Here is a 43,177-nt window from a genome sequence, read left to right as displayed (position 1 = left end):
CGACTTCGGCGGCCACCGCATACGCACCGAAGGCATCGAGAAGAACACCCACGACAACCCCTTCGGCGCCGTCCTCTCCTTCCGCGGCACCCCCAGCGACACCACCGTCGAACACGCGCTCTCCGGCAAGGTCATCGAGCTGACCGACACCTTCCCGGTCCCCGACGCCAAGGCGTTCGAGGTCGGCCAGTGGTGGGCCGTCCGGGTCTCCCCGGTCGAGGGCGGCGGGCGCGACGAGCGCGAACTGCAGAAGCTCGTCGAGATCACCGAGATCGTCGACGCCACGCACATCCGGATCGGCTACCTCAACGGCTGGGAGCTCGCCGCCGGACGCACCCTGACCTGGACCCGCGTCGAACCGGTCCGCGACGCCCACGTCCGCAACATGGTCTTCGAGGGCGCCGGCCGCGACGAGTACACCGGCTCCCACCCGGTCAGCTACGAGTACGCCGTGGGCTGCGACGTCTCCGGCATCCACGCCACCGGTTCCTTCTGGCCGGTCATCATGCGCCGCTGGTGCACCCGTTTCCGCACCGAGAACTGCTCCCTGAAGAACCCGCCCACCGTCGAGTACGGCGGCGCGGGCTACCTCACCCAGCAGATCTACTGCCTGTACGGGCGGGTCGCGGACTGCACGACCAGCAACGTGCGCCACCTCAACGACCTCACCGCCTCCGCCTACTGCACCGTCGTCAACTGCCACGGCGACGGCGACGACGCGGGCGGCAACCCCTTCACCACCCACGGCCAGTACGAGCACGACCTGCTCTTCGACGGCAACTCCGGGCTGATGGACATCGCCAACTCCGGTGCGCAGTGGGGCATCTCCGCCAAGCGGATCACCGTACGACGGCACGTCTGCTCCTGGTTCACCGCCAACACCAAGATCACCGATCTGACCCTGGAGGACATCACGGTGATCGCCCGTCCCACCTTCGACCAGGCGGGCACCCTCACCGTCAACGCCGACGGGGCCCAGGTGCGCGGCTGCACCGCGAAGACCTTCGCCGTCGCCCAGCGCTCCGCCCGCTCCGGCCGCCCCACCACCATCAGCGACTGCTCCTTCGAGCCGCCCGCCGGCGCCGTCCTCGTACAGACCCCGGTCACCGCCCCCGTCCACTTCGTGCGCTGCACGTTCAAGGGCGTCGACGGCGCGATCCTGCGCGGCGCGGGCCCCGTCCACTTCACCGACTGCACCGTCATCGGCGCCGAGAACGCCGCCCCGCTCTCGGTCGGCTCGGCGGACCTGCGGATCGACGGCGGCCACTACGACAACACCGGCATCGAACTCAGCGCCGTGCGCGACCAGCGGATCACCCTCACCGGCGGGGCCCGCCTCACCGGCGGCAACAAGGCCGGGGCACTGCTCGGCCGAGCCGCCGGCCCGGGGAAGGTCACCTGGGACATCAACGGGATCTCCGGCGCCGTCTCCGGCGCGGACACCGCCCACATCCGCATAGCCGACGGCACCAACCACTACGCGGCGAGCGGCAGCCGCTTCACCGGCGGCACGCTCCACCTCGCCCCGGACGCCCTGGCCTCGGCCCTGCACACCGGGTGCGTGGAGGACGGCACGAAGCGCACCGCGATGCCCGCGAACGGCCCGTCGGCGCGCACGGACGGGAACCTGGTCCTGTGAGCGCCGTCGTCCGGACCGCCACCCCGGCCGACGACCCGGCGCTGGCCGGGCTGTGGCGGCTGTGCTTCGACGCCCCGCAGGTCACCGACCTGCACGCCCTCGACCCGGACCGCCACCGGCACACCTTCGTCGCGCAGAACGCCGTCGGCGACGGGATCGACGCGGTCGTCGTGTACGTGCCGAGGACGATCCGCGACGCGGACGGCGTCCCGCGGCCGGTCGGCGGCATCGGCAGCGTCGCCACCCGCCCCGAGGCCCGCGGGCGGGGGCTGGTGCGGCGGCTGCTGGTGGCGGCGGAGCGCGCCATGCGGGCCGAGGGGTGCGCCTGGTCGCTGCTGTTCACCGGCACCCCGGGCGTCTACCGGGGCTCGGGCTGGCAGGAGTTCGACAGCGCGTACACCGAGGGGATGCTGACGGGGAGGACGCTCGCACCGCCGTCCGCCGCGGGGCCGGCCTTCCGGGTCCGGCCGGCCACCGGGCGGGACGCCGCCGGGGTGGCCGCGCTGCACCAGGCGTACAACGCGGCCCGGCCGCTCAGCTCGCTGCGGAGCGCCGAGGACTGGGCGGTGCGGGTGCCCGCCTGGTACGGCCCGGCCGAGCGGTGGCTCGTGGCCGAGGACCCCGTCTCGGGGGCGCTCGCCGGCTGGATCGTGGCCCAGCACGTGGGGGAGCACGTCGAGGTGCGGGAGTTCGCGGGGACACCCGGCTGCCTGGGGGAGCTGTTCGCCGCGGTCGGCGAGCGGGGCCGGGCGGCGGGGCTGGACCGGGCCCGGGTCCGGCTCCCCGACGAACCCGGGGTCAGGGCCGCGCTGCCGGCCCTGCTGACGGACGCCCGGCGGGTGACGGAGCGGGTGGGCATGGCCCGCCCGCTGCACGCCACCGCGGAATCCGTCCGGGCCGCGGTCACGGCGCCCGGCGCGGTGCACTGGTACGGCGACTGCTTCTGAGCGACGGCCGGGGCGACAACGGCGCGGCGACGGGAACGCGAGGGCGGGAACGCGGCGACGGCCGCGGCGGGACGGTGTGCCCGCCGCGGCCGCCGCCGCGTCATCGTGTCATCGCCGGTTGGGCCGGGCCGTCACCGCTTGTCGGCCGGGTCCCGCTCGTCGTACGCCGAGGTCCCCGAGTCCAGCAGGGGCTCCTGGGTCTTGAGGTGCGCCGGGGCGAAGGCCCGCAGCACGTGGTAGCCGGTGATCACCACGATGGTGCCCAGCGCGATCCCGCTCAGCTCGAAGTTGTCGGTGATCTTCAGGCCGACGCCGCCGACGCCGATGATGATGCCCGCGGCGGCCGGGACCAGGTTCAGCGGGTTGCGCAGGTCCACCTTGGCGTGCAGCCAGATCTGGGCGCCGAGCAGGCCGATCATGCCGTAGAGGATGACGGTGATGCCGCCGAGCACCCCGCCGGGGACCGCGGCGACGACCGCGCCGAACTTGGGGCAGAGGCCGAAGAGCAGGGCGAAGCAGGCGGCGGCCCAGTACGCGGCGGTGGAGTAGACCCGGGTCGCGGCCATGACGCCGATGTTCTCCGAGTACGTGGTGTTCGGCGGGCCGCCCACCGCGGTCGACAGCATCGACGCGGCGCCGTCGGCGGCGATCGCGGTGCCCAGCTTGTCGTCCAGCGAGGAGCCGGTCATCTCGCCCACGGCCTTCACGTGCCCGGCGTTCTCGGCGATCAGCGCGATGACCACCGGCAGCGCGACCAGGATCGCCGACCACTCGAAGCTCGGCGCGTGGAAGGACGGCAGCCCGATCCAGTCGGCCTTGGAGACGCCCGACAGGTCGAGCCGCCAGTGGTCCACGGCCTCGGCGCCGCCCGCCGGGGAGTGGATCTTGCCGAAGACCTGGTCGAGGACCCAGGACAGGACGTATCCGAAGACCAGGCCCAGGAAGATCGCGATGCGCGAGAAGAATCCGCGCAGGCACACTACGGCCAAACCGGTGAACAGCATCACCAGCAGCGCCGTCCACTGGTCCTGCGGCCAGTACGTCGAGGCGGTCACCGGCGCCAGGTTGAAGCCGATCAGCATCACGACGGCACCGGTGACCACCGGGGGCATGGCCGCGTGGATGATCCGGGCGCCGAAGCGCTGCACCGCGAGACCGGCGAGGAGGAGCACCACCCCGACGACGAACACCGCACCGGTGACCACGGCGCTGCTGCCGCCGCTCGCCCGGATCGTCGCCGCGACCCCGACGAAGGAGAGCGAGCAGCCGAGGTAGCTGGGCACCCGGCCGCGGGTGGCCAGCAGGAAGATGGCCGTCGCGACACCCGACATCATGATCGCCAGGTTGGGGTCCAGCCCCATCAGCACCGGCGCGACGAACGAGGCGCCGAACATCGCGACCACGTGCTGGGCACCGAGGCCGAACGTACGGGGCCAGGAGAGCCGTTCGTCCGGACGGACCACGGCCCCCGGCGCGGGGGTCTTCCCGTCGCCGTGCAGGGTCCAGCGCACGCCGAGGTCCATGGTCGCTCCCTGGGGGTAGATACGGAGCCCACCGCCCCGATGGGCGTGGCGCTTCCGCCGAAATGATCAGCGCCATGGTAATGCCGGATCGCGGGGACCTCTCGGCCGGGCCGCAGGTCGGGAGCTTGCCCGGCCCCCGCCCGGCCCGGCCGGTGCGTCCCCCCGCCCGGGCCGTGGTCCGGGCGGGGGGCTCCGGCCTCAGGGACGCGGTTCGGCCGGCGCCGCCTTCGTGGCGCCCGCGTCCGGGGCCGGCGTGCGGCGGTCGCCCGCCCGCAGCACCCCGGCCCCCAGCACCAGGCCGAACGCCAGCACCGTCACCAGACCGAAGGAGACGATCAGCGAGGTCGCCTCGGCCAGCGAGCCGATCGCGGACGGGGCGATGAGCCCGGAGGTGTACGTGATCGTGGCGACCCCCGCGATCGCCTGGCTCGGGTTCGGGCCGCTGCGCCCCGCCGCCGCGAAGGCGAGCGGGACGACCACGGCGACCCCGAGGCCGAGGAGTCCGAAGCCGCACATGGCGAGCACCGCGCTCGGGGCGGTGACCACGAGCACGCCGCCCACCGTCGCGAGGACCCCGCCGACCCGCACGGTGCGCACCGCGCCGAAGCGGTCGACGACCTTGTCGCCGGCGATCCGGGCGACCGCCATGGTCAGCGCGAACGCCGTGGTGGAGGCTGCGGCGAGCCCGGCGGAGGTGTCCATCACGTCCCGGAGGTAGACCGCCGACCAGTCCAGGCTGGCCCCCTCGGCGAACACCGCGCAGAAGCCCACCGCGCCGATGATCAGCGCCGACTTCGGCGGCAGGGTGAAGCGCGGCGGCGGTTCCTCGTCCGGCTGACTGCGCAGGTCGAGCACGCCCTGGCAGGCCAGCAGGCCGAGCGCGGTGAGCACCAGGGCGGCCAGGGCGTGGTGCAGCCGGGCGTCGGTGCCCAGGTGCGCGGCCAGGGTGCCCGCCGCCGAACCGATCAGGGCGCCCACGCTCCACATCCCGTGCAGCCCGGACATGATCGACTTGTCGAGGCGGTTCTCCACCTCGACGCCGAGGGCGTTCATCGCCACGTCCGACATGCCGGCCGTCGCCCCGTAGACGAGAAGGGCCGCGCACAGCGTCAGCAGACCGGGCGCCAGCGCGGGCAGGACCAGTGCCAGCGTCCAGAGGGCGAGCAGCCCGCGCAGTGCGGTCCGGGCGCCGAAGCGGTGGCTGATCGCACCGGCCAGCGGCATCGCGAGCGAGGCGCCGATCGCCGGGAAGGCCAGGGCCAGGCCGAGCTGCCCGGCGCTGACCCCGGCGTGGTCCTGGATCCAGGGAACCCGGGTGGCGAAGCTGCCGGTCACCGCGCCGTGGACGGTGAAGACCGCGGCGATGGCGAACCTGGCCCGCCTCACCTGCTCCGTGCCGAAGACCGTCTCGGTGGAATCCGTTGTCATGCCGCCGTGCCCTCCCCTGGGATTCTTCCGCCGCCGGTGGCCCGGCGCTCGTTGTCGGCAGTGCGGGCCGTAAACTATCAGGAACCCTGCCTGATAAATAGTCCGCCCATGCGTCCGGTCCGGCGGAGATCTGGAAGGATCCCGGCATGCCCGCATCACCGAGCACCGCCCGAGCCATCAACGACCGGCTCGCCCTGCGACTGCTCCAGCAGGAGGGCCCGCTGACGGCCACCCAGCTGAAGAACCTGACCGGCCTGTCCCGTCCGACCGTCGCCGACCTCGTCGAACGGCTCCGGGAAGCAGGGCTGGTCGAGGTGGTCGGAGAGGCCGGCGCCGAGCGGCGCGGCCCCAACGCCCGGCTGTACGGGATCGTCGCCGACCGCGCCCACCTCGCCGCCCTCGACGTGCGCACCCGGGGCGTCGCCATGGTCGTCGCCGACCTGCTGGGCAACACGCTCGCCGAGGCCACCCTGCCCGTGGACGGCGCCACGGACACCGACACCGCCGCGGAACAGGCCGCCGCCCTGCTGGAGCGCATCGCGCGCGAGGCCGGCCCCGCCCCCCTGCACAGCGTCGGCATCGGCGCCCCCGGACTGATCGACCCGGTCACCGGCGACCTGCGCGACACCACCGGGCTGCCCGCCTGGCACCGGCGGCTGGTGCGGGTGCTCCAGGAGCGGCTGTCCGCGACCGTGCTGGTCGAGAACGAGACCAACCTCGCCGCCGTGGCCGAACACCGCAGCGGCGCGGCCCGCGACCGCGACACCTTCGTGCTCTTCTGGCTCGGCCACGGCGTCGGCGCAGCCGTCATGCTGGACGGCGTGCTCCGCCGCGGGGCCTCCGGCGGCGCGGGCGAGATCGGCTTCCTGCCGGTGCCCGGCGTGGTCGGCGCCCCCTCGGCGCTCAACTGCGACGGCGGCTTCCACTCGCTGGTCGGCTCCACCCCGGTCTGCGAACTGGCCGCCGCCCACGGCATCGTCGTGCCGCCCGGCCCGGCCGGGGGCGAGAAGGAACCGGGCGCGGCGTCGGCGGTGCGGGCCGCCCTGGCGGGGGAGGGCGGGCACGAGGCGTTCCTGGACGTCCTGGCCGAACGCCTCGCGCTGGGCGCCGCCGCCGTCGCCGCGGTCCTCGACCCCGGCTGCGTGCTGCTCGCGGGCGAGGTCGGTCACGCGGGCGGCGACGCGCTCGCGGCCCGGGTCGAGGAGCGGCTGGCCACGATGTCCCCGCTGCGCACCGAGGTCAGGGCCGGACGGCTGGGCGGCGGCGCGGTCCTGAGGGGCGCGCTGCTCGCGGCCCGGGACGCGGCCCAGGACGAACTGTTCGCCCCGGCGGGCTGAATCCGCCTGCCGGGCACTCCCCGGGACGCGGGCGAGCCCGACGGCGACCGGGGGCGATCCGGTCACCGTCGGGCGGTTCGGGGGAGGGGGTCAGCAGGCCCCGAGGTCCTGCCAGACACCCCATTCACCGGTGGAGCCGGGCGTCTCGCCCTTCGTCCACCACCGGGCCTTCCACCGGTGCGAGCCGTGGCTGACCGTCGTACCGGCGCCGTACTCGGATCCCGCGCTCCAGGCGGGGGCGGTGCACTCGCCGCCGGGAGCCGGGGTCGACGGGCCGGGCGACGGCGACGTGCCGGTGCCGGGCTCGACCCGGGTGGTGCCGCGCGCCAGGTCGGCGACGAGGGCGTACGACTTCCCGCCGAAGGTCACCGTCCAGTTCGACGGGGTGGAGGTGGGCAGGTAGTACACGAAGTCCACCTGCACCGAGGCGCCGGGCGCCAGGCTCTGCCAGCCGGGCAGCTTCAGCGAGACGCGGTTGTAGTCGCCCTTCAGGCCGCCGATGTTGTTGGCTGCGGTGTGGTCGCTGCGCACGATCGTGGTGCCGAAGCCGGACTGGTCCTTGGCGTTGGCGGGGGCCGAGGTCGCGTAGTCGAACTGGAACTCGGTGCCGCCGGGCAGCGTCGCCTTCGTGTTGTTGGTGATCTTCAGCTTGGGGCTGATCGGGTAGTTGGAGTCGCCGAGCGGGAACTGGTCGAAGGACACGTCGATGTCGAGCGCCTCGGTGGGCAGATCGACGGTGGAGCGCTTCGCGCCGTACGGGGCGGCCGACTTGAACTTCTCGTACATCGTCGAGGTGAGCGTGGAGCCCGGCTGGTACTGGCCCTTGGCGGCGTTCCAGTCGTAGTCGCCCGCGAGTTCCCAGATCATGGTGCCGCCGATGCCCTTGTCGACGACGTAGTCCGCCTTCGCGGCGACCGACTGCTCGTCCTCGGTGGACAGGAAGACCTTCTTCTCGGCGTTCCACAGCCAGGGCGCGACCAGCGTCGAGTCGTACTTGCGGGCGTAGGTGCCGGTCAGCTTCGTGTCGGCGGGGAAGCCGTAGTCGGTGACGTAGTCGCCGACGACCCCCTTCTCCAGGTTCTTCGCGTGCCACATGGGGTTGGAACCGGCGGGCGACTCCTTGCCCGCGGTGTCCAGGTCGTGCCAGAGGTTGTCGATGCCGACGGCGCCGTCACCGCACTTGGTCAGCCCCGCGCCGGCCGGGCAGTCGGTGGTGGCGGCACTGCCCCACAGCCCGTCCGTTCCGCCCTGCACGTTCTTGAAACCGCGGGTGTAGTACGGCAGGCCGATGTTGATCCGGCCGGACGGCATCGAACCGCGGAAGTAGTGGTACGCCCAGTCGGTGTTGAGGTAGCCGGTGCCGCCGTACTGGGAGGTCGAGTAGACGCTCGCCCGGGCGAGTTCGGCGTCCTTGCCGTCGTCGTACAGCGCGGCGTTCGGGCCGACGTACTCGTTCCACGCGCCGTGCAGGTCGTACGACATGATGTTGACGTAGTCCAGGTACTTCTGGACCTGGAAGGTCTCCATGCCGCGCAGCAGATAGCCCGACGAGGGGGCGGCCACGCTCAGCAGGTAGTGGGTGCCGTCGGCGGCGGACGCGCGGTCGAGCTTCTCGCGCAGGGTCTTCATCAGCTCGGCGTAGCCCTTGACCAGACCGGCCCGGCGGGCGTTGGACAGGGCCCAGTCCAGCGGATTGCCCGCGTCCTTCATGGTCGTGGGGTACTCGTAGTCGATGTCGACGCCGTTGAAGCCGTACTTCCTGACGAAGTCGACGGCCGAGTCCGCGAAGGTGTCGATGCCGGCCCGGTTGACCGAGCCGTCGGCGTTGGTCGCCATCGAGTAGAAGCCGCCGGAGTCCACCCGCTCGCCGTCGGCGCCGAAGTAGCCGCCGGTCTCGGCCCAGCCGCCCACCGACACCATGGTCTTCACGTTCGGGTGCTTCTTCTTGAACTTGGTGAGCAGGTTGAAATGGCCCTTGTAGGGGAGGCCGGGGTCCATCTCGGCGCCCGCGACACCCGGCCAGGTCATGCCGGTCGAGGCGTTCTCCGGGCCGTCGGGGCCCACGGAGAGCCTGTTGCCGCCGTCGACGTGGGCGAAGGCGTAATTCAGATGGGTGACCTTGTCCCAGGGAATGTCGGGGACGAGGTAGGCGGGCTTGCCGTCCTTCCCGGTACGCCAGTTGGTGAAGTACCCGATGACCCGCCGCTGATGGTCGGCGCCCATCTTCTCGCGGCCCTCGGTGTCGTAGACGGAGCAGTAGGGGACCTGGACGCCGGGGGTCCGGTAGAGCCCGTCCGGGCGACAGGACTCCTGGTCGGCGGCGGCCGACGGGGTGGCGGCGAGCGAACCCAGCAGCAGTGCGGCGACGGTGGCACCGGCCGCGAGCAGGGTGGCTCTCGCACGGGTGGGGGACAGCACGTTCGGTTCCTCCCGGGGAGGTTCGGCAAAAACGCAACTGGCAAGGGGGTGGGTCGTGTTGTTGCCCCGGGTGTGCGCACACCGCGGGACGGCTCCTCGGAGGTGACGCAGAGATTAAGAGGACTAGACCAGTGAGTCAATAGGTCTGGACCTTTAGGGGGTGGCCGTCCGTTCGCGCCCCGCCGTGCGCCCCCTTGTGAGCCAGTCCACAGCCGCTCACCCGCATGGCCCAGCGGTGGGCGTGGCACACTGACCCTGTACCAGTAGCAGCGCACTCCGGGGTCGGTGAAATTCCGAGCCGGCGGTTAAAGTCCGCGACCCGTCCGCATCCAGCGGCCGGTTGACCAGGTGAAATTCCTGGACCGACGGTTAAAGTCCGGATGGGAGGCAGTGCGCGGCGGGCCGTTTCACGGGTACGCCGCCGTCGGCGGGTGGTTTCGGGCGACCGATCCATCCGTTTTCCGGCATTCGGCGTTCCCCTGTCGCGTTCCCGCTCTTCTGTCGTCATCGACAGCCCCGGAGTCCGTGCCCGAAGAGGCAGGAGGACCCGGTGGACACCGCAGCCGACATCACCGCCATGCGACGAGCGATCGAGCTCGCCGCCCGCGGCCTCGGCTCCACCAGCCCCAACCCCGTCGTCGGCTGTGTCGTCCTCGACGCCGCGGGCCGCCCGGCGGGCGAGGGCTTCCACCAGCGGGCCGGCGGCCCGCACGCCGAGATCCACGCCCTGCGCGCCGCGGGCGACCGGGCCCGCGGCGGCACCGCCCACGTCACCCTCGAACCCTGCAACCACACCGGTCGCACCGGCCCCTGTGCCCAGGCGCTGATCGAGGCCGGCGTCGCCCGGGTCGTCTACGCGGTCGGCGACCCGAACCCGCAGGCCACCGGCGGCGCGGACACCCTGCGCGCGGCCGGGATCGAGGTCGAGGGGGGGCTCCTGGCCGCCGAGGCCGAAGCGGGCAACGCCGCCTGGCTGACCTCGGTGCGGCTCGGCCGCCCGTACGTGCTGTGGAAGTACGCGGCGAGTCTCGACGGCCGGATCGCGGCCGCCGACGCCACCAGCCGCTGGATCACCTCCGCCGAGTCCCGCGCCGACGTCCACCGGCTGCGCGCCGAGGCCGACGCCGTCGTGGTCGGCTCCGGCACCGCCCGCACCGACGACCCGCAGCTCGGCGTCCGGGGCATCGACGGCGCCGCGCAGCCCCTGCGGGTGGTCGTGGACACCACCGCCACCGCCGTGCGCCCCGGCGCCCGCGTCCTCGACGACGGCGCGCCCACCCTGATCGCCGTCGCCGACGACGCCGACGCCCGCCACCTCCCCGAAGGGGCCGTCCTGCGGCTGCCGCGCGCCGCCACCGGCCCCGGCCTCGACATCCCCGCCCTGCTCGACGCCCTGCACGGGCGCGGCATCCGCTCCGTGCTCCTCGAAGGCGGCCCGACCCTGGCCGGCGCCTTCGTCGCCGCGGGAACGGTCGACAAGGTCGTCGGCTACCTCGCCCCCGTGCTCCTCGGCGCCGGCCCCGCGGCCCTCGCCGACGCCGGAATCTCCACCATCGCCGAGGCGTTGCGCCTCGATGTGACCGAGACCGTCCGCATCGGCCCCGATCTGCGCATCACCGCCGTCCCCGGCACCGACCGGAAGGGAAACTGAGTTGTTCACCGGAATTGTCGAAGAACTGGGTGAGGTCACCGCCGTCGAGAAGCTCGACGACGCCTCCCGTTTCCGCCTGCGCGGCCGAGTGGTCACCGAGGGCGCCAAACACGGCGACTCCATCGCCGTCAACGGCGTCTGCCTCACCGTCGTCGACCTCGGCGACGGAGAGTTCACCGCCGACGTGATGGCCGAGACCCTGAACCGGTCCAGCCTCGGCGCCCTGGACACGGGCTCCCGGGTCAACCTGGAGCGCCCCATGGCGGTCGGCGGCCGGCTCGGCGGACACATCGTCCAGGGCCACGTCGACGGCACCGGCCGCATCGTCGAGCGCCGGATCTCCGAGAACTGGGAGATCGTGAAGGTCTCCCTCCCCGCGCACCTGAGCCGCTACGTGGTCGAGAAGGGATCGATCACCGTCGACGGAGTCAGCCTCACCGTCGTGGACGCCGGACCCGACTACTTCACCATCAGCCTCATCCCCACCACCCTCGCCCTGACCACGCTCGGCATCAAGGAGCCCGGCGACCCGGTCAACCTGGAGGTGGACGTCATCGCGAAGTACGTCGAGCGGCTGCTCGGCCACACCGCGCAGGAGACCGAGGAGCCGGTGAAGTGACCACTCTGAACTGGCTGAACTCGGAGGCGTTCACCGTCCTCGGGCAGCGCATCATCTGGTCCGACATGATCGGCAACACGGTCGGTCTGATCGCCCTGACCCTGGGCTGGCTCCGCTCGGTCTGGACCTGGCCCGCCCAGCTCCTGTCCGGCGTCGTCCTCGTCGCGGCCAACGCCTCGGTGCAGCAGGCGGGCAGCGTCGGCAAGCAGGTCGTCGTCATAGCCGTGGCCGTCTGGGGCTGGCAGCAGTGGTCCCGGGGCAGGCAGCAGGCCCAGGACGGTTCCATCGCCGTGCGGTTCGCCACCTGGCGCGAGCGCGGATACCTGCTGGGCGGCGCCGCGCTCGGCACCCTCGCGGTCGGCGGCCTGTTCACCGCGTTCCCCTCGCTGTCCTGGAGCCCGTGGGCGGACGCGTACATCTTCGCGGGCACCCTCGTCGCGATGCTCGCCCAGGCCCGCGGCATGGTCGAGTTCTGGTTCGCCTGGCTGCTGGTCGACCTCGTCGGCGTACCGCTGAACTTCCACAGCGGCCTCGCCTTCTCCGGTCTCATCTACGTCGTGTACGGCGCCCTCGTCCTGTGGGGCATGCGCGACTGGTGGCTGCGCTCGCGGACACCCGCTCTGGAAGGAGCCACGGCATGACTGCCCAGCCCACCTGGCTGCACCCGGACCACGGAAGGGACCTGGAGGACCTCGCGCTCGACCCCGTCGAACAGGCGATCCGCGACATCGCCGCCGGCCGGCCCGTCGTGGTCGTCGACGACGAGGACCGGGAGAACGAGGGCGACCTTGTCGTCGCCGCCGAGAAGGCCACCCCCGAGATCGTCGCGTTCATGATGAGCGAGTGCCGCGGCCTGATCTGCGCCCCGATGGAGAACGACGAGCTGGAACGGCTCGAACTCCCGCAGATGGTCGGCCACAACACCGAGTCGATGCGGACCGCGTTCACCGTCTCCGTCGACGCCTCGGCGGCCCACGGCGTGACCACCGGGATCTCCGCCGCCGACCGGGCCGCCACCCTCCGGCTGCTGGCGGGCGGCGAGGCCGGACCCGCCGACTTCGTACGGCCCGGCCACGTCTTCCCGCTCCGTGCCCGCTCCGGCGGCGTACTGGTGCGCAACGGCCACACCGAGGCCGCCGTCGACCTCGCCCGGCTCGCCGGACTGCGGCCCGCCGGCGCCATCGTCGAGATCGCCGGCGAGGACGGCGTGATGCTGCGACTGCCGCAGCTGGTCCCGTTCGCCCGCAAGCACGGCCTCACGATCATCTCCATCGAGGACCTGATCGCCTACCGCCGCAGCTCGGAACCGACCGTGCGCCGCGAGGCCGAGATCCGGCTGCCGACCGGCTTCGGCCCGTTCACCGCCTACGGCTACCGCTCCACGACCGACGGCGTCGAACACGTCGCGCTCGTCCACGGCGACCTCGGCGACGGCGACGACATCCTGGTCCGGGTCCACTCCGAGTGCCTGACCGGCGACATCTTCCAGTCCCAGCGCTGCGACTGCGGCCCCCAGCTGCACGCGTCCATGCGCCGGATCACCGAGGAGGGCCGCGGCGTCGTCGTCTACCTGCGCGGCCACGAGGGCCGGGGCATCGGCCTGCTGTCCAAGCTGCGCGCCTACGAACTGCAGGAACGCGGCGTCGACACCCTCGACGCCAACCTGGAACTCGGCCTGCCCGCCGACGCCCGCGACTACGCGGCCGGCGCCCAGATCCTCAAGGACCTCGGCGTCCGCAGCCTCAGGCTGATGACCAACAACCCCGACAAGACGGCCGCGATCCTGCGACACGGACTGGCCGTCACCGGCCGCGAGCCGATGCCCGTCCAGGCGGGCGAGCACAATCTGCGCTACCTGCGCACCAAGCGCGACCGCATGGGGCACGACCTGCCCTGGCTCGACGCCGCCCAGGCGTCGACCTGCGGAAACCAGTGACGATCACGGAAACGAGCGACAGGAGAGACATGAGCGGCAAGGGCGCACCCGAACTGTCCGTACGCAACTGCGGTGACCTGCGTGTGGCGGTCGTCGCCGCACAGTGGCACGAGAAGGTCATGGACGGACTCGTCGACGGCGCGCTGCGCGCCCTGCACGAGCTCGGCATCGACGAGCCGACCCTGCTCCGGGTCCCCGGCAGCTTCGAGCTCCCGGTCGTGGCCAAGGTCCTCGCGGGCCGCGGCTACGACGCGGTCGTCGCCCTCGGCGTCATCATCCGCGGCGGCACCCCGCACTTCGAGTACGTCTCCCAGGGCGTCACCAACGGCCTCACCCAGGTCGCCGTCGACACCGGAGTGCCCGTCGGTTTCGGGGTGCTCACCTGCGACACCGAGGAGCAGGCGCTCGACCGGGCCGGCCTGGAGGGCTCCAACGAGGACAAGGGGCACGAAGCGGTCACCGCGGCCGTCGCCACCGCCGCCACGCTGCGCACCGTCAGCGAGCCCTGGCGCTGAGTGGGGCCCGCGGACCCCGTAGGCTAAGAACCATCATGGCGAACAAAACCTTCGAAGAGCTCTTCGCCGAGCTGCAGCTCAAGGCCGCCAACGGCGACCCCTCCACCTCCCGCACCGCCGAACTGGTGGGCAAGGGCGTCCATGCCATCGGCAAGAAGGTCGTCGAGGAGGCCGCCGAAGTCTGGATGGCCGCCGAGCACGAGAGCAAGGACGCCGCCGCCGAGGAGATCTCCCAGCTGCTGTACCACGTCCAGGTGATGATGGTCGCCCGCGGGATCTCGCTCGACGACGTCTACGCCCACCTCTGAGCAGGACCCCGCACCACCCGCCCCTTCCGCATCCCGCACCTCTCCTCGCAAAGGAAGCCGACCTCATGCTGCGCATCGCCGTCCCCAACAAGGGTTCACTCTCCGGGCCTGCGATGGCGATGCTCCATGAGGCCGGGTACCAGCAGCGCAAGGAGTCCAAGGAACTCGTCCTCGTCGACCCCGAGAACGAGGTCGAGTTCTTCTATCTGCGCCCCCGCGACATCGCGATCTACGTCAGCTCCGGCCGCCTCGACATCGGCATCACCGGCCGCGACCTGCTGCTGGACTCCGGGGCCGACGCCGAGGAGATCCTCCAGCTCGGCTTCGCCCGCTCCACCTTCCGCTACGCCACCAGGCCCGGCACGGCCCAGGGCCCGCAGGACTTCGACGGCAAGACGATCGCCACCTCCTACGAGGGCATCGTCGCCAAGCACCTCGCCGACGCCGGCATCAACGCCTCCGTCGTCCACCTCGACGGCGCGGTCGAGACCGCCATCGAACTCGGTGTCGCCCAGGTCATCGCCGACGTCGTGGAGACCGGCACCAGCCTGCGCAACGCCGGCCTCGAAGTCATCGGCGAGCCGATCATGAAGTCGGAGGCCGTCGTCATCCGCCGCGCCGGCGCCCCGGACGACGACCCCAAGGTGCAGCAGTTCCTCCGCCGCCTCCAGGGCGTCCTGGTCGCCCGCTCCTACGTGATGATGGACTACGACTGCCGCGTCGAGCACCTGGAGCGCGCCGTCGCCCTCACCCCGGGCCTGGAGTCGCCGACCATCTCCCCGCTGCACCACGAGGGCTGGGTCGCCGTCCGCTCCATGGTCGCCGCCCGGGAGGCGCAGCGGATCATGGACGACCTGTACGACCTCGGCGCCCGCGCCATCCTCACCACCGCCATCCACGCCTGCCGCCTCTGACGGCCCGGCGTCCCCGGAAGACAGCAGAAAAGCCCCCGGAAGACAGAAGAACACCATGTCCGCCCCCGCACCCCGGCCCGAACTCCCCACCCTCCCGGTCACGTTCCGGCCGACCCGAACCCGGGTGGTCCTGCTGACCGTGGGGGCGGCGATGTTCCTCGTCATCACCGTCGTCGCCCTGACACTGGAACGGCTGAGCGGGGGAGAGCGGATCAGCTTCGTCTTCACCGCGCTGCTGTTCCTCGGCGTGCTCGCCCTGCTCAGCCGCCCGAAGGTGGTCGCGGACGAGGACGGGGTGACGGTGGTCAACATCACCCGGACGCGTCGGCTGTCCTGGGCGGAGATCCTCCGCGTCAACCTGCGCCCCGGCGACCCCTGGGTCTTCCTCGACCTCAGCGACGGGACGAGCATGCCCGCCCTCGGCATCCAGCCGGGTGTCGCCAAACAGCAGGCCATCCGGGACGCCCGCGCGCTGCGGGCCCTCGCCGAGAACCGCGGCACCGGCAAGGACATCGGCTGAGCCCCCTGCCCCGCACGGGCCCTTCTTGATTACTCTGGAGGACGGCGGCGCCCCTGTGCGCCCCGCCCCGCACCGGAAGGTCCCCCGAGACCGGCGGGGCTTTCCTGCGACCCAAGGAGTGACTCCTTCCAGCAATGGACGGATCGTCCGGTAGTACCTGCGCCGCCCCCTCCCCGGAGGCGGCGGCATGACCACCCCCTTGCTGCTGCTGAGCGCGGCATTCCTTCTCATCCTCGCCAACGGATTCTTCGTGGCGGCCGAGTTCGGCCTCGTCACGGTGGAGCGGCCGGACGCCGAGCGCGCCGCCGCCGAGGGCGACCGGCGGGCCCGTACCGTCGTCGAAGCCCTGCGGGAACTCTCCTTCCAGCTCTCCGGCACCCAGCTGGGCATCACCATCACCTCACTGGTCGTCGGCATGCTCGCCGAACCGGCCCTCGCCCAGTTGCTGGACGGCCCCCTCACCGCGACCGGACTGCCCGAGGGCGCCGTCCCCGGCGTCAGCGTGGTCATCGGGATGCTGGTGGCCTCCGCCGTCCAGATGGTGATCGGCGAACTCGTGCCCAAGAACTGGGCGGTCTCCCGGCCGCTCCAGGTCGCCCGGTTCGTCGCCGGCCCCCAGCACCGCTTCTCCGCCGTGTTCCGGCCGGTGATCAGCCTGTTGAACACCGTGGCCAACCGGCTGGTGCGGCTGCTGGGCGTGGAGCCCACCGAGGAGCTGGCCTCCGCCCGCACCCCCGGTGAGCTGGTCTCCCTGGCCCGGCACTCGGCCGAGGCCGGCACCCTCGAACAGGACACCGCGGACCTCTTCGTACGGACCCTGTCGCTCGCCGGGCTCACCGCCCAGCACGTCATGACCCCCCGGGTGAAGGTCAGCGCCCTGCAGTCCTCGGCGACCGCGGCGGACGTCCTCAACCTCACCCGCGCCACCGGCCTCTCCCGCTTCCCGGTCTACCGGGAACGCATCGACGAGGTCGTCGGCATGGTCCACCTCAAGGACGCGCTCGCCGTGCCCGCCGCCGACCGGCTGCGCACCCCGGCCGGCCGGATCGCCGTGCCGCCGCTGCTGGTCCCCGAGACCCTGCCCGTCGAACAGCTGCTCCAGCGGCTGCGCAACGAGCAGCCGATCGCCGTCGTGGTCGACGAGTACGGCGGCACCGCCGGGGTCGTCACCCTGGAGGACATCATCGAGGAACTCGTCGGCGAGGTCCGCGACGAGCACGATGCCGAGGGCGCCGACCGGCCCGAACTGGTCCCCGCCGCGCCCGAGGACGGCCGCCCGGCCTGGGACGTCGAGGGCAGCTGCCGAGTCCTGAGCCTGCGCCGGATAGGACTCGACGTCCCCGACGGCCCGTACGAGACCGTGGCCGGGCTCGTCGCCGACCTGCTGGGCCGCATCCCGGCCCCCGGCGACCGGGCCGAACTGCCCGGCTGGCGGCTCTCCGTCCGCCAGGTCGGCCACTACCGTGCCGAGCGGGTCCGCTTCGTGCGCACCACGGCCGCCCCGGCCACCGTCCCCCTCGCCGGGGCACTGGTGACCCACGAGGCCCTGGAGGCCGTGCGATGAGCCTGGTCCAGTTGCTCCTCGCGGGCTTCCTCGTGCTGGCGAACGGCTTCTTCGTCGGCGCGGAGTTCGCCCTCGTGTCCGTACGGCGCAGCCAGGTCGAACCCCTGGCGGCGGCCGGGTCGGGGCGCGCCCACAAGGTGCTGTACGGCCTGGAGAACCTGCCGCAGATGATGGCCGCCGCGCAGTTCGGCATCACCGTCTGCTCGCTGACCCTCGGCGCCGTTGCCGAACCGACCGTCGCCCGTCTGCTGGAGCCGGTCTTCCACGCGGTCCACCTGCCCGAGGGGCTCGTCCACCCGCTCGGCTACGTCCTGGCGCTCGCCCTCGTGATCTTCCTTCATCTCGTCATCGGCGAGATGGTCCCGAAGAACCTCGCGATGGCGGCGCCGGAGCGGACCGCGCTCTGGCTCAGCCCCGGCCTGGTGGGCTTCGCCCGCCTGTGCCGGCCGGTCACCTCCGCACTGGGCGCCTGCGCCCGACTGGTGCTCCGGCTCTTCGGGGTGGAGCCCAAGGACGAGGTGGAGGCCGTCTTCACCAGCGAACAGCTCAACCGCCTCGTCGAGGACTCCGGCCAGGCCGGGCTGCTGGAGCCGGAGGCCCAGGAGCGGCTGGAGGACGCGCTGGAGCTGGGCAGCAGGCCCGTCACCGACGTGCTGCTCAAGCGGGCCTCCCTGGTGACGGTGGACCCGTCCGTCACCCCGCGCCGGATCGAGGAGCTGACCGTACGGACCGGCTACTCGCGCTTCCCGGTGTGCGCCGAGGGCGGCGGTCCGTTCATGGGCTATCTGCACGTCAAGGACGTCCTGGACCTGGAGGACGGCGAACGGGCCGTCCCGCAGCAGGTATGGCGCCCGATGGCGACGGTGCGGGCCGAACTCCCCCTGGACGACGCCCTGACCGTGATGCGCCGGGCGGCGACCCACCTGGCCCAGGTCGCCGACGCGTCGGGCCGGATCCTCGGCCTGGTCGCCATGGAGGACGTGCTGGAGATGCTCGTCGGCGAGGTGCGCGACCCGGCCCACCGGGTATCGGTGCCGCGCCGGACGGCGGAGACGACGTCCGGCACCGGCGAACTCGCCACGTCGGCCCGCTAGGGCGGGTTCCCGAAGCGACGTCGGGGCCGGGCGTTCCCGGCCCCGACGGGGCGAAACCGTTTTCTCTCCCAGGACGGCACCCCGCTGGAAGGCTGGTTCATCCCGGCCGACTCCGACGAGCTCGTCATCGCCGACCACTCCATGCCGGCCAACCGGTACGGCTGCCTCCGGCACCTGCCCCGGTACGCCACGCCCTTCGCGGACTTCGAGATCGACTTCCTGCCCGACCACGAGAACCTCCGCGACGCCGACCACCACGTCCTCGCCTGCGACCTGCGCCACGGCCGAAGCGGCGCCGTCGCCCTCACGGGGCCGGTGGCTCCTGCTGTCCCCGGTCCACCGGGCCCCGGCCGGACAGGACCTCGCCGTACGCCTGCATCAGGTCCGGCAGCCGCAGCGTGGCCAGGTCGTCCCGGCCCGGTACGGCGGTGTACCCGGAGAGCCGCAGGTCCCGGTAGGCGCAGCTCTTCTCGTACAGGGTGCGCAGGAACCGTCCGTTGCCCAGCTCGTCGATCCAGCCCTGCTCGACGACGTGGCCACTGATGGAACGCAGCTCGTCGAGCGACTCCTCGTCCCACACGTCGCCGTTCTCCGCCGCCAGCACCTCGCCGATCGAGGTGAGCTCCAGCGGCCGGTAGCTCGGGAAGTCCACCCGGGTGGTGAAGCGCGAGGAGAGCCCGGGGTTGGTGGCCAGCAGCCGGTCCATGCCCTCGGGGTAGCCGGCGAGGATGACGACCAGGTGGTCCCGGTTGTCCTCCGCGCGCTTGAGGAGGACCTGGAGGGCCTCGTCGCCGTACGCGTCGCCCTTGCTGTAACCGCTGTTGGAGAGGCTGTACGCCTCGTCCACGAAGAGCACCCCGCCGAGCGCCGAGTCGATCAGCTCATTGGCCTTGACCGCGGTCTGGCCGAGGAACTCACCCACCAGATCGGCCCGTTGGGCCTCGACCAGATGGTCGCCGCCGAGCAGCCCCAGCGCGTAGAAGACCCGGCCCAGGATGCGCGCCACCGTGGTCTTGCCGGTGCCGGAAGGACCCGAGAAGACGAAGTGGCGCTTCGGTGGCTGGACGGGCAACCCCTGCCCGGCCCGCAGCCGCGCCATGTTCAGCTGTGCGGACAGCGCCTTGACCTGGCGCTTGACCGGCTCCAGACCCACCATCCGCTCCAGCTCGGCCAGCGCCTCGGCGAGCAGCACCGGATCGCTGGGCCCCGCCGGGAAGGGCGACGGCTGCTGCCCCGCGCTCTTGCGCCGCACCCCGTCGGGCGGCGGCACCCCGAGGCCGGTGACCCCCGAGGGCTCGCCGCCGGGCCGCGACTCCCGGCCGTCCATCAGATCGGCGCCGAGCGGCGGATCGGCGTCCGGCGGGGTCTCCGGCCCGGTGCCGTCCGTCCCCGAGGCGGTGTTGTCCGTGCCCACCAGGGACACGGTGGCCAGACCGGAGGCATCCTCGGCACCCTCCAGACCGTCGTAGTCCGCGATCGCGGCCAGCCGCGCCGAGGTGTCCATGAACGCCGGGTCGACCCGGTGCACCGCCCGGTAGAGCGGCAGGGCGGCGGCGCTGCGGCCGGTGCCCTCGTACGCGCGGGCCAGCCAGTAGCGCAGCTCCTTGCGCTGGGGCTGCTCGCTGCGGCAGCGCATCAGGGCGGTGGCGAGCAGCGGCTCGGCCTGCCCGTACATCTCCAGCCGCACCCGGGCCATCCCGCCGAACAGCCCCGCCTCGATGCCGAGCAGCGGATCGTCCGTCAGCTGCTCGGTGTTGCGGACGAGCTGTTCCCAGTCCTTGACCAGGTAGGAGCGGCAGGCGTGCAGGAAGCGCACCTGCGGGTCCGTGTCCACCGGCGGCAGGCCCGCGAGCGCCCGGTCCAGCTCGGGGACGTGGCGGCCGTCCAGCCAGTGCGAGGCGTGCGCGAGCAGCAGGTCGCGCGGGCTCTCCAGCACCGGCTGCACCCACCAGCCCAGCCAGTACCAGGAGTTGAGCGTGCGCCGGTGCCGGGTGCGCTGCTGGCCGAAGCGGTCGCGATGACGGTGCATGTGCAGCAGCGCCGTCGTCGTGTCGACCCTCAGCGCGTGGAGGCCGAGCCAGCCGTCCGCCATGCCCGGGTCGAGGCGCACCGCGGTTCTGAATTCCTCCTCGGCCTGTGGATAGGCGCCCATGGTGTAGGCGTCCACGCCGCGCAGCCAGGCGAGGTCGGCCGGGGCCTGAGCGCCCTGCGTGCCGATGTCCATCTGGTCCCCCACAAACCGTGCCCCCAGGATGTCCCGCCGCCCGACCGGCTCGCCGGGGCGTGCCGAATCGATGTGCCACGGACGGGAATTGACCGCACCGAGAGGCATCGTACCTGCGCAGGGAGTGCGCGACTAAGGGCACCGCAGACGGAAGGAAACCCGTGACCCAAAGTGATCGGAGCGGGTCGTTCCGGGGCGGGGAGGGGGTGCGGGGGCAGAACGAAGCCCCCGATCACGGGGGAACAACCGGGGGCTTCGTGTTTATGGGGGCTCCGAAAAGCCGCACATTGAGAACGTAAGACCTGTACCGCCCCCGGGTCAAGCGGAGTTGGGTCACTTCCGGGGGGTTTTCTCACCATTCGACACGGCGGCGCGATGCGCTCACTTTACGTGACGGAATGGTTCGCTCCCGCTGCCGTTCGAGGTCCCTCCAGCAACTCGTACCCCACTGGCAACTGCCGTACCAGGGTGTCCGCGTGAGGCCGTGAAGGATCGGCCGAGAAGTGCTCCGTCTCGGCCGCCGTCCACCCGTCCCAGAACTCCGAGAGCGCCGGACCGTCCCGACGACGGCCGCGCCGCCAGGACGCCGCGGCGTCGAGGTCCATCCACAGGAGTCGCGCCAGACGCGGCCGCAGCGCCCGCCGCCCGGCCCCGACCCCCTCGACGACGACCACCGGCGCCGGCTCCAGGACGCGCGGTGTCCCGAACCGCCGCGCGGTCCAGTCGTACGGCGCGTAGCGCGCGCACTCGCCGCGCTCCAGCGGTCCGGTCACCTGTTCCCGCAGCCGGTCCGTCCAGGTGAAGAAGGAGTCGTGGGAGGCCAGGTCGTCCAGGTGCAGGACGGGGGCGTCGCCGAGCGCGGCGGCCAGGCGGGCGGCGAAGGTGCTCTTCCCCGACCCCGCGTGGCCGTCGACGGCGATCAGCCGCACCGGGCCGCAGGACGGCGCCAGGGCGGGCAGCCGCGCGGCGAGGAGCGAGAGGGCGTTCATGCCCACCAGCCTACGAGCCGCTGGGAAACAGACGCAGGTCACGCCAGTGGACCAGACCAATATTGCTTTCCCGGCGCGAGTCGAATCACTGGCCGAATCCGGCCGCGACCCGCGATAGTTGGCGCACTGTCGTGCATCCGCAGCCCCATTCCGCTTACGACTACGACCGGGGGTCCCGCCCATGAACAGACCGACCTCACGCAGGACCGTGCTGACCGCCGCGCTCGCGGTGGCGGCCACCGCCGGCCCGGTGTCGTCCGCCGCCGCGCGCTCCACGGCCCCGTCCCGCACCTCCCCGGCGGCCTCCACCGTGGACAACCACTTCTGGCACACCTTCGTCGACTGGCACGGCGGCCTCGGCGCCGGGACGCGCGTCGTGTCCGGCCTCCGGCCAGGTCTGGTGATCGGCCACGCCGAGGGAAGCACCGACTACACCGACCCGCACACCGGCACGACCGCCTCCTGGGAGTACGCCACCTGGACCTCCCCGGTCCACCGGTCCGCCGTCCCGGCGACCGAGGTGATCGCCTCCTGGAACGCCGAGACCCCGGCGGGCACCTGGATCCAGGTCGAGCTGCAGGGCCACTACTCGGACGGCACGCGGACCCCCTGGTACGTGATGGGCCGCTGGGCCGCGGGCGACGGGGACATCCGCCGCACGTCCGTCGACGACCAGACCGACGGCAAGAGCTCGGTCTGGACCGACACCCTCTCGGTGGACGACGCGACGAGCGGGCTGCGGCTGACCGCGTACCGGCTGCGCCTGACCCTCCACCGCACCCCGGGCACCCGCCTCACCCCCGTCGTCCGGCGGCTCGGGGCGATGGCCTCCGACGTCCCGGACCGCTTCACCGTGCCGGCCAGCACCCCCGGCCTGGTCCGGGAGCTGGCGGTGCCGCGCTACTCGCAGAACGTCCACGCGGGCGAGTACCCGGAGTACGACAACGGCGGCGAGGCGTGGTGCAGCCCCACCTCGTCCCAGATGATCATCGAGTACTGGGGGCGCAGGCCCACCGCCGAGGACCTCGCCTGGGTCAGGCCGGAACTGGCCGACCCGCAGGTCTGCCACGCCGCCCGGTTCACCTACGACTACCAGTACGAGGGCTGCGGCAACTGGCCGTTCAACGCCGCGTACGCCGCGACGTACACCGACATGCGCGCGGCGGTGACCCGGCTGACCTCGCTCACGGACGTGGAGACACTGATCCGCGCGGGCATCCCGGTCATCACCTCCCAGTCCTTCCTCAAGGAGGAGCTGACCGGGGCGGGATACGGCACCTCCGGCCACCTGATGACCGTGATCGGGTTCACCGCGGACGGCGACGTGATCGCCAACGACCCGGCCTCGCCGAACAACGAGGCCGTGCGCCGGGTCTACCGCCGCAGGGAATGGGAGAACATCTGGCTGCGCACCAAGCGCTACGACGCGAACGGCAAGGTCAGGAGCGGTACGGGCGGGGTCTGCTACGTCTACTGGCCCGCGCGGCCGACCCCGGCCCAGCGCCGCGTCCTGAGGTCGTTCGACCTGGTGTGAGCGTGTGCGGCGGCCGGCCCGCAGGGGGGCGGCCGCCGCACGAGTCCGCCGGGGCCCGGTGGCGTTCTCGACGCCGGTCATGGGGCCCTGGTGGTCAGGTGCGGGTGCGGGTGCGGTGGCTGGTGTCGCACCAGGGGAAGATGGCGCTGCGGCGGCAGGTGCAGAGGGCGACGGTGAAGCGGTCGGAGGTGTGCACGGAACCGTCCGGTGTGGTGATTTCCACCGGTCCTTCCACGAGGAGGGGGCCGTGTTCGGTCAGGGTGATGCGGTGGGGTGGGTCAGGGGTGTTGGGCACGGATGACCACCAGTTCCTCGTTCGTGTCGTCGGTGTGCAGCAGTTGGTGTTCGCGCAGCCAGGGGAGGCGGGAGAGCAGGACGGGGCCGAAGGGGATGCGGGTGCGGCTGTGGATGGTGGCGTGCAGTCCGGCGTGTGCGAGGCGGTCCAGGGTGGTGCCGGGGTCGCAGAGGGCGGAGTGCACCAGGAGGAGGACCCCGCCGTCGTGTCGCAGGATCGAGGGTGCTGTGGCGCAGAGGCGGTCGATGACCGCCCGGCCGTCGTGGCCCGCGTTCCAGGCGCGGGAGGCGCCGCGGGGCGGGGTGTGGGGTGCGGGGACGTAGGGCGGGTTGCACAGGACGAGGTCGTAGGGGTGGGTGCCGAGGGCGGAGGTGAGGTCGCTGCGGCGCACGGTGATGCGGCGGCGGTGCAGCATCGCGTTGAGGCGTGCGGTGAGCACGGCCCGGGGGGCGATGTCCACGGCGGTCACCTCGCAGCCCAGCTGGGCGGCCCGCAGGGCCAGGGCGCCGCTGCCGGTCCCGATGTCCAGCACGGTGGTTCCGGGGCCCACGCGTTCTTGTTCGAGTGCGGCCAGCAGCAGGCGTGTGTCGCTCTGCGGGGCGTAGACCCCGGGCAGCGTGAGGAGGAACGGCCGGGAGCGGGTGCTGTCGGTTTCCGAGCTCATGCCCCTCACGCTGCCCATCTCGCGAGGAACCGCCGGCCGAGACGGTCTTCGAGGAAGGAGGTGGCGGCGACGCCGAACGCGATGTCCGGCTCCAGTTCGGGTTCGTCGTCCAGAAGGCCGCCGATCACTTCGTTGCGTACGACTTGTTCGTGCACGGCGTCGGCTTCGACGTGCTCGTCGTAGAAGTGCTGCGCGGCCGGGCCGGCGCCGGTGCGGGCCATCGCGCGGGCCAGGTGGCGGGAGGCGGGCGGGGAGGTGATCTCGACGGCGGCGAAGTGCCCCACCAGAACACCGCGCAGCGACCGGTGCAATGCGAACAGCGACATGGCGTTGACCAGGGCGAGCATTTCCGCGTACCCGTCGTCCAGGTAGTGCCCGTATCCGGGGTTCAGGCCGAGGTCCGCCATGAGGTCGGCGAACAGTCGGGCGTGTACGCGTTCGGCTCTGCCGCCGCCGAACTCGTCGAACTCCACGGCGGCCATCGCGGCCTTGGCCCGCCCGCTGAGCCGGGGCAGCACCCAGGCATGCGGATCGGCCTCCTTCAGGTGGTAGAGGGAGCGCTGTCGCGCGTACTCGCGCAGGTGCTCCAACGTGCCCCGTCTCGCGAGGAACTGAGGTACGCCGTCGGACCCGGCGGGCCGGACCAGCAGACCGGCCAGGAGGCCGTCCAGGGGTTCGGGTACGGGCACGTCGCGCCGCAGCGCGGCCAGGAAGCGCTCCTCCAGCGAAGCCCGCACCGAGAGAAGAGCGGTATCCCACTCCCGTCCCGGATCGACGCCCGCGAAGCCCCGGTAGTGGAGTTCGTAGCAGGTGTACAGGGCCAGCTGCAGATCCTCACCGTACGGATCGGCCGCGCCCGCCCCCACGGGGGCGGACGGCACGCAACCGCTCAGCAGCGCCTCGGTCACCGCCGCCGACCACACCCCCCTGGGACGGGGCAGCGGCGGCGCGCTGTGGTTCCTGGGCATCGCACTTCCCTCCGGCCGTTCCGGGGTTCTGTCGGGGGACCGGGCGGGGCCGCCGGGGGTGACCGCATCCGCTTCCGGTGTTCCTCGCGCCCGGGGCGTGTTCACCCCCATTTGCTGCCGGCCAGGGGCGGGGTGTCCAGGCCCGCTCCGGTCCGTACGCCGTGCAGGAAGGCCGAGAGTGCTTCCTGGGCGGACCGGGCCGGGTGCCATTCCAGGAGTTCGTGGGCGCGGGTGCAGTCGAGGACCGGGAGGCGGAGCACCGCGTCGAACAGGTGCGGGGAGGCGGGCACGGCGCGGGTGTGCCATGCCGTCGACAGGGCCGTGCGTACCAGGGCCGGCGGGAGGCGTACCGGCCGGGCGCCGAGCAGTTCGGCGAGTTCCCGCGGGCCGAGCACCGGCTCTGCCGCCAGGTTGAACGGGCCGCGCACCTCGGTGAGCACGGCCGCCCGGTAGGCCTGTGCGGCGTCGTCGGTGTGCAGGACCTGGAGCCGCAGCCCGGGCAGGTCCGGCACGAACGGGAGCAGGTCCGGGCGCAGCAGCACGCCCGGCACATGACGGCCCGCGAAGATGCGGCGCTGCTCGCTGGCGGACTGTTCCTTGAACAGGAACCCGGGGCGCATCCTCACCACCCGGATGTCCGGATGGCGCGGCTCGAAGGCGTCCAGCACCCGCTCCAGGTAGGACTTCTCCCGGCAGTAGGCGGCGTTTGGCCAGCCGTGCGTGGGCCATCTCTCGTCCACGCCGGGCCCGGTCTTGGGGCCGGGGGAGTAGGCGCCCACGGACGAGGCGTGCACCAGGGCCCGCACACCGGCCCGGGCGGCGGCCTCGAAGACCCGGACGGACCCCAGGACGTTGCTCCGCCAGGTCACCACCGGATCGTGCGTGGGTTGGAACCGCCAGGCCAGATGGACCACGGCGTCCACCCCGGCCAACAGCGCGTCCAGCACCGCCGGGCTGTCCTCCCGGGAGAGGTCCACGGCCATCCACCGCACCCCCGGGACCGACATCCCCGGCCGCCGACGGGCCACACCCACCACCTCCCCCACACCCGGATCCCCGGCCAGGGCCGCGACGACGCTGGTCCCCACATTGCCGGTGGCCCCCGTCACCACCACACGCAGACCCGCCTGTGCGCCCATGGTGTCTCCGCCCTTCCGTGGGCCCGGCCCCGGTGCGGTGACGCCGCCCCGGGGTACGGGCGCGTATCCGACCGCCGGTGCTCCGCGTCGGTCCCCGAAGTCCGGGAAGGCGGCACCGGATGCGGCAGGGTTGTCGCCCCGCCTGCCCAACGATTCCCCCGCTCTCGTCACACCGCACCTCGGCGACGTCCCCGGGCACCTGATTGCGCACCGCGGTGCGGTGAGCCGCTGCGCTGCCGTGATGGGAGGCGGGACGATTCGACTCGCGAAGCCGGGCGGTTGCCGGGAGGGCTCAGGAGAGACAGAGTGAAAGAGGAAGAACACACACGAGATCGGAGCGTGTCGTGATCATTCTGGGAGTCATCCTGCTCGTCATCGGTTTCGTCACGGGCATTTCCATCCTGTGGACCATCGGGATCATTCTGGCCGTGGTCGGGCTGATCCTGTGGATCCTGGGCGGGATGGGGCACGCCGTCGCGGGACGCAGACACTACTGGTAACGCCGGTGGGCGACGGCCTTCGCCCATCGGAAGGCACGCATCGACGAATCCCCCGCCGAACCGACAACCTGCCCTGGGCACGTAAACGGTGAACCCGTTCCGTGCCCAGAAAGGTGCCGACGTGTCCATGAACCACAGCGAGGCGCCCGTCCTGGACGCCCTTGCCGCGTACACCGAAAGGGACGAGCTGGGGTTTTCGCCACCCGGCCACAAACAGGCTCGTGGAGCGGATCCGGCCGTGCGCGCCGTGCTCGGGGACGCCGTGTTTCTCGGCGATGTCCTGGCCAGTGGCGGTCTGGACGACCGACGGACGACGGCGAACGTGCTGGGGCGGGCCGAGGAGCTGATGGCGGACGCGGTGCACGCGGAGCACACCTTCTTCTCCACGTGCGGCAGTTCCCTCTCGGTGAAGGCCGCCATGCTCAGCGTCGCCGCACACGGGCAGAAGCTTCTCGTGGGGCGGGACGCGCACAAATCGGTGGTCTCCGGCCTGATCCTGTCCGGTATCGAACCGGTGTGGATCGAGCCGCAGTGGGACACCGGGCGCCATCTCGCCCACCTGCCGTCGGCCGACTCCTTCGCGCGGGCCTTCGAGGAGCACCCGGATGCCCGTGGCGCCCTGGTGACGAGCCCCACCCCGTACGGGAGCGCGGCGGATCTGTGCGCGGTGGCCGAGGTGTGCCACCGCCGCTCCCGGCCCCTGATCGTCGACGAGGCGTGGGGCGCCCACCTGCCGTTCCACGAGGACCTGCCGTCCTGGGCGATGGACGCGGGCGCCGACGTGTGCGTCACCAGCATTCACAAGATGGGCAGCGGACTGGAACAGGGATCGGTCTTCCACCTCCAGGGAGAGCTGATCGACGCGGACACCCTGGCCTCCCGGGCGGACCTGCTGGGCACCACGAGCCCCTCGGTCCTGCTCTACGCCGGGATCGACGGCTGGCGGCGCCAAATGGCCCTGCACGGCCACGCGTTGATGAGCCGTGCGCTGGGACTGGCGGCTTCCGTCCGCCAGGAGGTCGAGAGCATCGAGGGAATGCACGTCAATGATCGCGAGGACTTCTGCGGACCGGGGGCAGGAGCCGATTTCGATCCGCTGCCGGTCGTCATCGACCTCTCCGGACTGGGTGTATCCGGATACGCCGCCGCCGACTGGCTCCGCGAGCACCACCGGATCGACGCCCATCTGATGGACCACCGCCGCGTCAGCGCGCAACTCACCCACGCCGACGATTCCCTCACCACCGGACGGCTGCTCGGCGCGCTGCGCGACCTCGCCGACCGGGCGGAAACGCTGCCTTCCGGGCGGCACGTCGAGCTCCCCGACCCCGATGGGCTGAGGCTGACCCAGGCACGTCTGCCACGCGATGCCTACTTCTCGACGACCGAGGACGTGCCGCTGGAGAAGGCCGCGGGCCGGACGGCCGCGGAGATGATCACGCCCTATCCGCCGGGCATCCCCGCGGTCCTGCCCGGCGAACGGCTGAACGAGCCCGTCCTGCGCTATCTCCGCTCGGGGATCGAGGCGGGAATGAACGTCCCCGACCCCGCCGATCCCACGCTGCGCACCGTCCGGGTCTGCGCGCAGGACGACGGGTCCTGAGCGGTGCGACGGACGAGCCGCCGACGGGGCCGGGACACCTCCCGGGACACCTCCTTCGAAGGGACCACGCATGACTGCCGACGACATGAGCACGCGGAAGGTACTGGCGATCGTCACGAACCACGGCGTCGAACAGGACGAGCTCCTGGTGCCCCAGGAGCACCTGCGCGGCCAGGACACCGAGGTATCGGTCGCCGCGGTGTCGAGGGACGACGTCCGGACGCTGGTGGGCGACGTGAAGCCGGGGCGGACGGTCCGGCCGGGACTCACGCTCGCCGACGTGGATCCGGCCGCCTACGACCTGCTGCTGATCCCCGGCGGAACCCTGAACGCCGACGCCCTGCGCCAGCAGGACGACACCCTGCGCATCGTCCGCGCCTTCGTGTCGTCCGGACGGCCCGTCGCGGCCATCTGCCACGGGCCGTGGGCCCTGGTCGAAGCGGGAGTGGTGGCACAGAAGAGGCTGACGTCCTACCCCTCCCTGAAGACGGACATCCGCAACGCGGGCGGGGAATGGACCGACGAGCCGGTCGTCACGGACGACCGACAGGGCTGGCGGCTCATCACCTCGCGCAACCCGGGGGACCTGGAACCGTTCCTCCGCGAGGTGGACGCGGCCCTCGCGGCGGACGCCCGGTGAGGGCAGGCCCGGGCCGGGAGGCCGCCGGGTGAGGAGCGGCGACTGCGGCGGGGCGTCGCCGCGCGGTGCGCACGACCGGTCCGGGGGGAGGGCCGTCGCCGGGAGCGCAGCCCGATGCGACGGATCCGTCCCCGGCCGGCCCGTACGGACGGCCGGGGACGAATCCGCGGTCACGGGGGAACCCCCGCGCCGGGGCGATCAGTCGGTCACGGTGACCGTCTCGCTCGCGCCGGACTCGGTGCCGTCCGCGTAGAGGACCGTGACGCGGTAGTACACCGTGGTGGCGGCGGGCCGGTCGAGGTCCGTCCAGTCGCCGGTGCCGGCATTGTCCTCGGGCTCGGTGCCGATCCGCTCGAACGTCGCGGTCCGCGGGTTCCAGCGGTGGATGGCGAAGCCGGAGACCGGGCTGCCGTTCTCGTTCCTGTCGCTGGACAGGAACCAGGAGATCCAGCCGGAGGCGTCGGCGCCGAGGTGGCCGAGCGGCGCGCCGGTCGCGGGCGGGGCGGTCGGGCGGAGGTCCAGCTCGGTGACGTCGGCGACGGCCGCGCCGGTCTCCGGGGCGAGCCGGTTGCCGTACTGGTCGACGGCGACGACGGCGTAGCGCACCTGCTGGCCGTCGGCGGGCACGGCGTCGTGGAACGTCGTGGCCGTGATCTCCCGCGGCTTCAGGGTCCAGGGGTCCTGCACCGGGGTGTAGGTCCACCGGCCGTCGGCGAGGCTGCCGCGCAGCACGCGGTAGTGGTCGAAGCCCGGCTCGTCGTTCGCGTCCCAGGAGAGCGTGACGCCGTTCTCCTTCGGGGTGGCGGTCAGATCGGCGACCGCGGCCGGCGCGGTCGTGTTGCCGGCGACGTCGAGGGTGAGTTCCTGGGAGGGGACGCCCCCGTTCCTCTCGTGGTCCAGGGCCACCACCCGGTAGCGGTACGTGAGGCCGGGCGGCGGGGCGGCGTCGGTGAAGGTGGTGCCCCGCACGCCCTTGCCGACCTCCTCGCTCACGCCGACGGTGGTGCCCCGCACGGTCTTCCGGAAGACCGAGTAGCCCGCGAAGTCGTCACTGGTCCGCTCGGAGGCGTCCCAGTCCAGGGTGACGCCCGCCTCGCTCTCGACGGCCCGCACGTTGAGGGCGGTGTCCACGGGGCCCGTCAGGTCACGGGTGTAGTACATCGCCGTGGCCGAGGCCGGGGACTCCAGCCCGTGGGTGTCGACGGCGGTGACGACGTAGTAGTAGACGTCGCCGGTCGGCGGCAGCGGGCCGGTGTACCCGCCGGACGACAGCTTGTCGCCGGTGAGGAGGTTCTCGGGGGTGAGGGCGACCGGGGTGGACGTCGAGCGGTAGACACGGTACCCGGCGAGGTCCGGCTCCGTGTTGCTGTCCCAGTAGAGGGTGATCTCGGTCGGGAACTCCATGGACCAGTTGTCCTCGACACCCTTCGGGGCGGCGGGAGCGGTGCGGTCGACGGTGGTGACGGCCAGGTCGGCGGTGCCCGAGGAGACGTTGCCGGCCTTGTCGTGGGCGCGGACCTCGTAGTAGTAGACGTTGCCGTCCTTCGGGACGGTCGTGTCGGTGTACGAGGTGGACGTCGTGGTCGCGATCGGCTTGGTGGGGTAGGAGGTGCCCTTCAGCCGCCGGTAGACGCGGTACCCGGCGAGGTCCATCTCCTTGTTCCCGGCCCAGCCGATCTTCGTGGACATGGCCGTCGGGCTGTAGACGACGGTGGTCCCGGTCGGCACGAGCGGCTTGACCTTGTCGACGGTCGCCGAGGTGAGGGGGGCGTAGGAGAACTTGACGTCGGCGGCGCCGGTCCAGTTCACGAAGTCGACGCGGAGGCTGTGCCTGCCCGACGGGACGGTCACCTGGACGGTCTTGGAGACGGCGGTGGAGACGTTCTTCCACATGTCGACCTTGCGGACCCCGTCGAGGTAGACGCGGATGCCGTCGCGGGCGGAGGCGGCGAACGTGAAGGGGCCGCCCGAGCCGAAGTCGCGGGTCATGGACCAGCGGACGCCGAAGTTGTTGGCGGGCATGCCCTTGACGCCGGGCGCGCCGGTTCCCCAGTTCTGGTCGATCACCGCGTCGCAGTCCGTGCCCTTGGGGGTCCCGGAGAACGTGGTGTTCGCGTAGAACGTCCGCTTGAAGACGGGGGACGCGCAGGTCACGGCGGCGGAGGCGGGGGCGGCCACGCTGAGCAGACCCCCCGCGGTGGCGAGTACGACGGCGCCGGCGGTGGCGACCGTTGTGCCTCTGGGTCGGTTCAATTCGTTCCTTCGATCTCGGTCTTCTGCGGCAGGACGTGACTGCCGACGATCAAGACTCGCGAGGAACGGGCTTGGTTGTAGGCCGTGGGACCGGACTTCGGCCCCACAGTCCGGGTTCTTACGACATAGGGTTAAAGAATGAGCAAAACCGAGCATGAGACCGGTCCCCAGGGGGCGCTTGTGTGCCCGGTCTGCAAGCGACCCCTCCCCATCGCCATCACCAGGCGGCACAAGACCCTCGGGGTCTTCGTGCCGGTGCGGGCCGCGGGCCCCTGCGGCAATCCCGACTGCCCCGAGTACCTGGAGGAGCCGGTGGACGAGAACTCCGGCCCCCGGTGAAACCCGACCCCCGGTGACACCCGGCTCCCGGTGAAGCCTGGCCCCGGTGAAGCCGGGATGTCGCCGGGCCCGGACCTCGTTGCGATCCCGGCTCGCCGAGGTCCGCGTGGGGCGTCCCGTCAGCCGGGGGCCGGGGGAGGGGCGGCTGCGCGGGGAGCGACCACCGTCCTGCCGGGGGATTCGGCGCCGAAGACCGCGCCGTGCGGGTCGTGCAGCAGGACCGTGCGGCGGTTCTTCCCCGCCGACCGGCCGACGACCCCGCCGCCGTGCCGGCACGCGGCGGCCGCCGCCGATTCGGCGTCCGGCACCGGGAAGTAGAGGTGCCACCCCGGACGCGCCCGTTCGCCGCTCAGTGGTGAGTCCATCGGCACGATCCTGGCCGCCGCGCCGCCGACGTCCCGGAGCGTGACGCCGCCCCTCTCGTACCGGACCTCGCAGCAGCCGGGCCGGCCGCAGGCCCACTCCAGTACCTCGCCGTAGAAGATGGCGGCCTCGAACAGGTCACCCGCGTGCAGTTCCAGCCGCCACGGACGATGGGCGCGCCACGCCCCCCAGTCGGTGATCAGCGGCCCCTCCCAGATGCCGAAGCGGTTGCCCTCCCGGTCCGCCGCGAGGGCGCCGCGCCCCAGGGGAAGGCGGACCGGGCCCACCGCGAGGGTGCCGCTGCGCTCCATGATGCGGGCCGCCGTCCCGTCGGCGTCCGGGACGGAGAAGTAGGGCGTCCAGTCGAGGGCCACCTGCAACGCCGGCGCCGTGCACCCCAGGCTCGCGGTGGGAACGTCTCCCGCCAGCGCCATCCGGAAGTCCTCGCCCAGCGAGGTGCGCCGGAAGGTCCACCCCAGCACGGCCCCGTAGAAGCGCTGCGCGGCCTCGGTGTCGGACGTGGCGAGGCTCGCCCAGCAGGGCGCCCCGACGGTGCAGCCGTCTCGTCCGACGGCATGCGCCGAGGGGCCGTGGGGCTTGGGCGGGCTCGGGGTGGACACCATGGGAGGCACCTGACGACGGGGGCGGTCTCCTCATCAGGGTGCGCGTCCGGTGCCCCGGCGGCGAACGCACAGCGGGCGCGGGAAGGGGGATGCCGCTGTCCCGCCCCGTCCGCATCCGCCGCCGGGCCCTCGCGCTCCGGCCTCTCCCACCCCGTACCGGCCCGCTCGCGGGAACGCGCACCGCTCGGCGCGGCCCGCAACTCGGGCCGGAGCCCCGGTAGCTGACCGTTCATCACCCCTTTCATGTGCATTCGCCCGCCTCGGTTGCTCCCTGCCGGAAGCCGGGCGCACGACCCCTCTTCCATACCCCTCCGGGGTATGTTACGTTCCGGTCGACGAAATACCCCCTAGGGGTATCAGGGTCCGATCAGGGAGCAAGTGATGTCGGCTATCAACCCTCGGCGGTGGTGGGCACTGGCCGTGCTGGCCACCGCCCAGTTCATGGTCATCATGGACACTTCGATCATCGGGGTCGCGCTTCCCGAGATGCAGCGCGATCTCGGCTTCACCCAGGGGGACCTGCAATGGGTCTTCAACGCGTACGTCATCGCCTTCGGCGGACTCCTGCTGCTCGGCGGCCGCCTCTCCGATCTGCTCGGCGCCCGGAAGGTGTTCGCGGGCGGCTGGGTGATCCTCGTCGCGGGCTCCGTCGTGGCCGCGGCCGCGGGCGACGCCGCCACCGAGATCGTGGGGCGCGCCGTGCAGGGCGTGGGCGGTGCCCTCATCGCGCCCGCCTCGATGACGCTGCTGATGATGCTCTTCGGCCACAACCCGAAGGAGCTCGGCAAGGCGCTCGCCTTCTACGGCGCGGCGGCCCCCGCGGGCGGTACGGCCGGGGTGTTCCTCGGCGGCGTCTTCACGGAATGGGCCAGCTGGCCCTGGGTCTTCATCATCTACGTCCCCATCGGCCTCGTGACCCTCGCGGCCACCGGTCTGCTGCCCGCCGTCCAGGGGCGCAGGGGCTCGGTCGACGTCCTGGGCGCGACCGCGGTCACCGCGGGACTCGCACTCGCGGTCCTCGCCGTCGTGCGTGCACCCGAGATCGGCTGGGGCGCGACCTCGACCCTGCTCGAACTCGGCGGGGCGGCGGTGCTCCTGGCACTCTTCCTGGTGATCCAGCGCTCCGTGCGCAGCCCGCTGATGCCGCTCGGCATCTGGCGGACCCCGCGGCTCGGGGCGTCCAACCTGGCCATGGCCCTGCTCGGCGCCGCCTGGATCCCGATGTGGTACTTCCTCAACCTCTACCTGCAGCAGGTGCTCGGATACGGCGCCTTCGCCAGCGGTGCGGCGCTCCTGCCCATGACGGTCCTGCTGATGATCTTCATGACGACGATCACCGCCCGCCTCCTCGCCCGGTTCGGGGCCAAGCCGCTCGTCGCGGGCGGGCTGTTCGTCCTGGCCGCCGGGCTGGTGTGGCTGTCCGCCGTCGAGCCGACCGGCACCTTCCTGGTCGACGTCCTGCCCGCGTCGCTGGTCGCGGCGCTCGGCATGTCCCTCGCCTACATCCCGGCGATGATGACCGCCATGTCGGGAGCCCCTCAGGAGCAGGCGGGCCTCGCCTCCGGCATCGTCAACACCACCTACCAGGTGGGTTCGGCCCTCGGCCTCGCCGCCCTCACCGCACTGGCGACGTCCCGGGGCGCCGGCCGGCTCGGTGACCTGCCCGCCCTCACCGACGGGTTCGCCTCGGCCTTCACCGCGGCGGCGGCGATCGCGGCGGCGGGCGGACTGCTCACCCTGGTCCTGATGCGGGGCGAGGGGAGCGAACCGGCCCCCGGCCGGGACGCCGCACCGCGGAAGGGCGGCGAATCGGTCGGCGCGTGACCCCGGCGCGCGGATGCGCGAAGGACGTCGACGCGGTACGGGACCGGCGGGCATCGGGTGATCGATGCCCGCCGGTCCCGTACCGCGTGAGCGCCGTGCGCGGCCGTGTGGTCTCCGGCACAGGGGCCGCCCTCGGCACTCGCCCCCAGGAGCCCCGGCGCCGGGGCGCGGGCGGGTTCCGGACGCCGTCGGCGTGCGGCCCGGGGAACCGGTCCCGCCCGGGGCAGTGACGCACGTCTCTATACCGGGAGCCGGTCGTGCTGGCACTGTGGTCGGGTCCTCGGGGGACACCACATGCCGGCCGAACCGAGCGAGATGCCATGACCGCGACTGCTGCCGAAACCGTCACCACCCACTTCGCCGCCCGCCTCCGCGCGCGCACCGGCGGCCCCCAGGAGGGCCCGAAGATCCTGGAGACCGTGCTGGGCTGGACGCTCGTCGTGGTGGTCGCCGTGTTCGTCACCCGGGCCGGCCTCATGTGAGGAACGGCCCCGTGCGGCGAACGCGCTCATGCGCGAGGAACGGACGGGGCGGGACGGAAGGCCGACCGGCCCGCCGCCCCGCCCCGGTTCCCGTGACTACTTGATCGCCTTGATCAGCTCGCCGTCGGCGGTGTCACCGCTGAGCTCCCAGAAGAAGGAGCCGCCCAGGCCCTGGTTCTTCGCCCAGGCCGACTTGGACGCGATGGTGGCCGGGGTGTCGTAGCTCCACCAGTTGGTGCCGCAGTGGGCGTAGGCGGTGCCGGCGACCGTGCCGGTGGCCGGGCAGCTGTTCTTGAGGACCTTGTAGTCCTCGATGCCCGCCTCGTAGGTGGCGGCCGCGGGGCCGGTGGCGGTGCCGCCGGGGGCGGACTGGGTCACCCCGGTCCAGCCGCGGCCGTAGAAGCCGAGACCGAGCAGCAGCTTGGAGGCGGGCACGCCCTTGGCCTTCAGCTTGGTGATGGCCGCCTCGCTGTCGAAGCCCTCCTTCGGGATGCCCTCGTAGGAGGTCAGCGGGGAGTGCGGGGCCGTCGGGCCCTTCGCGTCCCAGGCGCCGAAGAAGTCGTACGTCATCACGTTGTACCAGTCCAGGGACTGGGCGGCGCCGGCGTAGTCGGCGGCGTCGATCTTGCCGCCCTCGGAGGCGTCGGCGGTGATGGCGGCGGTCACCAGGTTGTCGCCGCCGAACTTGGCGCGCAGGGCCGAGGTGAGGCCCTTCAGCGCGTCCGGGCCGCTGGTGTCACAGGTCAGACCGCAGGCGTTGGGGTACTCCCAGTCGATGTCGATGCCGTCGAAGACGTCGGCCCAGCGCGGGTCCTCGACCAGGTTGTAGCAGGACTCGGCGAACGCGGCCGGGTTCTTCGCGGCCTCGCCGAAGCCGCCGGACCAGGTCCAGCCGCCGAACGACCAGATGACCTTCAGGTCCGGGTGCTTCTTCTTGAGCTTGCGCAACTGGTTGAAGTTGCCGCGCAGTTCCTGGTCCCAGGTGTCGGCCACGCCGTCGACCGACTGGTCGGCGGTGTACGCCTTCTCGTAGTCGGCGTACGAGTCGCCGATCGTGCACTTGCCGCCCTGGACGTTGCCGAAGGCGTAGTTGATGTGCGTGAGCTTGTCGGCGGAACCCGATGTCTCGATGTTCTCGACGTGATAATTGCGCTGGTACACGCCCCAGTTGGCGAAGTACCCGACCACCTTGTCGCCGGCCGCCGTGGGGGTGGCGTCGGCGGCCGCGGCCTGCGGGGCGGCCGGGACCGTACCGGCCGACGCGGGGCCCGCGACCCCCAGCAGGGCGGCGCCGAGGGCGGCGGTACAGGCGGCTGCGGTGAGCGCCCGGAAGCGGGCGCGGGGGCGATGCGGTCCGAACATCTTGGCTCCTCGTGGGGGAGGGAACGTACATGTGGGGTGTACGGTCGGCCACCGCGTGGATTTGGCATGAACGCGGAAAGGCCGGTCTGCCTGGAACCGTAGAAGGACTAGACCAGTTGGGTCAATGGTTCGGACCAATTCGGAGCGATCGTCCCGCCCGCGGCCGAGTGGCCCGGCCGCCCCGTGACGGATATCGTCCGATCGGGCATACTCGACCCGCCACAGCCGCTGGCCAGCAACTCTCGTAATCCGGGAGGGCCCGCACCGGTTGGGCAGCAGTGCTTGTCCGGGCTCACCCGGAAACCCCCGGCGGCGCCGCCCACACCCCCTCGCGCGCGACCGTCGCAACGCCCGACAGGGAGGAGAGCGCCGTCATGTCCGACCGTGCCTTGCACGCGGTGGAACGCCGTCTGCCCACCGAGGAATCCAGGCAACTCGTCGCGCTCGTCCGCGACATCGCCCAGCGGGAGATCGCGCCCCGGGCCGCGGAGGAGGAGGAAGCGGGCCGGTTCCCGCGCGAGGTCTTCTCCCTGCTCTCCGAGTCCGGCCTGCTCGGACTGCCCTACGACTCCGCCCACGGCGGCGGCGACCAGCCGTACGAGGTGTACCTCCAGGTCCTGGAGGAGCTCGCCGCGGCCCGGCTCACCGTCGGCCTCGGCGTCAGCGTCCACTCCCTCGCCTGCCACGCGGTCGCCGGATACGGCACGAAGGAGCAGCAGGCCGAACACCTCCCCGCGATGCTGGGAGGCGGCCTGCTGGGCGCCTACTGCCTCTCCGAGCCCGCCTCGGGCTCCGACGCCGCCTCGCTGCGCACGAAGGCCGTCCGGGACGGCGACGACTGGATCATCACCGGCACCAAGGCGTGGATCACCCACGGCGGCATCGCCGACTTCTACACCGTCCTGGCCCGTACCGGGGTCGAGGGCGCCCGCGGCATCACCGCCTTCCTGGTCCCCGGCGACGCCGAGGGGCTGAGCGCGGCCGCCCCCGAGAAGAAGATGGGCATGAAGGGCTCGCCCACCGCCCAGCTGAACTTCGACGGCGTACGGGTCCGCGACGCGCGCCGCATCGGTGAGGAGGGCCAGGGCTTCGCGATCGCCCTGTCCGCCCTCGACTCCGGACGTCTGGGCATCGCCGCCTGCGCGATCGGCGTCGCCCAGGCGGCCCTGACCGAGGCGCTCGGCTACGCCGCGGGACGGCAGCAGTTCGGCCGCCCCATCGCGGACTTCCAGGGTCTGCGCTTCATGCTCGCCGACATGGCCACCCAGATCGAGGCGGGCCGGGCGCTCTACCTGGAGGCGGCGCGGCTGCGCGACGAGGGCAAGCCCTTCTCCCGTCAGGCGGCCATGGCCAAGCTGTTCTGCACGGACACGGCGATGCGGGTCACCGTCGACGCCGTCCAGGTGCTCGGCGGGTACGGCTACACCCTCGACTTCCCGGTCGAGCGGCTGATGCGCGAGGCCAAGGTGCTCCAGATCGTCGAGGGCACCAATCAGATCCAGCGCATGGTCATCGCCCGCCACCTCGCGGGTCCCGAGACGCGCTGACCCGCGAGGGCCGGTCCGACCACACGGGTGTCGTCATGATCCGGTTCCACTCCTGGTCGTGACGGCCCGGCAGGGTCCGGGCCGTGCTCTCCCAATGGCGCAGCAGGGCCCGGTAGATGGGCGGATCGGCGAAGTGCGGCCCCGGGCGCGAGGCGGGGCGGGGGGACGCGGACTGGGGCGCCGACTGTGGACCGGGCTGCGGAACCGATTCTTCGGCAGTCGGTGCGGCGAGGTGACGGCGGTCGGCACCGACCGTCGGATGCGGCGGGGTCATACATGGGCAACGCCGCGGAGCGGTCCCCGGTCACTGTCCGGCCGATTCGAGAGCCCGTTCGTCACCTCCCCGGGCGGCGGGCTTCCCCCCGGGCCGGGGCTTCGTGCCGGGACGGTGCGTGCCGACGTCCCGGTCGGTGGTCCGGTCGCGGTGCGCGGGCACCACGCCGGCCGGGCCGTCGTGGTGCGGTGCGGATCGTGCCGGTCGGGCCCGGACGCGGCCGGGCCGTCCCGTTCGGACGCGGGAGTCTCCGTCAGGCGGCGCTGCGGCGCATCCGCGGCACCCGCAGCGGGCGCGAGCCGGGGCCTCCGGCGTGCGAGAAAGGCTGCATCCGCCAGTCGAGTCCCTGGGGGAGCGTCAACAGCAGGCCCGTCTCCTGCTCCTGGGCGTCGAGCGACTCGTCGGCGGGCCGCGACAGCGACGCCGGCCGGCCGGTACCGGCGCAGACGGTCAGCACGAACGGATTCCACGGCGTCGGGCACAGCGCGTGCTCGGGCAGCACGTCCTCGCCCGCCGGCAGCGCGATCGGCTGCGAGCAGTCCGGGCAGATCACCCGGTACATCTCGAACATGTCGTACGCGTCGGGAGCGGTGTCCTCGACGGGATCGACAGGCTCCGGTTCGATACGGCCGGTGAGCTTCAGGCTCTGCATGGGAAATTCCCCCCTCGGGTGGGCCGACTGGGCGACGTCGCCTCGGCCACACCAAGCACTTCCCGTCGCGCATCGGCCGTAACCGCGAGGTGGTCGGCTACCCATCCGTAAACCTGTGGCATTCGTCACATGCCTGCCGCAGGTGCCCCTCCGGGCGTACGTCGGCTGGGCCTGGAGGGACTCGGGGCAATAGGTTGATCCGTATGGAGGAGCTGGACCGACAGATCGTGGAGTTGCTCGTCAAGGACGGGCGGATGAGCTACACCGACCTGGGCAAGGCCACGGGCCTGTCCACGTCGGCCGTTCATCAGCGTGTCCGCAGGCTGGAGCAGCGCGGGGTGATCCGGGGATACGCCGCGGTCGTCGACCCCGAGGCCGTCGGCCTGCCGCTCACCGCGTTCATCTCGGTGAAACCCTTCGACCCGAGCGCGCCGGACGACATCGCGGAGCGGCTCGCGGGCGTCCCGGAGCTGGAGGCGTGCCACAGCGTCGCGGGCGACGAGAACTACATCCTCAAGGTGCGCGTCGCCACGCCGCTGGAGCTGGAGCACCTGCTCAGCAGGATCCGCTCGCTGGCCGGTGTCTCCACCCGGACCACCGTCGTCCTGTCCACGCCCTACGAGGCCAGGCCGCCGCGGATCTGAGGGGGCCGGACACCGGGCCCCCGGAGCCCGGTGGTGGACTTCCGAGGGGGCGCGGACCGCGCGGCTCCGGGCAGGCGCGAGACTGGTCCCATGACCGAGAGCACCGCCCCCCAGAGCGAACACCGCACCGTGCTGCTGCGCGGTGGAGACGTCCACAGTCCCGCCGACCCCTTCGCCACCGCCATGGTGGTCGAACGCGGCCATGTCGCCTGGGTGGGCTCGGAAGGGGCCGCCGACGCCTTCGCGTCCGGCGTCGACGAGGTGATCGACCTCGACGGCGCGCTGGTCACCCCCGCGTTCACCGACGCCCACGTCCACACCACGTCGACCGGCCTGGCCCTCACCGGCCTCGACCTCTCCGGCGCCCGGACCCTCGACGAGGCGCTCGGCCTGCTGCGCGCGTACGTGGCCGGGCACCCCGGGGACCGGGTCGTCCTCGGCCACGGCTGGGACGCCACACGCTGGCCGGAGCAGCGCCCGCCCTCGCGGGCCGAACTCGACGCGGCGGCCGGCGGACGCCCCGTCTACCTGCCCCGGGTCGACGTGCACTCCGCCGTCGTCACCACCGCCCTGCTCGACCTCGTCCCGGGCGTCACCGGGCTGGTCGGGTACCACCCCGACGCACCGCTGACCGACGCGGCCCACCACGCGGTCCGCGCCGCCGCCCACGGCGCCGTCTCGCCGCTCCAGCGGGCCGAGGCCCAGCGCGCCGCCCTGCGCCGCGCCGCGTCGCTCGGCATCGGCACCGTCCACGAGTGCGGCGGCCCGGACATCTCCGACGAGGAGGACTTCGCCGGCCTGCTGAAGCTCGCCGACGAGCAGGACGGGCCGCGGGTCCTCGGCTACTGGGCCGAGCGGGTCGCCGACGAGAAGGACGCCCGCCGGATCAGGGAACTCGGCGCGATCGGGGCGGCCGGCGACCTGTTCGTGGACGGTTCGCTCGGCTCGCACACCGCCTGCCTGCACGAGCCGTACGCCGACGGCCCGGCCGGCCACACGGGCACCGCCCACCTGGACGCGGCGCAGATCGCCGCCCATGTCACGGCGTGCACCGGAGCGGGGCTGCAGGCCGGCTTCCACGCCATCGGGGACGCGGCGGTCTCCGCCGTGGTGGAGGGCGTGCGGGCCGCCGCCGAGACGCTCGGTCTCGCCCGGATCAGGGCCGCCCGGCACCGCGTCGAGCACGCCGAGATGCTCACCCCCGAGACCGTCGCCGCGTTCGCGGAACTGGGCCTGACCGCCTCCGTCCAGCCCGCCTTCGACGCGGCCTGGGGCGGCGAGGAGGGCATGTACGCGCGCCGGCTCGGTGCCGGCCGGGCCAGGACCCTGAACCCGTACGCGGCGCTGCTGCGGGCCGGAGTGCCCCTGGCCTTCGGCTCGGACAGCCCGGTGACCCCGCTCGACCCGTGGGGCACCGTGCGGGCCGCGGCCTTCCACCGCACGCCCGAGCACCGGATCTCCGTACGGGCCGGTTTCACCGCCCACACCAGGGGCGGCTGGCGGGCCGTCGGCCGCGACGACGCGGGGACCCTGGTGCCCGGCGCCCCGGCCGACTACGCGGTCTGGCGCACCGCCGACCTGGTGGTCCAGGCCCCGGACGACCGGGTCGCCCGCTGGTCCACCGACCCGCGCTCGGGGACGCCCGGGCTGCCCGATCTCAGCCCCGGCGCCGAACTGCCGGTCTGCCTGCGGACCGTGGTCGGGGGGCGGACCGTCCACGAGCGTCCGAACGAGTGACGTGCGGACATTCCGTACCGCGGGTCGCGGCGGGGCCCGTTCCGCCGCGACCTGCGGATCTTCGCTACTGACCAGGCAAGTTCCATAAAGGTCGCAGGTCAGACGGCTATTGACAGAAAGCGCCCAACGGCCGGTAGGTTCGGCAAAGTCCACCAAGGACGTCCGACCGGTCGAACCTCCACGCAGTCGTCGAATGCCGCTGGGTCACGGGGGGCTGTGCCGCACCGGCACAGCGCCACTGACAGCCAGGTTCAGCGTCCGCGCCTCGGGGCGAGGGAAGGTTTCAGCCGGACGGCGGTGCGACCCGGGTGGGGCCCGGACGTTCAGTAGACAACGGCTCTCGGTCGACCCGCAGCCAGCGGGTCCCAGGTCGGCCCGAAGGGCGCTGGGCCCCCACCCGCAGTTCCCGTCCGCGGTCGCGACAGGTTTTCTGTCCCCACTTCCCTCCTTCTGTCCCCGGTGCCGCCCGGCCACCTGCGACCGGGTCGGCGATCGGTGTCCGCCCGCTGGATATGGTGTGCACCTGCGTACGGACTTAAGGGGCAGTAAGTGAACGACGGCGGTCAGCGGCGGTACGGCCCGCTCGGCAGGATCCTGGTGATCATTCCGACCTACAACGAGGCCGAGAACATCAAGCCGATCGTCAGCCGGGTGCGAGCCGCTGTGCCGGAGGCCGACATCCTGGTCGCCGACGACAACAGCCCCGACGGCACCGGCAAGGTCGCCGACGAACTGGCCGCCGAGGACAGCCAGGTCCGGGTGCTGCACCGCAAGGGCAAGGAGGGGCTCGGCGCGGCCTATCTCGCGGGCTTCCGCTGGGGCACCGAGCACGGGTACGGCGTGCTCGTGGAGATGGACGCCGACGGCTCCCACCAGCCCGAGGAACTGCCCAGGCTGCTCACCGCGCTCAAGGGGGCCGACCTGGTGCTCGGCTCCCGCTGGGTGCCGGGCGGCCGGGTGGTCAACTGGCCCAAGTCCCGCGAGATGATCTCCCGCGGCGGCAGCACGTACTCCCGGCTCCTGCTCGGGCTGCGGACCCGGGACGTCACCGGCGGCTTCCGGGCGTTCCGGGCGGAGACCCTGGACGGCCTGGGCCTCGACCAGGTCGCCTCGCAGGGCTACTGCTTCCAGGTCGACCTGGCCCGCAGGGCCGTCGAGGCCGGGTACCACGTCGTCGAGGTCCCGATCACCTTCGTCGACCGGGAGATCGGCGACTCCAAGATGAGCCGCGACATCCTGGTCGAGGCGCTCTGGCGGGTCACCGCCTGGGGGGTCGCCTCCCGCGCGAACCGGGTCCTGGGCCGCAAGACGATCTGACCCCGGCCCGCGGCGGCGGACACCGGCCCGCCGCCCGTGGTGATCACCCCCCTCGTGCCGCCCGGACCGCCGTACGGGCACACTGGGGACCATGACGACCGGCACACCGCCCCCGACCGCCCCCCGGCGCTCTCGCGCCCGTACCCTCGTTCCGCTCGCCGTCGCCGCCTGGGCGGTGCTGGAGATCTGGCTGTTCATCCTCGTGGCCGACGCGGCGGGCGGGATCACCGTGCTGCTGCTCCTGGTGGCGGGGATCGTGTTCGGGGCCGCGGTGGTGAAGCGGGCCGGCCGCCGGGCCTTCCGCAACCTCACCGAGACCCTCCAGCGGACGCAGGGCCGGCCCGGGGCCGAAGCCGGGCCGCCCGCTTCCCCGGCGAGCGGGGGCAACGGCTTCCTGATGCTCGGCGGGCTGTTGCTGATGGTGCCGGGAATGATCTCGGACGTGGCCGGACTCCTGCTGCTGGTGCCGCCGGTCCGCACACGGCTGGGCCGGTACGCGGAACGCTCGCTGGAGCGCCGGATGAGCGCCGCGAGCCCCGGCAGCCTTTCCGACGCCTTCCAGCAGGCCCGTATTCACCGGCCGGACGGAAAGGTCATCCAGGGTGAGGTCGTCCACCAGGACGACGCGCCGTCCGACGCCCGGCCCGACGGGAGCCCCCGCCCGCCGCTGATCCCCTGACCGCACGTGACAGAGCCGCGGGGGGGGGGGGGGGGGGGGGGGGGGGGGGGGGGGGGGGGGGGGGGGGGGGGGGGGGGGGGGGGGGGGGGGGGGGGGGGGGGGGGGGGGGGGG

At 72.6% G+C, this 43,177-nt stretch carries 38 protein-coding genes and 1 riboswitch; of the genes, 25 read left to right on the top strand and 13 right to left on the bottom strand.

The genetic code is table 11. The features are described 5' to 3' along the window. Together ACFYW1_RS37100 and ACFYW1_RS37095 are read left to right on the top strand one after the other, a co-directional pair. Positions 1–1,639: peptidase C14 (locus ACFYW1_RS37100; RefSeq protein ID WP_389003884.1), on the top strand; the 1,639-nt coding region annotated here is incomplete at its 5' end. Further along, positions 1,636–2,586 (top strand): GNAT family N-acetyltransferase, encoded by a 951-nt coding sequence (locus ACFYW1_RS37095; RefSeq protein WP_389003881.1) that lies wholly within the window; start codon positions 1,636–1,638, stop codon positions 2,584–2,586. The genes ACFYW1_RS37100 and ACFYW1_RS37095, both read left to right, overlap by 4 nt. A 131-nt stretch (positions 2,587–2,717) precedes the next feature. On the opposite strand, the gene ACFYW1_RS37090 is transcribed toward ACFYW1_RS37095, so the two are convergent. Further along, the gene (locus tag ACFYW1_RS37090) at positions 2,718–4,109 is read right to left on the bottom strand and encodes a uracil-xanthine permease family protein (RefSeq protein WP_389003878.1); all 1,392 of its coding nucleotides are present in this window, start codon (positions 4,107–4,109) and stop codon (positions 2,718–2,720) included. 198 nt (positions 4,110–4,307) lie between these two features. Further along, positions 4,308–5,537 carry an MFS transporter gene (locus tag ACFYW1_RS37085; RefSeq protein ID WP_389003875.1) on the bottom strand — a complete coding sequence of 410 codons (1,230 nt, stop codon included), beginning with the start codon at positions 5,535–5,537 and terminating at the stop codon, positions 4,308–4,310. Positions 5,538–5,683: 146 nt separating this feature from the next. On the opposite strand from ACFYW1_RS37085, the gene ACFYW1_RS37080 reads away from it, so the two are divergent. Further along, positions 5,684–6,874 (top strand): ROK family protein, encoded by a 1,191-nt coding sequence (locus ACFYW1_RS37080; protein WP_389003872.1) that lies wholly within the window; start codon positions 5,684–5,686, stop codon positions 6,872–6,874. 90 nt (positions 6,875–6,964) lie between these two features. On the opposite strand, the gene ACFYW1_RS37075 is transcribed toward ACFYW1_RS37080, so the two are convergent. Continuing rightward, positions 6,965–9,292 (bottom strand): chitinase C-terminal domain-containing protein, encoded by a 2,328-nt coding sequence (locus ACFYW1_RS37075; protein ID WP_389003869.1) that lies wholly within the window; start codon positions 9,290–9,292, stop codon positions 6,965–6,967. Between the two features lie 267 nt (positions 9,293–9,559). Beyond that, a riboswitch (FMN riboswitch) is annotated at positions 9,560–9,690 on the top strand. 152 nt (positions 9,691–9,842) lie between these two features. Between ACFYW1_RS37075 and ribD the strand changes: the two genes are divergently transcribed. From ribD to ACFYW1_RS37025, 10 genes are all read left to right on the top strand, one after another. Beyond that, positions 9,843–10,943, top strand: a complete 1,101-nt coding sequence (gene ribD, locus ACFYW1_RS37070; protein ID WP_389003866.1) for a bifunctional diaminohydroxyphosphoribosylaminopyrimidine deaminase/5-amino-6-(5-phosphoribosylamino)uracil reductase RibD — start codon at positions 9,843–9,845, stop codon at positions 10,941–10,943. Position 10,944: 1 nt separating this feature from the next. After that, a complete protein-coding gene (locus tag ACFYW1_RS37065) occupies positions 10,945–11,562 on the top strand; it encodes a riboflavin synthase (protein ID WP_389003863.1) in 618 nt (205 codons plus the stop codon). Further along, entirely contained in the window at positions 11,559–12,203 is a 645-nt protein-coding gene (locus ACFYW1_RS37060; RefSeq protein ID WP_389003860.1) for a nicotinamide riboside transporter PnuC, read from the top strand. The genes ACFYW1_RS37065 and ACFYW1_RS37060 overlap by 4 nt, the downstream gene beginning before the upstream one ends. Next, the gene (locus ACFYW1_RS37055) at positions 12,200–13,498 is read left to right on the top strand and encodes a bifunctional 3,4-dihydroxy-2-butanone-4-phosphate synthase/GTP cyclohydrolase II (RefSeq protein WP_389003857.1); all 1,299 of its coding nucleotides are present in this window, start codon (positions 12,200–12,202) and stop codon (positions 13,496–13,498) included. Before ACFYW1_RS37060 ends, ACFYW1_RS37055 begins: the two co-directional genes overlap by 4 nt. A 29-nt stretch (positions 13,499–13,527) precedes the next feature. Next, positions 13,528–14,013 (top strand): 6,7-dimethyl-8-ribityllumazine synthase, encoded by a 486-nt coding sequence (gene ribH / locus ACFYW1_RS37050; protein WP_351836421.1) that lies wholly within the window; start codon positions 13,528–13,530, stop codon positions 14,011–14,013. A gap of 35 nt (positions 14,014–14,048) precedes the next feature. Continuing rightward, positions 14,049–14,321 carry a phosphoribosyl-ATP diphosphatase gene (locus ACFYW1_RS37045; protein WP_148833253.1) on the top strand — a complete coding sequence of 91 codons (273 nt, stop codon included), beginning with the start codon at positions 14,049–14,051 and terminating at the stop codon, positions 14,319–14,321. Positions 14,322–14,386: 65 nt separating this feature from the next. Then, entirely contained in the window at positions 14,387–15,235 is an 849-nt protein-coding gene (gene hisG / locus ACFYW1_RS37040; protein ID WP_356936192.1) for an ATP phosphoribosyltransferase, read from the top strand. Positions 15,236–15,290: 55 nt separating this feature from the next. After that, positions 15,291–15,755 carry a PH domain-containing protein gene (locus tag ACFYW1_RS37035; RefSeq protein WP_389003852.1) on the top strand — a complete coding sequence of 155 codons (465 nt, stop codon included), beginning with the start codon at positions 15,291–15,293 and terminating at the stop codon, positions 15,753–15,755. 187 nt (positions 15,756–15,942) lie between these two features. Then, positions 15,943–17,319, top strand: coding sequence for a hemolysin family protein (locus tag ACFYW1_RS37030; RefSeq protein ID WP_389003849.1), 1,377 nt, complete (start codon positions 15,943–15,945; stop codon positions 17,317–17,319). Further along, complete coding sequence (locus ACFYW1_RS37025) at positions 17,316–18,413, top strand: hemolysin family protein (RefSeq protein ID WP_389003846.1); 1,098 nt, start codon at positions 17,316–17,318, stop codon at positions 18,411–18,413. The genes ACFYW1_RS37030 and ACFYW1_RS37025 overlap by 4 nt, the downstream gene beginning before the upstream one ends. Positions 18,414–18,717: 304 nt before the next feature. On the opposite strand, the gene ACFYW1_RS37020 is transcribed toward ACFYW1_RS37025, so the two are convergent. Together ACFYW1_RS37020 and ACFYW1_RS37015 are read right to left on the bottom strand one after the other, a co-directional pair. Continuing rightward, positions 18,718–20,637 (bottom strand): AAA family ATPase, encoded by a 1,920-nt coding sequence (locus ACFYW1_RS37020; protein ID WP_389003843.1) that lies wholly within the window; start codon positions 20,635–20,637, stop codon positions 18,718–18,720. 386 nt (positions 20,638–21,023) lie between these two features. Continuing rightward, the gene (locus ACFYW1_RS37015) at positions 21,024–21,626 is read right to left on the bottom strand and encodes a hypothetical protein (RefSeq protein WP_389003840.1); all 603 of its coding nucleotides are present in this window, start codon (positions 21,624–21,626) and stop codon (positions 21,024–21,026) included. 181 nt (positions 21,627–21,807) lie between these two features. On the opposite strand from ACFYW1_RS37015, the gene ACFYW1_RS37010 reads away from it, so the two are divergent. After that, positions 21,808–23,160: a peptidase C39 family protein gene (locus ACFYW1_RS37010; RefSeq protein WP_389003837.1), complete on the top strand. Its 1,353-nt coding sequence runs from the start codon at positions 21,808–21,810 to the stop codon at positions 23,158–23,160. A 94-nt stretch (positions 23,161–23,254) separates the two neighbouring features. Here ACFYW1_RS37010 and ACFYW1_RS37005 read toward each other — a convergent pair whose 3' ends face one another. From ACFYW1_RS37005 to ACFYW1_RS36990, 4 genes are all read right to left on the bottom strand, one after another. After that, positions 23,255–23,455, bottom strand: coding sequence for a CDGSH iron-sulfur domain-containing protein (locus ACFYW1_RS37005; RefSeq protein WP_389003834.1), 201 nt, complete (start codon positions 23,453–23,455; stop codon positions 23,255–23,257). Beyond that, entirely contained in the window at positions 23,439–24,119 is a 681-nt protein-coding gene (locus ACFYW1_RS37000) for a HemK2/MTQ2 family protein methyltransferase (RefSeq protein ID WP_389003831.1), read from the bottom strand. The genes ACFYW1_RS37005 and ACFYW1_RS37000 overlap by 17 nt, the downstream gene beginning before the upstream one ends. Positions 24,120–24,124: 5 nt before the next feature. Next, positions 24,125–25,087: an iron-containing redox enzyme family protein gene (locus ACFYW1_RS36995; RefSeq protein WP_389003828.1), complete on the bottom strand. Its 963-nt coding sequence runs from the start codon at positions 25,085–25,087 to the stop codon at positions 24,125–24,127. A gap of 101 nt (positions 25,088–25,188) precedes the next feature. Next, positions 25,189–26,226 (bottom strand): NAD-dependent epimerase/dehydratase family protein, encoded by a 1,038-nt coding sequence (locus tag ACFYW1_RS36990; protein WP_389003826.1) that lies wholly within the window; start codon positions 26,224–26,226, stop codon positions 25,189–25,191. 344 nt (positions 26,227–26,570) lie between these two features. Here ACFYW1_RS36990 and ACFYW1_RS36985 point away from each other — a divergent pair, with 344 nt between their 5' ends. From ACFYW1_RS36985 to ACFYW1_RS36975, 3 genes are all read left to right on the top strand, one after another. Continuing rightward, positions 26,571–26,726: a DUF6131 family protein gene (locus ACFYW1_RS36985; protein ID WP_148833239.1), complete on the top strand. Its 156-nt coding sequence runs from the start codon at positions 26,571–26,573 to the stop codon at positions 26,724–26,726. Between the two features lie 127 nt (positions 26,727–26,853). Further along, complete coding sequence (locus ACFYW1_RS36980) at positions 26,854–28,329, top strand: aminotransferase class I/II-fold pyridoxal phosphate-dependent enzyme (RefSeq protein ID WP_389003887.1); 1,476 nt, start codon at positions 26,854–26,856, stop codon at positions 28,327–28,329. Between the two features lie 70 nt (positions 28,330–28,399). Further along, the gene (locus tag ACFYW1_RS36975; protein ID WP_389003822.1) at positions 28,400–28,969 is read left to right on the top strand and encodes a DJ-1/PfpI/YhbO family deglycase/protease; all 570 of its coding nucleotides are present in this window, start codon (positions 28,400–28,402) and stop codon (positions 28,967–28,969) included. Positions 28,970–29,167: 198 nt separating this feature from the next. Here ACFYW1_RS36975 and ACFYW1_RS36970 read toward each other — a convergent pair whose 3' ends face one another. Further along, on the bottom strand, positions 29,168–31,222 hold the full coding sequence (locus ACFYW1_RS36970) for a fibronectin type III domain-containing protein (protein ID WP_389003819.1): 2,055 nt from the start codon (positions 31,220–31,222) through the stop codon (positions 29,168–29,170). Between the two features lie 138 nt (positions 31,223–31,360). Here ACFYW1_RS36970 and ACFYW1_RS36965 point away from each other — a divergent pair, with 138 nt between their 5' ends. Next, positions 31,361–31,561: a hypothetical protein gene (locus ACFYW1_RS36965; RefSeq protein WP_389003816.1), complete on the top strand. Its 201-nt coding sequence runs from the start codon at positions 31,361–31,363 to the stop codon at positions 31,559–31,561. 119 nt (positions 31,562–31,680) lie between these two features. On the opposite strand, the gene ACFYW1_RS36960 is transcribed toward ACFYW1_RS36965, so the two are convergent. Further along, positions 31,681–32,547, bottom strand: a complete 867-nt coding sequence (locus ACFYW1_RS36960) for a VOC family protein (RefSeq protein WP_389003813.1) — start codon at positions 32,545–32,547, stop codon at positions 31,681–31,683. A 381-nt stretch (positions 32,548–32,928) separates the two neighbouring features. Between ACFYW1_RS36960 and ACFYW1_RS36955 the strand changes: the two genes are divergently transcribed. Further along, entirely contained in the window at positions 32,929–34,371 is a 1,443-nt protein-coding gene (locus ACFYW1_RS36955) for an MFS transporter (protein ID WP_389003810.1), read from the top strand. Between the two features lie 320 nt (positions 34,372–34,691). Continuing rightward, positions 34,692–34,853, top strand: a complete 162-nt coding sequence (locus ACFYW1_RS36950; RefSeq protein ID WP_389003807.1) for an SCO1431 family membrane protein — start codon at positions 34,692–34,694, stop codon at positions 34,851–34,853. A 96-nt stretch (positions 34,854–34,949) separates the two neighbouring features. Here the strand turns inward: ACFYW1_RS36950 and ACFYW1_RS36945 are convergent, their stop codons facing one another. Next, positions 34,950–36,215: a glycoside hydrolase family 18 protein gene (locus ACFYW1_RS36945; RefSeq protein ID WP_389003804.1), complete on the bottom strand. Its 1,266-nt coding sequence runs from the start codon at positions 36,213–36,215 to the stop codon at positions 34,950–34,952. A 374-nt stretch (positions 36,216–36,589) separates the two neighbouring features. Between ACFYW1_RS36945 and ACFYW1_RS36940 the strand changes: the two genes are divergently transcribed. After that, positions 36,590–37,762: an acyl-CoA dehydrogenase family protein gene (locus ACFYW1_RS36940; RefSeq protein ID WP_389003801.1), complete on the top strand. Its 1,173-nt coding sequence runs from the start codon at positions 36,590–36,592 to the stop codon at positions 37,760–37,762. Between the two features lie 527 nt (positions 37,763–38,289). Here ACFYW1_RS36940 and ACFYW1_RS36935 read toward each other — a convergent pair. Beyond that, a complete protein-coding gene (locus ACFYW1_RS36935; protein ID WP_389003798.1) occupies positions 38,290–38,688 on the bottom strand; it encodes a hypothetical protein in 399 nt (132 codons plus the stop codon). Positions 38,689–38,891: 203 nt separating this feature from the next. Between ACFYW1_RS36935 and ACFYW1_RS36930 the strand changes: the two genes are divergently transcribed. The 4 genes from ACFYW1_RS36930 (at position 38,892) to fxsA (ending at position 43,065) form a co-directional block, all read left to right on the top strand. Continuing rightward, positions 38,892–39,332, top strand: coding sequence for an Lrp/AsnC family transcriptional regulator (locus tag ACFYW1_RS36930; protein ID WP_352280100.1), 441 nt, complete (start codon positions 38,892–38,894; stop codon positions 39,330–39,332). 90 nt (positions 39,333–39,422) lie between these two features. Continuing rightward, positions 39,423–41,069, top strand: a complete 1,647-nt coding sequence (locus ACFYW1_RS36925) for an amidohydrolase (RefSeq protein ID WP_389003793.1) — start codon at positions 39,423–39,425, stop codon at positions 41,067–41,069. Positions 41,070–41,618: 549 nt separating this feature from the next. Beyond that, positions 41,619–42,386 (top strand): polyprenol monophosphomannose synthase, encoded by a 768-nt coding sequence (locus tag ACFYW1_RS36920; RefSeq protein WP_389003790.1) that lies wholly within the window; start codon positions 41,619–41,621, stop codon positions 42,384–42,386. Positions 42,387–42,477: 91 nt separating this feature from the next. Next, positions 42,478–43,065 (top strand): FxsA family membrane protein, encoded by a 588-nt coding sequence (gene fxsA / locus ACFYW1_RS36915; RefSeq protein WP_389003787.1) that lies wholly within the window; start codon positions 42,478–42,480, stop codon positions 43,063–43,065. Positions 43,066–43,177 lie beyond the last annotated feature (112 nt).

This window comes from Streptomyces sp. NPDC002669, from assembly GCF_042889165.1.
Classification (GTDB): domain Bacteria; phylum Actinomycetota; class Actinomycetes; order Streptomycetales; family Streptomycetaceae; genus Streptomyces.
The sequence above is the reverse complement of the archived record's forward strand: the minus strand, read 5'-3'. Positions and strand labels throughout refer to the sequence as shown.

Coding starts and splice junctions, on each gene's coding strand:
- ribH (WP_351836421.1), top strand. CDS start 13,528: ATGAGCGGCAAGGGCGCACCCGAACTGTCCGTACGCAACTGCGGTGAC.
- ACFYW1_RS37080 (WP_389003872.1), top strand. CDS start 5,684: ATGCCCGCATCACCGAGCACCGCCCGAGCCATCAACGACCGGCTCGCC.
- ACFYW1_RS36950 (WP_389003807.1), top strand. CDS start 34,692: ATGACCGCGACTGCTGCCGAAACCGTCACCACCCACTTCGCCGCCCGC.
- ACFYW1_RS36925 (WP_389003793.1), top strand. CDS start 39,423: ATGACCGAGAGCACCGCCCCCCAGAGCGAACACCGCACCGTGCTGCTG.
- ACFYW1_RS36990 (WP_389003826.1), bottom strand. CDS start 26,226: ATGGGCGCACAGGCGGGTCTGCGTGTGGTGGTGACGGGGGCCACCGGC.
- ACFYW1_RS36940 (WP_389003801.1), top strand. CDS start 36,590: ATGTCCGACCGTGCCTTGCACGCGGTGGAACGCCGTCTGCCCACCGAG.
- ACFYW1_RS37015 (WP_389003840.1), bottom strand. CDS start 21,626: ATGAACGCCCTCTCGCTCCTCGCCGCGCGGCTGCCCGCCCTGGCGCCG.
- ACFYW1_RS37085 (WP_389003875.1), bottom strand. CDS start 5,537: ATGACAACGGATTCCACCGAGACGGTCTTCGGCACGGAGCAGGTGAGG.
- ACFYW1_RS37045 (WP_148833253.1), top strand. CDS start 14,049: ATGGCGAACAAAACCTTCGAAGAGCTCTTCGCCGAGCTGCAGCTCAAG.
- fxsA (WP_389003787.1), top strand. CDS start 42,478: ATGACGACCGGCACACCGCCCCCGACCGCCCCCCGGCGCTCTCGCGCC.
- ACFYW1_RS37030 (WP_389003849.1), top strand. CDS start 15,943: ATGACCACCCCCTTGCTGCTGCTGAGCGCGGCATTCCTTCTCATCCTC.
- ACFYW1_RS36980 (WP_389003887.1), top strand. CDS start 26,854: ATGAACCACAGCGAGGCGCCCGTCCTGGACGCCCTTGCCGCGTACACC.
- ACFYW1_RS37090 (WP_389003878.1), bottom strand. CDS start 4,109: ATGGACCTCGGCGTGCGCTGGACCCTGCACGGCGACGGGAAGACCCCC.
- ACFYW1_RS37025 (WP_389003846.1), top strand. CDS start 17,316: ATGAGCCTGGTCCAGTTGCTCCTCGCGGGCTTCCTCGTGCTGGCGAAC.
- ACFYW1_RS36955 (WP_389003810.1), top strand. CDS start 32,929: ATGTCGGCTATCAACCCTCGGCGGTGGTGGGCACTGGCCGTGCTGGCC.
- hisG (WP_356936192.1), top strand. CDS start 14,387: ATGCTGCGCATCGCCGTCCCCAACAAGGGTTCACTCTCCGGGCCTGCG.
- ACFYW1_RS37000 (WP_389003831.1), bottom strand. CDS start 24,119: ATGAGCTCGGAAACCGACAGCACCCGCTCCCGGCCGTTCCTCCTCACG.
- ACFYW1_RS36945 (WP_389003804.1), bottom strand. CDS start 36,215: ATGTTCGGACCGCATCGCCCCCGCGCCCGCTTCCGGGCGCTCACCGCA.
- ACFYW1_RS36960 (WP_389003813.1), bottom strand. CDS start 32,547: ATGGTGTCCACCCCGAGCCCGCCCAAGCCCCACGGCCCCTCGGCGCAT.
- ACFYW1_RS37020 (WP_389003843.1), bottom strand. CDS start 20,637: ATGGACATCGGCACGCAGGGCGCTCAGGCCCCGGCCGACCTCGCCTGG.
- ACFYW1_RS37035 (WP_389003852.1), top strand. CDS start 15,291: ATGTCCGCCCCCGCACCCCGGCCCGAACTCCCCACCCTCCCGGTCACG.
- ACFYW1_RS37055 (WP_389003857.1), top strand. CDS start 12,200: ATGACTGCCCAGCCCACCTGGCTGCACCCGGACCACGGAAGGGACCTG.
- ACFYW1_RS36965 (WP_389003816.1), top strand. CDS start 31,361: ATGAGCAAAACCGAGCATGAGACCGGTCCCCAGGGGGCGCTTGTGTGC.
- ACFYW1_RS37010 (WP_389003837.1), top strand. CDS start 21,808: ATGAACAGACCGACCTCACGCAGGACCGTGCTGACCGCCGCGCTCGCG.
- ACFYW1_RS36975 (WP_389003822.1), top strand. CDS start 28,400: ATGACTGCCGACGACATGAGCACGCGGAAGGTACTGGCGATCGTCACG.
- ACFYW1_RS36995 (WP_389003828.1), bottom strand. CDS start 25,087: ATGCCCAGGAACCACAGCGCGCCGCCGCTGCCCCGTCCCAGGGGGGTG.
- ACFYW1_RS36930 (WP_352280100.1), top strand. CDS start 38,892: ATGGAGGAGCTGGACCGACAGATCGTGGAGTTGCTCGTCAAGGACGGG.
- ACFYW1_RS36935 (WP_389003798.1), bottom strand. CDS start 38,688: ATGCAGAGCCTGAAGCTCACCGGCCGTATCGAACCGGAGCCTGTCGAT.